Source organism: Streptomyces sp. NPDC126510 (assembly GCF_040302345.1).
In the GTDB taxonomy this organism is placed as follows: Bacteria; Actinomycetota; Actinomycetes; order Streptomycetales; family Streptomycetaceae; genus Streptomyces.
This window is the reverse complement of sequence record NZ_JBEORR010000042.1, coordinates 1-57,052: the sequence shown is the minus strand read 5'-3', so window position 1 is coordinate 57,052 and position 57,052 is coordinate 1. Positions and strand designations below refer to the sequence as shown.

Below are 57,052 nucleotides of genomic sequence, written 5' to 3'. Positions count from 1 at the left end.
CAACCTGGGGTGCCCCAGGCTGTTCAGGCACTGGGGGAGGGTGCCGGTGAGCGCGAGCGGCCCTAGGGCGCCGACACCGTCGCGACGCGCTGCTCGTGCCACCGCTGCCAGTCCCCGGCTGCGGTCGTCATGGGGACGACCCTGCCACAGGGGCGGGTCAGCCGTCGCAGGGGCAGCAGCAGTCGCACCCGTCGCAGTCGCAGTCCCGGCAGACACCCTCGCGCTTCTTACGGGACCACGGCCCCTCGTACTCCTTGGCGCAGCACAGCTTGCAGGTGCAGCACAGCAGCCAGAACATCCCGCAGCCGGCCCAGAATCCACGCCGGCGGGGCGGCTGCGGCAGCGGAGCGCCACCGCCGAAACCACCGCCGAAACCACCGCCGAAACCACCGCCGAATCCGTCCCCGCCGTACGCCCCGCCGCCACCGGCGTACGGGTTTCCGCCGCCGCCCGCGGACGGGTGCTGCGGGGAGCCGTAGGGCCCCGGCGGCTGCTGCCCGTGGAGCCCCTGCGGTCCGTTGGGGCCGCCGCCCTGGTGGGAGGCGCACACCGGCACCGTGCCGAACGCCCGGTCCACCGAGCGCCGCAGTTCGTGCACCAGCAGCAGATGCATGAGCCGCGCGTCGGTGAACTCGGCGTCGCGCAGCGCGAGCCGCACGCCGTGCACCGCGTCGTCGGCGAGCCGCCTGGCCTCCGCCAGGGAGGTGCCGGTCGCGGCGATCGGGTTCCAGGCGCCTGACGCGGCATCAGCGTGGCGGTCCTCCACGGCGTCCAGCAGGTGGGCGAGGCGTCCGAAGAGCCGCCCGGCCTCGGAGAGCGGTCCGGCGTTGTACGGCCGGCCGGCGAGGACCGCCGTGTGCGCGAAGGCGGCGGCGGTGGCGGTCTCGGTCGGCTCGGTGACCGTCAGGATCGGCGTCCCGGGCCCGGCCAGCACCTCGATCCCGGCCTGCCGGTCCACCGCGTCGACCAGCAGAGAGGTGTCGAATCCCACAGCGGTGCCGCTGCGGGCACCGGCCGTGTCCCAGCTCCTGGCGACCCGGCGCGCGGCACGGGCCACCGGCCTGCGGGCCAGCAGCCCGTCACCGTCGGTGACGTGATCGCGGACCTTCGCCGAGGCCAGCACCAGGGAGACGGCTGCCGCGAGCCGGGCTCCCTCGCCGTCCGCGACGGAGGCGGTGCGCATGCCGCGCAGGGCGCACGGCCCGGCCGTACGCCGGCCGGCCCCGCCCCCGCCCTCCGTCTGAGCCTCCGTCAGAACCGAGAGAAGCAGCCCGTCATAATTGGTGACTATCCGGGCGAACTGCCCGTGATCACCGCGCAGAGCGAGGCACAGCCCGCACAAATGCGCCATCCACTGGCCGGCGAGCTCGTCTCCGAGCCGGTGTCTGCAAGGCCTGACGATTCCGAACACAACGCTCCCCCGAACTTCGTGATGTCGCTGAGCTGCGGCATCGTACCGGCCCCCGCATTCACCCGTACGCCCCGGCCATCACCCGTACGCCGGGAAGAATCATATTTCACTCACAGTCAGCAGCCGTTTGGGAAACGGCCCTTGGGACACACGGACTCTCGACGGAATCGCTGTGCACCAGTACCGTCACAAACCCCCCGTGCGGCGTCTATCCACTTGGCGCGCCATCCGCATCATGGACGACCATAGGGATGCGGAAAGCAGAAAGACCGCTGTGAGAGGAGGCGTCCATGGGATCGGTACGCAAGGCAAGTGCCTGGCTTGGCCTCGTCGACGACAACGAAGACGAGCGTTACTACGACGACGACGACTACTCCGACGGGAACGAGCCCGGGGAAGCCTGGGTCACCGATCCGCGCGTCAAGGTGGCCTCGGACGTCGCCGAGGAGAAGGGCCGCCGCATCGGCACGGTGACCCCGGACAGCTTCCGGGACGCACGCGCCATCGGCGAGCTGTTCCGCGAGGGTGTGCCGGTCATCATGAACCTCACGGCCATGGAGGCCTCCGACGCCAAGCGTGTGGTCGACTTCGCGGCGGGGCTGATCTTCGGCCTGCGCGGTTCGATCGAGAGAGTCTCGACCCGCGTGTTCCTGCTGACTCCGGCTCACACGGAGATCGTCAATGGCGATCCGGCCGGCCACCGCGCGGACGGCTTCTTCAACCAGAGCTGAGGCAGGGCCGCTCACCGGCCCTGCCCCCGCGCAGGGTTACCGGACCGGCCTACCGGAAGGCATCGAGTCCGGTGAGCGCCTTGCCCAGCACGAGCTGGTGCATCTCGACGGTGCCCTCATAGGTGAGCACCGACTCGAGGTTGGTCGCGTGCCGCATCACGGGATATTCGAGCGAGATCCCGTTGGCGCCGAGAATCGTCCGGGCCGTGCGGCAGATCTCGATCGCCTCCCGGACGTTGTTGAGCTTGCCGAAACTGACCTGCTCGGGACGCAGGCGGCCGGCATCCATACGCCGCCCCAGATGATGGGCGAGCAGAATCCCCTTGTGCAGTTCGACCGCCATGTCGGCGAGTTTGGCCTGGGTGAGCTGGAAGCCGCCGATGGGCCGCCCGAACTGCTCCCGCGACTTCGCGTAGTCGACCGCGGCCTCGAAACTGGCACGGGCCGCGCCCATGGCGCCCCAGACGATTCCGTACCGGGCGTGCGACAGACAGCTGAGGGGCCCGCGCAGGCCGGTGACCTCCGGGAGGACGGCGTCGGCGGGCAACCGCACGTCGTCGAGCACGAGCTCGCTGGTGACCGAGGCCCTCAGGGACCACTTGTGCTTGATCTCGGGAGCGGAGAACCCGCCGCTGTCGGTGGGCACCGCGAACCCGCGGATCCCCTCCTCGGTCTGCGCCCATACGACGGCGACACCCGCGACCGACCCGTTGGTGATCCACATCTTGCGGCCGTTGAGGATCCAGTCGGAGCCGTCGCGTTTGGCGTACGTCCGCATCGCGGCGGGGTCGGAGCCGTGGTCGGGCTCGGTGAGGCCGAAGCAGCCGATGACCTCGCCGGCGGCCATGCGCGGCAGCCACTGCTGCTTCTGTTCCTCGCTGCCGAAGCGGTGGATGGCGTACATGGCGAGGGAGCCCTGCACGGAGACGAGGGAACGGATGCCGGAGTCGGCGGCCTCCAGCTCCAGGCAGGCGAGCCCGTACTGCACGGCGGACGCACCGGCACACCCGTACCCGTCGAGGGACATCCCGAGAGCACCGATATCGCCGAGCTCCCTGGCCAGCTCCCGGATCCCCGGCAGCTCACCCTTCTCGTACCACTCGGCGACATACGGCAGCACCCGGTCCGCGGCCCAGGCCCGCACGGTGTCCCTGATCCCGAGGTCCTCGGGCTCCAGCAGGTCGTCCAGGCCGAGGGGATCGCCGGGATCGAAGGGAGGCAGCTTGGACGAACCGGACATGATCGACACCCTCCGAAGCTCTTTAACTAGCACTGCTAATCAAGACGCTACGACGTCAGCCCACCCACGCACCACCCGTAGCCGCCGACTGAGAGTGGAAGGCGCAGGGAACAGTGCCTGCTCCGACAGTCGGCCGGTTCTCCGGCCGCAGGTCAACGCCGCACCCGAAGCCCGCCCACAGCGAGCCGCCGAAAGGGCCCTCACACCGAGACGCGTGACTCCGCGGCGTCCCTCGGAGCAGGGAGCTCCACCTGCTCCGGCTCGCACTGCATCACCCGCGGCAGCCGCAACGCCATCGCCGCCCCGAGCAGCAACAACCCCGCACTCACCAGCAACGTGACATGCAGCCCGTGCACGAACGCGTCCCGGGCCGCATGCCGCAGAGCGGTACCGGCGGACCCGCCCAGCTGCGCGGCGACCTCGTACGCCTCCCCCAGCGAATGCCCCGCGGACGCGGACGCCGACGCCGGAACCCCGGGCACGCCCGACAGCCCGGGCGCGTACGCCGCGTTCATCACCGTGCCGAGCAGCGCGATCCCGATCCCCGCTCCGAGCTGGTACGACGTCTCCCCGATCGCCGCCGCCCCACCGGCCTGCTCCTGCGGCGCCTCGCTCAGCATCGACTCGTACGCCCCGAACAGCGTCGTCTCCAGCCCGAAGCCGAGCAGCACGAACCCGCTCAGCATCAGCGGCCAGTCGTCCGTCCGCCCCAGCGCCGTCAGCAGCACCACGGCGAACGCCGTGATGCAGAACCCGGCGCACACCATCCGCCTCGGCCCGAACCGCCGCAGCATCCGCGCCCCGGCCAGGCCGGCCGCCATCGCCGCGAACGTCAGCGGCAGCAGCCGCAGCCCGGTCTCCAGCGGCGACAGGCCGAGCACCAGTTGCAGATACTGCGCGGCGATCAGTTCCAGACCCACCAGCGCGAGCATCGCCAGCACGATGCACCCGACGGACGTGCTGAACGCCGGCCGCGCGAACATCGTGAGGTCCACCAGCGGATACCTCCGCCGCCGCTGCCGCCGTACGAAGCCGACCAGCAGCGCGGCCCCCACCACCAGCGGCAGCACGGTGAGCAGGCTGCCCAAAGACCCCCCGCTGCCGAGTCGCTTCACGCCCAGCACGACACCGAACAGTCCGGCCGCCGCCATCAGCGCGCCCACCACGTCCCAAGGGCCCTTGCCATCCCCCTTCGACTCGGGCAGCAGCAGTCGTCCCACCGGGAGGCTGACCAGCATCAGCGGGATGTTGACGAGGAACACCGAGCCCCACCAGAAGTGCTCCAGCAGGAAGCCGCCGAGCAGGGGACCGACCGCCGCGCCCACCGCGGCCACGGCACTCCATATGCCGATCGCGAGCGCCCGCTCCCGCCGGTCCGGGAAGACCTGCCGCAGGATCGACAGGGTGGCGGGCATGATCATCGCGCCGCCCACACCGAGCAGCGCCCGCGCCACGATCAGGATCTGGGCGCTGTCGGCCAGGGCCGCGAGGCCGGAGGCGACGCCGAACAGCGCGTAGCCGAGGAGCAGGACTCTCCGGCGGCCGATGCGGTCGCCCAGCGTGCCGAACAGGATCAGCAGTGAGGCGCAGACCAGCGGGTAGACGTCGACGATCCAGAGCAGCTCCATCCCGCCGGGCTTCAGGTCCTCGGTGACGGCGGGGACCGCCACGTGCAGAACGGTGGCGTCGACGGCGACCAGCAGCAGGCTGACGCAGAGGACGACGAGAACCACCCAGCGGTTGGCTCCGGCCCCGGCCGCCCGACGGCGCAGCGCAGCGGCGGCCGTGGTCGTCCCGGACATGTACGTACCTCCCAGATGTTCCCTCGCGGTCGGCGGGCTCACGGGGTGGGGGACGCCCCCGCGACTCGGCAGGAGAGGAGCGGCGGTCTCCGGCCAGCGCAAACGAAAAGCGAGTGACACGTCAGCGTACGCGAGTCCCCGGCGCAGACCAGTGGCGGACCTCTCACACCTCCGGCGTAAGGATGTGGCGTGCGCCACTTCCTCCCGTGTCGTCGACGCGTCGGCCGTCCGGGTGGTTCCGGCCCGGGTCGATAATCGGGCGGGTGACCGATCTCGAGACGCGCGCGGCCCCGTCCCGCGCCGGGGCCCTGCGCCGGGCGGCCCCGGCGCTCGCCGGGTACGCGGCCGTCCGCGCCCTGGGCCTGCTCGCCCTGTTCCTGTGGAGCGGGGCGCGGGACAAGAGCGCGTACACGCTGCTGACCGCCCGCTGGGACGCGCTCTGGTACGTCAGGGTCGCCGAGCTCGGTTACGGCTACGAGGTGCGGCTGCCGAACGGGGACGTGCACTCGAATCTGGCGTTCTTCCCGCTGCTGCCCTGGCTGGAGCGGCTGGTGGCGGCACTCTCGCCGCTGTCGTACGCGGACGGCGGCTTCCTCGTCAGCCTGCTGGCCTCGCTCGCGGCGGCGTGGGGGATCTTCGCGGTGGCGGACCGTGTGTACGGCCGCCGGGCGGGCGTGTGCGCGGTGCTGCTGTGGGCCGTACTGCCGGTCGGGATCGTGCAGTCGATGGCGTACAGCGAGTCCTTGTTCACGGCGCTCGCGGCCTGGTCGCTGTACGCGGTGTTGACCGGTCGGTGGGTGACGGCGGGCACGCTGGCCCTGCTCGCGGGACTGACCCGCCCGGTGGGCCTGGCCGTGGTGGCGGCGGTGTGGGTGACGGCGGCGGCCGCCTTCGTGCGGGAGGGCAGCACGGCCGGTCCGGACGCCACGGACACCCCGGCCGACCGCGGCACCCGGACCCGGCGCGTCCTCGCCATGCTCCTGGCCCCCCTCGGCACCGCCGGTTACGTGCTCTGGGTCGGGCACCGCACGGGCAGGGGTCCGCTGGGATATCTGGACGTCCAGGCCGGGTGGCGCAACGGCTTCGACGGCGGGTACGCCTTCGCCCGGTTCGTCGCCGAGAAGTTCACGTCGTTCCCGGCGGCCCTGGCCGGCGCGGGACTGATCCTCGGGGTCGCGTCAGTCGTCTGGCTGTATGCGACCGGAGTACGTCAGCGCCAGCCGCTGCCGTTGCTGGTCTACACCGGGATCGTGACCGCGCTCGCCCTGTGCGCGTCGAGCTACTTCGGCTCGAAACCGCGGCTGCTGCTGCCCGCCTTCCCCTTGCTGCTGCCCCTCGCCCTGGCCCTGTCCAGGGCGCGTGTCCGCAGGTCAGCGGCGGTGCTGGGGGTCGTGGCGGTGGCCTCCGCGGTGTACGGGGCGTTCTGGCTGAACGGTTCCGGTCCGCCCTGACCCGCTGTGAGCGCCAGGGGAATTCGGCACCATGTCCCGGTGAACGAATTCAAAAGCGCAATAAAACCCCCGTCCGAAATGATCAAAGGAATTGAAGGCCGCAGCGTCCGACGAATGCAGATTCACTGGAAATAAACCTCCTCCTGAGAGGAATCCCACATCACATCGTCATCACAAAGCCGTTGATTCGCCCGGGATCTCAGCTCACTCGCTGTAACGTCGATTGGGTGCGTACCGAACCGAAGCTCACCCGTCTGGACCGGGTCTTCGCCCGGCTGGACCGTGAGCCGGAACGACCGGCCCACATCGATGTGCCGAAGATGAGCAGGCACCGCATCGTGCTCTTCGCGGCGACCCTCGCCTTCTACGGCGCCATCGTGTGGGCCGTGGTGATCACGTCCTGGCTGGTCCGGCTCGACTGGCAGGTCATGTTCTTCCGCCCCTACCAGCAGTGGTCGGAGATCCACTGGTTCGTCGACTACTACGTGGTCCTCGGACAGCGCGGCCCGACCGCCGTCATGGTCGCGGCCTGGCTGGGCTGGCGCTCCTGGCGGCAGCACACCCTGCGGCCCCTGCTCGCGCTCGGCGTCTCGCTGCTGCTGCTGAACATCACGGTCGGCGCCGCCAAGTACGGCATGGGCCGCCTGGGGCCGCACTACGCGACCATCATCGGCTCGAACGAGATGTGGCTCGGCGGCGATATATTTCCGAGCGGTCACACCGCCAACGCCGTGGTGACCTGGGGAATCCTGGCCTACCTGGCCTCCAGCGCCAGAGCGCAGCGGTGGCTGTCCGCCGTGTCCGCGGTGACCTCGCTCGGCGTCGGGATGGCCACCGTCTACCTCGGTACGCACTGGCTGAGCGACGTGCTCCTCGGCTGGACCGCGGGTCTGCTGATCCTGCTCGGCCTGCCGTGGTTCGAGCCGCTGATCGCCCGTGCCGAGGACGCGCTCTTCGATCTGCGCGACCGTCTGCGGGCCCGCAGGCGCCGTACCTCGGCGGTCCCGGTCGCCGCGCCGCCCGTCGTGGTCACGCCCTTGCCCGACCGTGACGACGTCGCGGCCTGCTCGTCACGGCCCCCGGTGCACCTGACGCCGGGTCCGCACACGGTCCGCTCGGAGCGCTCGCCGGTCACCCCGGCCGGCAGCCGCCGCCCGCCGCACCCGGAACGCCACCCGCGCGGTTCCGCCTCGTCGGCCCGGCCGGTGACGGGCGGCTGACCACCGGCCGGTACGCACCCCCGCCCGGCACGGCGAAGGCCCCGGTTCCGGAGCGGAACCGGGGCCTTCGCCGGATCTCAGCCCTTCCAGGCCCGCGCCACCCGGCCGCCCTTGACCTCGAAGTTCAGCCGGCCCACGCGGTACTCCATCGTGATGATCGCCCCCGGCGGCAGCGCGCGCACCGTCGGCCAGCCGCGCTCACGCGCGAGGCGTTCGGCCCGGTCGGCCTCCAGGCCGACATAGGTGTCCGGGCTGTCGTCGGGTTCCGTGGAAGGTGTCGGAGTCGGTGCCATGCCGCCACGCTATGTCCTGCCCGGCGACCGCGGAAGTCCGGGCCGGCGATCGCGCGAGCCGGGTCGCTGCCGGTCACTGTCCGCCTCCCGTCACGCTTCTGTCACAAGATCACGACAGGAGTTTCGGGAGCCGTCCGTCACACGGACGAGCGGTTCCCTACGCCTTCCGCAGGCATTCGATCGTAATTCCCGCGTGTCCCATGAGCTCATGGAAAAGCCCGGCGGAAAGTTCCGGGAGAAGTGCCTTCCGGCTCCGTTGCTTTCCGCTGCCGGACCGGCCCGGTGAAGTCGGCGCGGTACAGGAAATGCATGGCTCCGGCACAGAGAGGCCGGTACGCCCCCTGTCGGAGCGCGCGGTGACGCGAGCATCATGGCGTGAGCTCGCGGGTACCGAGGCGCGGGCTACGGCGGGCCCGGTACGCGACGAGCGAAGGGGCGAGCTGGCGATGGGGACGCAGACCGTACATGCGGCGACGCCGACCGAGCCGCGCACACGGCACGGCCGGGTGGTGGTCGACTGGCTGACGACCACGGACCACAAGAAGATCGGCCATCTCTACCTGGTCACCTCGTTCGTGTTCTTCCTGATCGCCGGGGTGATGGCGCTGCTGATGCGCGCCGAGCTCGCCCGGCCTGGCCTGCAGATCATCGACAACGAGCAGTTCAACCAGGCGTTCACGATGCACGGCACGATCATGCTGCTGCTGTTCGCGACGCCGAGCTTCGCGGGCTTCGCGAACGAGCTGATGCCGTTGCAGATCGGCGCGCCCGACGTCGCCTTCCCGCGGCTGAACATGTTCTCGTACTGGCTGTTCCTGTTCGGCGGGCTGATCGTGCTCGGCTCGCTGCTCGTGCCCTCCGGGCCCGCCGACTTCGGCTGGTTCGCCTACGCCCCCCTCAACAGCGCGGAGCGTTCGCCGGGTCTCGGACCCGATCTGTGGATCATGGGGCTCGCCCTGTCGGGCTTCGGCACGATCCTCGGCGCGGTCAACTTCATCACCACGATCATCGGGATGCGCGCCCCGGGCATGACGATGTTCCGGATGCCGATCTTCGTGTGGAACACCCTGTTCACATCGATCCTGATCCTGATGGCGTTCCCGGTGCTGGCGGCGGCGCTGCTGGTGCTGGAGGCGGACCGGCGGTTCGGCGCGCAGGTCTTCGACGCGGCCAACGGCGGGGCGATCCTGTGGCAGCACCTGTTCTGGTTCTTCGGCCATCCCGAGGTGTACATCATCGCGCTGCCGTTCTTCGGCATCATCACGGAGATCATCCCGGTCTTCAGCCGCAAGCCGCTGTTCGGCTATCTGACGCTGGTCGGCGCGACGATGGCGATCACCGGCCTGTCGATGATCGTGTGGGCGCACCACATGTTCGCCACCGGCGCGGTGCTGCTGCCCTTCTTCTCCTTCATGAGCTTCCTGATCGCGGTGCCGACGGGGGTCAAGTTCTTCAACTGGGCCGGCACCATGCTCAAGGGCTCGCTGTCCTTCGAGACGCCGATGCTGTGGGCGACGGGCTTCCTGGTGACCTTTCTGTTCGGCGGGCTGACCGGGGTGATCCTCGCGTCGCCGCCGCTGGACTTCCACGTGACGGACTCGTACTTCGTGGTCGCGCACTTCCACTACGTCGTCTTCGGCACGGTCGTCTTCGCGATCTTCGCCGGCTTCTACTTCTGGTGGCCGAAGTTCACCGGGAAGATGCTCGACGAACGGCTGGGCAAGATCCAGTTCTGGGCGCTGTTCGTCGGCTTCCACACCACGTTCCTGGTGCAGCACTGGCTGGGCGCAGAGGGCATGCCCCGCCGGTACGCGGACTACCTCGCCGCGGACGGGTTCACCGCGCTCAACACCGTGTCGACGATCGGCGCGTTCCTGCTCGGCATCTCGACACTGCCGTTCCTCTACAACGTGTGGAAGACCGCCAAGTACGGCGAGAAGGTCGAGGTCGACGACCCCTGGGGCTACGGCCGTTCCCTGGAGTGGGCGACCTCGTGCCCGCCGCCGCGGCACAACTTCACGACGCTCCCCCGGATCCGTTCCGAGTCCCCGGCGTTCGACCTGCACCATCCGCAGTACGCGGCGGTGACTGCGCAGCCCGAGCCAGAGCGCCATCAAGCCGGTCCCGGGTCCTCCTGATCGCCTCGATCAGCTCCACCGGCTCCAGCACCTCGAACTCGAAGCCCAGCATGACGACGTGGATGACCATCACGTCGAGGCTGCCGGCGCCGCAGCGCAGCAGGCAGCTGTCCGGCCCCTCGGCCTCCAGCACCCCGGCCGAGGGCGAGATGTGCTCGGCGGCCTCCTCCAGCGGCACCAGGAGCCGCACGACGGCGTGGGTGGCGTACGCGCGAGTGGAGACGCCCTGGGAGACGTAGGCGGCGAGGTCCTCGGCGGGGGGCGTGCGGGGGGTGAAGCGCGGGCCGTGCGGCGGCTTGGGCGTGACACGGTCCATGCGGAACGTGCGCCAGTCGTCCCGGTCGAGGTCCCAGGCGACCAGGTACCAGCGGCGTTCGGTGCACACCAGCCGGTGCGGTTCGACGGTGCGGCGGGAGGGGGTGCCGTCGTGGCCGCGGTACTCGAAGCGCAGCCGTTCGGCGTCCCGGCACAGACGGGCGAGTTCGCTGAGCACGGCCGGGTCGACCGAGGAGGGCAGCGTGCTGCGCAGCATCGGCACGGTGAAGGCGTTCAGGGCTCCCACGCGGCGGCGCAGCCGGTTCGGCAGCACCTGTTCCAGCTTGGCGAGGGCCCGGACCGAGGTCTCCCCGATGCCGTCGATGCCCTGCCCGGCGGCCGTGCGCAGTCCGACCGCGACGGCGACGGCCTCGTCGTCGTCCAGGAGCAGCGGCGGCAGTTCGGCGCCGGCGCCCAGCTGGTAGCCGCCGCCGGTGCCGGGGCTGGCGTTGACCGGGTAGCCGAGTTCGCGCAGCCGGTCGACGTCCCGGCGCAGGGTGCGGGCGCTGACGCCGAGCCGGCCGGCCAGGTCGGCGCCGGACCACTCGCGGTGGGCCTGGAGCAGGGACAGCAGACGCAGCAGACGGGCCGAGGTCTCCAACATGGGGCGAGTCTGCCAGCCCTTGCGGACAGCCGCTGTCCTCAAGGCTCGTAGGCCAGTTGCGGGACGGTGAAGCAGGTGCGGTTCATGTCCCCCTGGCCCACCCAGCCCCTGCCGTCCTGCCAGCGGGCCACCGACAGGCAGGTCCGGCTGGTCTTCGGCGGCTCGGGCAGGCGGTCGAAGCGGACGGGGAGCAGCAGCCCTCCGGCGGTGTAGCCCTGGCTGCGGTCCATGAAGGAGTCGACGCACGCGCGCGTGATGCCCGTGGCCGCGCAGGACATCGCCGCGTCCGTGAACCACCGTGCCGCCGCCCACCCCTCTAGCTGCCACTGGGCGTGCGTCTTCAGGCCCTTCGTCGCCTCGCGGAACTCCCGTACGGCCGGGTTGCCGGTGTCCTCGAAGTTGCGGCTGGCGCCGGTCGCCCACAGGGCGTTGCGGCAGCGCGGGGCGTCCTTGTAGTCGTCGGCGACGGTGGACGTCCAGTTCTGCACGTTGGTCACCTTGGCGGTGACGTGGGCGCCCGCCTCGTCCATGGCCTGGCAGAGCCGGGCGTTGCCGTGCCCGTCGATGGCGTCGAACACCAGGTCGGCGCCCTGCTCCTTCAGATCGGCGGCGACGGCGCGGAAGTTGGGCAGGGCGAAGTCGACCTGCTCGGTGACGACCTTGTACCCCTCGGCGCGCAGGCCGCGTTCGACGAGCCGCGCGTAGGCGGCCGAGGCGGACTGGTTGTAGGAGACGACGGCGGCGGTGCGGGCGCCGTGCTCGCGTTCGAAGTAGCGGTAGACCTCGGTGCCGCCGTACAGCGTGCCGTCCCAGCCGGGGGTGCCGTCGCGGGGCGCGAGGCTGCCGTAGATGCCGTAGAGGTGCGGGTAGGTGTCGTAGGCGGTGCCGATGGGCTGGCCGCCGATGTCGGGGACGCCCGCGCGCGAGACGCGGGAGGCGCCCGCGTAATCGAGGGCGGTCGTGGCGACCAGGGCGACGACCTCGTCCTCCTCGACCAGCTTGTGCACGCACTCGTTGTTGCCGACACCGCTGCCGCCGTCGTCGCAGGTGCGCACCTCGACCCGGCGCCCGTCGATGCCCCCGCGCGCGTTCAGCCGGTCGAAGAAGGCCCGGGCGCCGTCGCGCGGTCCGGTGAAGGCGCTGCCGCCGACCGGGCTGGTGGCGCTGGCGATGATGCCGACCCGCAGGGGCGCGGCGTCGCGGGGTGCGGGGGTGCGGTCGTCGTGCTCGAAGTCGCTCTCCGGGAGCCGGCTGCCGCAGGCCGCGCTCAGGGAGAGCAGCAGCACAGCGGCGAGGATCTCAGCAACCCGGGACCGGCGACGCATTGCCGCTCATCTGCACCAGCGAGCACAGCGCCTTGACGGACACCTTCCAGGTGCCCTCCTCCTCGACGGCTGTCCCGGAGGCGTTCGGCAGAGCGGTGGCGCCCTTCAGGGTGAGCGTGTACGTCACGTCCGCCTCGGTCGCCGAGGTGAACTCGACCTTGGTGACCTTCGCCTGGACCTGTCCGCCGCGCTGGTCACCGCTGAAGGCCTGGAGGACCGGCCCCATCCGGTCGCCGTTCTGCAGGATGGCCTGCTTCTCCTCGGTCGAGGTCTGCGGATCGAAGAACTTCTCCCAGTTCTGCCTGATCTCCGCCTCCGCCGCGGCCCGGTCCGCCGGGGCGCTGGCCGGCGCGCTCGTGGTGCGCTCCGCGGTCGGTGTGGGCGGGGTGCTCTCGCTGCCGCCGCCACTGTCGTCGCTGCATGCCACGAGGGCCGGTGCGAGGGCCAGGACCAGGGCGGCCGCGATCGCCGTACCCCGTCCCGCGGTGCGTGGGCCCCCCGTCGCGTTCCCCCGCCTGAGGTCGCTGCCGAGAACCATCTGGCTCACCACCGGGTGTCGGTCCGGGCCATGTGCGCCCGGTGCTTTCAGGGTCAGCTTCCACAGGGCATAGTGCAAGCGATCGGCGGACTTGAACAGGCAGCCCGACGCACGCACCGCCGAATCCGACGTGTGGGAGCCAGCGATGCGGACCAGCCGACTGCGGACCGTGCATCCCGTCCTGTGGGCGGGCTGGGCCGCCCTGGCCGCCGGCGCGGTGCTGTGCGCCGTGGGCTGGTACGGCGTCTCCGGCGAGCGTTACGCCGAACGGCAGCTGCCCTACCTGGCCTCCTGCACGATCCCCGGGGCGGCGCTGATCATCGCCGGGGCGGTGCTGCTGGCCCAGGGCAGGGGTTCGGTCGCCGCCGCGCGCGTGGAGGAGCTGTACGGCCTGCTGGTGGCGGCCGGGCCGGCCGGGACGGAGGAGACCGGCCGGGCGGTGCTCGCGCCCCTCGCGGTCAGCGGCGACCTGCTGATGGTGCCGGGCGGCACGCTTTGGCACCGCGCGGACTGCCCGCTGGTCGCCGGCAAGGCGGAGGCGGTCCCGGTGGACTCCAAGCTGGTGGCGAGCGGCGAGCTGGACGCCTGCCCGATCTGCGAGCCGGCCGAAGAAACCGACTGATGTCCTCCCTGACGTACGACCTCACGCTCGCCGGGCTCTCGGTCGGCAGCGCGGCGGCGCTCACCGGGATCGGCCTGATCGTGACGTATCGCGCGACGGGCGTGCTCAACTTCGCACACGGCGCGATCGCCATGGTGTGCGCGTACGCGCTGCGGCAGTGCGTGGTCGAGTGGGGCTGGCCGCTGTGGCTCGGGGCGACGGTGACGCTGCTGGTGCTGGCCCCCGGCCTGGGCGTGGTCCTGGAACGGTTCGTCTTCCGGCCCCTGGCGGTCCTGGGCGGTGATCCGGCGCAGACGCTGGTGGCGTCCATCGGGGTGTTCGTGCTGCTGGTGGGCGGGGCGGCGCTGGTGTGGGGGCAGGGGGCCCGGGACGACGCGCCGGTGCTGGTGCCGGACGAGCCGTGGGGGCAGCTGGCGGTGGTGCTGGTGCTGGCCGCGGGGGTCACGGCGGTGGTCCGCCGCACACGGTTCGGGCGGGAACTGCGGGCCGTGGTGGACGACCGCCGGCTCGCCGTGCTGGGCGGTGTCGACGCGGACCGGGTCGCGGCCGCCGGCTGGGCGTTCGGTGCGTTCACGGCAGGGCTGACGGGTGTGCTGCTGGCACCGTACGTACGGCTCGACCCGTACGGCCTCTCGCTGCTCGTGATGGAGGTCGTGGCGGTCGCGGTGGCCGCGCGGATGCGGAGCCTGCCGGTCGCGGTGGTGGTGGCGCTGGGCATCGGAGTGGCGCAGAGCCAGCTGACGCGGCTGCATCCATCGGGCTGGGCCGAACCGCTGCTCCAGGCGGTCGGCACGAACCTGTTCGTCGTCGCGCTGCTGGTCGCGGCGCTGGTCCCGCCGGGCGTCGGGGAGCGGGACGCGCTGCCGCGCACGGCCACGGCGCGCGCGGCGACCCCGCCGGGCGTCTGGATCGTGGTGCTGGTGCTGTTCCTGCTGCCGCTGGGTCTCGCGGGCCGGGACCTGCACACCTCGGTCCAGGTGCCGGCGCTGGCCGTGGTCCTGCTGTCCCTGGTGGTGGTCACCGGACGCGGCGGCCAGATCTCCCTGGGACAGGCCGCGTACGCGGGTCTGGGCGCCCTGTTCACGGCGCTGCTGGCGGCAGGCCGCTTCCCGGGCCTGCCCCGCCTGCCGGAACTGGCGGCCCTCGCGGCGGCCGTCGTGCTGGTGGCACCGCTCGGCCTGCTGACGGGCTGGCCGGCGATCGGCCGCCGCGGCCTGGCCCTGGCGCTGGCGACGTTCGCGGTCGGTGTGGGGGTGAGCCGTTTCGTCTTCGCCCAGCCCTACGCCACGGCGGGCCTCACGCTCGGCCGCCCGGCGGGCTTCGACGGGGACCGGGCGTACTACGTCCTGGAGCTGCTCCTGCTGGCGGTCGCGCTGCTGGCGACGCACGCGCTGCGCCGGGGGCGGACGGGCCGGGCCCTCGCCGCCATGCGGGATCACGAGCGGGGCGCGCAGGCGGCGGGCGTCCGGGTGCCGTCCCTGAAGCTGCTGGCGTTCGTCGCGGGTGCCGCGCTGGCCGCGCTGGGCGGCGCCATGCTCGGCATGGGGCTGCGTGCCTTCGACGCGGGTGCCTACGACCCGGTGCGGGGTCTGCTGTGGTTCGCGGCGGTGGTGGTGCTGGGCGCCGACAGCACGCTCGGCGCCCTCGCCGCCGCGGCCCTCCTGGTGGGGCTGGACGCGGGCACGCGCGGCGGGGTCGCGGCGGCCCTGGTCGGCGTCCTGGCGATCCTGGTGGGCCGCTTCCCGGGCGGCCCGTACGAGGCTCTGCGCGCGACGGCGGACCGCCTGCGGCCGCGCCCCACCCCGGCGCTGACGGAGGTGGGCCTGCGGACCCGCGCGCTGCTGCACCCGGCGGAGCCGCGGGCGGCGCGGAGGGCACCGGTGCCGATGGGGGCGACGGGCGTGGTGCGGAGGGCGAAGGGGGCGGGAGGGACGGGACCTGTCGGCCGACGCGAACGCCGCGACGGCGAGGGCCGTCCGGAACGCCGCCCGATGGCCGCGGCCCCCGCCGCCGCGCCCCTCCTCACCGCCCGGGACCTCCACGTCCGCTACGGCGGCCTCACCGCCCTCGACGGGGTGGACCTGGGCCTCTCCCCCGGCCGGATCACCGCGGTCGTGGGGCCCAACGGGGCCGGGAAGAGCACCCTGTTCCACTGTCTGGCCGGGACACTGCGGCCCGGGCGCGGGACCGTGCGGCTCGGCGGGCGGGACATCACCGCGCTGCCCGCCCACGCCCGCACCCGGCTCGGTGTCGCGCGGACCTTCCAGCAACTGGCCGTCTTCCCCTCGTTGACCGTGGCCGAGAACGTCCGGGTGGGGGCCGAGCAGGGCCGGGTGGCCGACCCGGGCGCGGTCGAACGCGCCCTCAGGCTGCTGGGGCTCGACGGGCCCGTACGCGCACGGCCCGCCGCCGCACTGCCCACCGGGACGCTGCGCCGCGTCGAGCTGGCCCGGGTCCTCGCGGGCAGCCCGCGCATCCTCCTCCTGGACGAGCCCGCCGCAGGTCTGGACACCGCCGAAGTGGCCGCACTGACCCGGGTACTGAAGGCCCTGGCCGCCGACGGCACGGCTCTCCTCGTCGTCGAGCACGACCTGGACCTGGTGGCCGGTCTCGCGGACGTCGTGCAGGTGATGACCGCGGGCCGCATCATCGCCTCCGGTCCGCCCGGACACGTCCTGGACGCCCTGGAACGAGGGGCCGGACGATGACGACGCTCTCCCTGCGCCACGCACGCGTGCGCTACGGCCCCCTGGAGGCGCTGCACGGCATCACCCTCGTCGCTCCCGGCCCGGGGCTCACCGTGCTGCTGGGCCGCAACGGCTCCGGCCGCACCACCGCCCTGAACGCCCTGGCCGGCACACTGCCCCTGTCGGGCGGCGCGGTGGTGTGGGACGGCACGGACGTGACCCGCGTCCCGGCCTACGAACGCGCCCGGCGCGGGATGTGCCTGGTGCCGGATCGGCAGGCCGTGTTCGGCTCGCTCACCGTGCGCGAGAACCTCGGACTCACCGCGCGCGACCACACCGTGGCCCTCGACGCCTACCCGCAGCTGCGTCCCCTGCTGGAGCGGCGCGCGGGCACCCTGTCCGGCGGGGAGCAGCGCATGCTCGCCCTCTCCCGGGCACTGCTCGCACGCGCGCGCGTGGTGCTCGTCGACGAGCCCGCCCAGGGCATGTCGCCCTCGGTCGCGGCCCGGACGTACGAGCTGCTGGGCGCCCTCGACGCCTGCGTGGTGATCGCCGAGCAGCGGCTGCCACCCGCCCTGCGGGAGCGGCCCGCCGTCGTCTACGAACTGCGCCGCGGGGCGGTCGTGTTCGCCGGGGAGGCGGGTGAGCTCGGGAACTGATCCGGGGCGGCAGGGCCCCGTCCGGTCGGCCGACCGGACGGGGCCCTGGTCCCGGCGAGGGGCAGCGGCGGCTCAGAACCTGAGGCGCAGGCCGGGCACGATCACGTCGGGGTCCGTCCCGATGGCGGCCCTGTTGGCGGCGTAGAGGCGCTGCCAGGTGGTGCCGTGCCGGGCGGCGACGCCGCTCAGTGTGTCGCCGCGGCGGACGGTGTAGTCACCGCGGGAGGAGCCGCGGTCCGCGTGTTCCGTGGCCCGCGCGGGGGCCTTCGACGGCTTCGCCACCGAAGGCCCGGTGGAGGTGACCGGGTCGGCGGCGGGTGCGCCGCCGCTCGCCCCGGCGCGTGCCGAGCAGACGGGCCAGGCGCCCCATCCCTGGGCGCGCTGGACCTTGGTGGCGACGGCGATCTGCTGGGACCTGCTCGCCCGGTCGGCGGTCGGCGCGTAGGCCGTGCCGCCGTAGGCGTTCCAGGTGGAGGGGGCGAACTGGAGTCCGCCGTAGTAGCCGTTGCCGGTGTTGATGTGCCAGTCGCCGCCGCTCTCGCACTGGGCGATGCGGTCCCACACTCCGCTGTCGGCCGCCGCGGCGTTCCCGGTCGCGGCCAGCAGTCCGAGGGGCGCGAGCAGTGCCGCCCCGGCGAGGACCGCCGTCGTACGAACCTGGTGCTTCCGGGCGGTGGAGCGAGTGGTATCGGCACATTCGGACATGTAGGTCCCTTTCGAAACACCCGGGATCCCCCAAGGCGGAGCACGGCTCCCGCGCCATGGGACGCGAGGGTCGCGCTCGCCCCGTCCACCGGAGCGGTGCCGTGCCCGGTTCCTTGGGAACCCGGCGGCCGGTGGACGTACCCGAGCGGTGCTCGTTGCACACGGCGGAGGAATCTAAGGAGGTGGGCGGCCGGCATCAACCAGTCGCCCGTCCGGGCAGGCCAGTTCACCGATACCTCGGGTAACGGCAATTTCCGGACACCCACTTCATTCGCGGATTTCCGGATTTGTCGACCAGCACCCCTGGCGATCTGTGACCCACTTCACCCTCCCAACGCCCCTTACAGTACGGGGAGTTGACGGTGAGTGCGCGATTCCGCGCGAAGCGTGACTCCGTGCGCTGGATGGTTCGATTCCGTTCGCCCTGGGGCGTGACTCCCGCCACAGATCGCCCGTTGTCTTCTGCATGAGCCGGGACCTACCCGGACCGCGGGCCGGGAGCCACCCGGCTTTGCCACGCACCGCATCCCCGAGGGAGCCACCCGTGCCGCGCATGCTCGACGTCAGCGACGAGGTACGCGCCGAGATCGGCGACGAAGAAGCCGACCGCCTGCTCGCCGGAGAGACCGCCCCGGGCAGTTACGACTGCACGTCCTGCCGCACTCCGGGCGACTCCGCGCAGGAGCGCACCAGCACCGTCCTGTTCATCGGCGACGAGACCGCCGTCCTCGCCTTCGCCCACGCCGGGTGCCTGCCCTCGCAGGTCGTGCAGGTCACCGAGGAGCAGCTGCGGGGCGCCGTGAAGTCCATCACCGGCGACACCGTCGACCTGGAGCCCGACAAGGTGGTGCCCGAGCAGGCGGTGCTCGGCGTGACCAGCGGGCTCGTCCTGATCGGCGGGGAGCTGCACCCGGCGCTGGTGGTCGAGCCGACCGGGGCCATCGCCCGGCCCGGCTCGACCGGCGGCGGTGACGAGTTCCTGCCGCTGCTCATCGAGCAGGGCTTCATGCCGCTGACCGAGCTGTCCGCCGTACCACCGGTGCTGCACGGCTGGTCGGTGCTGCTCGCCGTGGGTCAGCTGCACGCGGTGCTCCAGCCGGGTGCGGGCGGTGGCCAGCCGGTCGCCTGGTGGCAGGCGCACCAGCCGCTCCAGGTGACCGAGGGGTGGCGCGCGGCCGCCAACAAGCACCAGCAGGTGCTGATGTTCGCCGCGCCGGCCGGCTCGATCGGCCGCCAGCCGCGCGAGGACCTGCTGCGGGACGCGCTGGACAAGGCGGCGGCGAACGGACAGCTGGTCGCCTCGGCGCTGCCGCTGGCCGGTACCTGAGCCGCACGTCACCCGTCCACGCCGTCCACCTGCGAAAGCCGTACCCGGGCCGCATCCCTTGACCCGCGGGGTCGTTTGGACATACGTGCACGCATACGACGTTCCCCGCCGCCAGTCCTTCACGCCGATCCCGTCCGCGCGATCGGCTCAGGACTCCCAGGGCGGCCCATCGGCCACGCCGATCTACGACGCGCTCTACGCCGAGTACGTCAAGTCCTTCCGCGCACTGCCAGGCGACCGCAGCGGCGAGGAAAAGCTGGGCTTCACCGCCTTCGGGAACACCCCGCACGGTTCCGGCTCGTACGGAGGGACGTACGGAGGGACGTACGGCAGCTCGTACAGTGCCTACAGCGCGGGCGCCCAGAGCGCCCGACATGCCGCCGGGCAGCAGCCGCAGTGGCAGCGCGTCGGGACCGTCGGCTCGTACGGCACGGGCTCGTACGGCACGGGCGCGTACGGCACGGGGATGCACTACGTCCCGGCCGCGCTGCCGCCGGGACGGCGCGGCGACGTCTGAGCGAGCACCGGACACCGGAAAGGGCGGCCCCGTTCGGGGCCGCCCTTTCCGGTGTTTCGCGCTACTTCTTCTTGCCGCGCTTCTCGCGCACCCGCACCGAGATGTGGATCGGCGTCCCGTCGAAGCCGAACTCCTCGCGCAGGCGGCGCTCGATGAAGCGCCGGTAGCCCGCCTCGATGAAGCCCGAGGCGAACAGGACGAACCGCGGCGGCTTGGTGCCCGCCTGCGTGCCGAACAGGATGCGCGGCTGCTTGCCGCCCCGGACCGGGTGCGGGTGGGCGGCGACCAGCTCACCGAGGAAGGCGTTCAGCCGTCCCGTCGGGACCCGGGTCTCCCAGCCCGCCAGCGCGGTCTCGATCGCCGGCACCAGCTTCTCCATGTGCCGGCCGGTGCGCGCCGAGACGTTGACCCGCGGCGCCCACGCCACCTGGCCGAGCTCGGTCTCGATCTCCCGCTCCAGGTAGTAGCGGCGCTCCTCGTCGAGGGTGTCCCACTTGTTGTACGCGAGGACGATCGCGCGGCCCGCCTCGACGGCCATGGTGACGATCCGCTGGTCCTGCACCGAGATGGACTCGGAGCCGTCGATCAGGATGACCGCGACCTCCGCCTTCTCGACGGCGGCCGCGGTGCGCAGCGAGGCGTAGTAGTCGGCGCCCTGCTGGAGGTGGACGCGCTTGCGGATGCCCGCCGTGTCGACGAACTTCCAGGTGACGCCGCCGAGTTCGATCAGCTCGTCGACCGGGTCGCGGGTGGTGCCCGCCAGCTCGTTGACGACGACGCGCTCCTCGCCCGCCACCTTGTTCAGCAGGGAGGACTTGCCGACGTTCGGGCGGCCGATCAGGGCGATGCGGCGCGGGCCGCCGATGCCACCCGCGCCGAAGGTCTGGCGCGGCGCGTCGGGGAGCACCTCCAGGACCTGGTCGAGCATGTCGCCGGTGCCCCGGCCGTGCAGCGCGGAGACCGGGTGCGGCTCCCCCAGGCCCAGCGACCACAGGTAGGACGCGTCGGCCTCGCCGCTCGGGCCGTCCACCTTGTTGGCGCAGAGCACGACCGGCTTGCCGGCCTTGCGCAGCAGCCGGACGACGGCCTCGTCGGTGTCGGTGGCGCCGACCTTGGCGTCGACGACGAAGACGACCGCGTCGGCGGCCTCGATGGCGTACTCGGCCTGGGCGGCCACGGAGGCGTCGATACCGAGGACGTCCTGCTCCCAGCCGCCGGTGTCGACGACCTTGAAGCGGCGGCCGGCCCACTCGGCCTCGTAGGTCACGCGGTCGCGGGTGACTCCGGGCTTGTCCTCGACGACCGCCTCACGGCGCCCGATGATGCGGTTCACCAGAGTCGACTTGCCGACATTGGGGCGGCCGACGACGGCGAGCACGGGCAGCGGGCCGTGACCCGCCTCCTCGAGGGCGCCCTCGACGTCCTCGAGGTCGAAGCCCTCCTCCGCGGCGAGCTCCATGAACTCCGCGAACTCGGCGTCGCCGAGCGCCCCGTGGTCGTGCTCGTCGGCGCCCTCGGACGCGTCCGAGCCGTCGGGCTGGATGTGGTCGTTCATGAAGTCCGTACCTCGTCGTTCATTCGTGGTGGTCGGTGGAGTACCCGGGGTGTTCCGGGCTGATCCACTACTCAGTGTCGCCTAGCGCCTGGTGAGGTGCCTGGCGTTTTCCAGGTGGGCGGCCAGCTGCTTCTGGATGCGCCCGGTCGCCTCGTCCAGCGCTTTGCGCGTCCGGCGGCCGCTGCCGTCGCCCGCTTCGAAGGGCTCGCCGAAGACGACGTCGACGCGGGACCGCAGAGGAGGCAGCCCCTTTATCAACCGTCCCCGCCGCTCGGAACTTCCCAGCACGGCCACCGGCACGATCGGGGCGCCGCTGCGCACCGCGAAGTACGCCAGGCCGGCGCGCAGCGAGGCGAAGTCGCCCTCGCCCCGGGTGCCCTCCGGGAAGATGCCGAGCACGCCGCCGCTTTCCAGGACGCCCAGCGCCCGGGTGATGGCCGTGCGGTCGGTGGTGTCGCGGTCGACCTTGACCTGCCCGATGCCGAGCAGGAAGGGATCCAGCGGGCCGATGAAGGCTTCCTTCTTGATCAGGAAGTGCGTCGGCCGGGGCGCCACGCCCATGACCATGGGGCCGTCGATGTTGTGGGAGTGGTTGACCGCGAGGATCACCGGGCCGCTCGCGGGCACCCGCCAGGCGCCGAGCACGCGCGGCTTCCACAGCCCGTACATCAGGCCGACGCCGATGCGCCGCCCGACCTCGGCACCCCGCGCCGAAGGAAGCTCGGTCACTTTCCGGCCCGCTTCTCCTCGACGAGGGTGACGACGCACTCGATGACCTGGGCCAGCGTGAGCTCGGTGGTGTCCACCTCGACGGCGTCGTCCGCCTTGGCGAGCGGGGAGGTCTTGCGGCTGGAGTCGGCGGCGTCGCGCTTGATGAGCGCCTCGCGGGTGGAGTGGACGTCGGAGCCCTTCAGCTCACCGCTGCGGCGGGCGGCGCGCGCCTCCGGGGAGGCGGTGAGGAAGATCTTGAGGTCGGCGTCGGGCAGCACGGTCGTGCCGATGTCCCGGCCCTCGACGACGATGCCCTTCTCCGCCGAGGCGGCGATCGAGCGCTGCAGCTCGGTGATCCGGGCGCGCACCTCGGGCACCGCGCTGACCGCGCTGACCTTGGAGGAGACCTCCTGGGTGCGGATCGGGCCGGCCACGTCCACCCCGTCGACCGTGATGGCGGGCCCCTCCGGGTCGGTGCCGGAGACGATCTCGGGCTTGCCCGCCACGGCGGCGATGGCGGACGGGTCGTCTATGTCGATGCCGTTGCTCACCATCCACCAGGTGATGGCCCGGTACTGGGCGCCGGTGTCCAGGTAGCTCAGCCCGAGCTGGGCCGCCACGGCCTTCGAGGTGCTCGACTTGCCGGTGCCGGCGGGGCCGTCGATGGCGACAATCACTGGCGTGGCGCTTTCCACAGTGGGGACCTTCCTGAACCGGGCTCGGCGGGGGTGAGGGCGCGAGTGCCCCGCACAAGGTTACTGGGTGCGGGTCACTCGTCCGGCCGCGCGTCCGGGGCGGCTGCGCGAGCCCGCCGACGGCACCCGCCACACCCGACCCACGGCCGACGACGGCGCCCGGCCACACCCACCCCAACGGCCAGCGTCGGCGCCCGGTCACACCCAGCCCAAGGCCGACGACCGCGCCCGATCCCCATCCAGCCCGTCCGGCGCTTGAGGACGAGGCCGTTCAGGCCGAAGCGGGGGCCCGGGGGCGGCAGCCCCCGGAACCGGCCACCGACCGCGCCGCCCTACTGCCGCAGAGCCCAGCCCCGTTCCCGCAGCGCGGCACTCAGCACCGGGGCGGCCTTCGGCTCCACCATCAACTGCACCAGACCGGCCTGCTGCCCCGTCGCGTGCTCGATGCGTACGTCCTCGATGTTGACGCCGGCGAGGCCCGCGTCGGCGAAGATCCGGGCCAGCTGCCCCGGCTGGTCGTCGATCAGTACGGCAACGACCTCGTAGGCGCGCGGCGCGGACCCGTGCTTGCCGGGGACGCGGACCTGGCCGGCGTTGCCGCGCCGCAGCAGGTCCTCGACCCCGCCGGCGCCCTCACGGCGCTTGTGGTCGTCGGAGGACTGCAGGGCACGCAGGGCCCGCACGGCCTCCTCCAGGTCCGCGGCGACGTCCGTGAGCAGGTCGGCGACCGGCGCGGGGTTCGCGGAGAGGATGTCGATCCACATCCGGGGGTCGGAGGCGGCGATCCTCGTCACATCCCGGATGCCCTGCCCGCACAGCCGTACGGCGGCCTCCTCGGCGTGCTCCAGGCGCGCGGCGACCAGGCTGGAGACCAGGTGGGGCATGTGCGAGACGAGGGCGACGGCGCGGTCGTGGGCGTCGGCGTCCATCACCACCGGCACGGCACGGCAGTGCGAGACGAGTTCCAGGGCGAGGTTCAGCACCTCGGTGTCGGTGTCCCGGGTCGGGGTGAGCACCCAGGGACGGCCTTCGAAGAGGTCGCCGGTCGCGGCCAGCGGGCCGGACTTCTCGCGGCCCGACATGGGGTGCGAGCCGATGTACGCGGACAGGTCGAGGCCGCGTGCCTCCAGCTCGCGGCGCGGCCCGCCCTTGACGCTGGCGACGTCCAGGTAGCCGCGTCCCGCACCGCGGCGCAGGGCGTCGGCGAGGACGTCGGCCACGTGTGCGGGCGGGGCGGCGACGATCACGAGGTCGACGGGCCCGTCCGGTGCCTCGTCCGTGCCGGCGCCGAGCGCGGCCGCCGTACGGGCCTGCTCGGGGTCCGGGTCGGCGAGGTGCACGGTGACGCCCCGCTGGGACAGGACCAGGGCGGCGGAGGTGCCGATGAGGCCGGTGCCGATGACGAGTGCGGTCCTCACTGGGCGATGTCCTTGCGCAGGGCGGCCGCGGCGCCGAGGTAGACGTGGGCGATGCCGGCCCGGGGCCGGTCGGACTCGATGTGCGCGAGGACGCGGACGACGCGGGGCATGGCGCCCTCGATGTCCAGTTCCTGGGCGCAGATCAGCGGCACGTCGACGATGCCCAGCTTGCGGGCGGCCGCGGCCGGGAAGTCGCTGTGCAGATCGGGCGTGGCTGTGAACCAGACACTGATCAGGTCGTCGGCGGAGAGGTCGTTGCGCTCCAGGATCTCCGTGAGCAGGGCTCCGACCTGCTCGTCCATGTGCCCGGCCTCGTCCCGTTCCAGTTGGACGGCGCCCCGGACCGCTCGTACCGCCACGGCGATGCTCCTTGCTGACGTGCGTGTCGCTCTACGTCCGACCAGCCTAGTCAGCCCGCGCGCCCGGGTGTGCGGCGCCCGCCCGGTGAGACGCCAGGAACGTCGCCTTTGGGTAAGTTCGGTGCCTAGATAAGGCATATTCCGTTTTATCCCCTTGGCACGTTCGGAGTGACGACATGAGCTACGAGACCACGCGCCGCACGGTTCTCCTCGCGACCGGCGCCACGGGTGCGGCGGCACTCGTCGCGGCCTGCGGCGGGGGCGGCGACGACAGCGGTTCCGCGTCGACGGGCTCCCCCACCGGCCAGGACACGACGGACGCCCCCGCCGGGCAGGTCCTGGCCAACATCGACGAGATCCCGGTCGGCGGCGGAAAGATCTTCGCGGACGAGAAGGTCGTGGTGACCCAGCCGGAGCAGGGCCGGTTCAAAGCCTTCTCGGCGATCTGCACCCACCAGCGCTGCACGGTGGGGTCCGTATCCGACGGCACGATCAACTGCCCCTGCCACGGCAGCAAGTTCAAGATCGCCGACGGCGCGGTGACCCACGGCCCGGCGACCCAGCCGCTGCCCGCCGAGCAGATCACCGTGGAGGGGAACTCGATCCGCCTGGCCTGAGGCTCGCCCGGCACCGGGCCGTCACGCGTCCCAGAGCGCCCCGAGGGTGAGCAGGTCGCTCCGGTACTCGACGCGGTCGGCCCACTCGGTGGGCCAGGCCTCCGTGCCCAGGTACGCGCCCGCGAAGGCGCCCGTCAGGCAGGCGATCGAGTCCGAGTCGCCGGCGGTGCAGGCGGCGCGGCGCAGGGCGGTCACCGGCTCGTCGACGAAGAGCAGGAAGCACAACAGCCCGGTCGCCAGGGCCTCCTCGGCGATCCAGCCCTCGCCGGTGGCCAGACACGGGTCGGTCTCCGGCGAGACGGTGCGCACGGCGTGTCGGAGCCGTTCGAGGGCCTCCAGGCACTCGTCCCAGCCGCGGGCGATGAACTGCCCGGGGCTCGGGTCCCCGGCCCGCCGCCACAGGTCACCGAGCCAGCGCTCGTGGTAGTGACTGCGGTTCTCCAGGGCGTAGGAGCGGAGCAGGCCGATCAGCCCGGTCGGCTCGGCGCCCTGCGCGAGCAGGCGTACGGCGTGTGCGGTGAGGTCGGACGCGGCGAGCGCGGTGGGGTGCCCGTGGGTGAGGGCGGACTGCAACTGGGCGGCGCCCGCGCGCTGTTCGTCACTGAGGCCGGGGACCAGCCCCAGGGGCGCGACGCGCATGTTGGCACCACAGCCCTTGGATTCGATCTGGCCGGCGTCCTGCCAGGGGCGGGATTCGTCCTTCAACAGGTAGCAGGCCTTCATACACGTGCGACCGGGAGCCCGGTTGTTCTCAGGGGACTGGTACCAGTCCACGAACTCCTCCCGCAGGGGCCGGGCCAGCCGCAGCGGGGTGAGCAGCCCCCGGTCCATCGCCGTCCGCACCGCCCGGCCCAGCGCCAGCGTCATCTGGGTGTCGTCCGAGACGAAGGCGCGCTTCGGCAGCTCCATCCGCCGCCACGGCCCGCACTTGGCGAGGATCGACGGGACGTCGTTGAACTCGGTCGGAAAGCCCAGCGCGTCCCCGAGCGCGAGACCCGTGAGCGCTCCGGTGGCGGCCTGCTTGTGGACGAGCGTGGTCATGCGGGGCGTCCTTCCCGGGTGGGCCGGAGGAGGGGTGGATGGAGGGCGATGGCGGTTCCGGCGCGGTACAGCGCGGCGGGCTTGCCACGGCCGCCGGTGAGTCGCGCGGCGCCCGGGACGGCTTCGACGAAGCCGGGTGTGGCGAGCACCTTGCGCCGGAAGTTGGGCCGGTCGAGCGCCGTGCCCCACACGGTCTCGTAGACCTGCTGGAGCTCGCCCAGGGTGAATTCGGGCGGGCAGAAGGCGGTGGCGAGGCAGGTGTACTCGAACTTGGCGCCGACGCGGTCGTGTGCGTCGGCCAGGATGCGGTCGTGGTCGAAGGCGAGCGGCCCGGCCGTCCCGTACGGCACCCAGCGGGCCTGCGCGGCGTCGCTGCCGCCGTGCGCCTCGGGCGCGTCGGGCAGCAGCGCGGCGAAGGCGACCGACACGACCCGCATGCGGGGGTCGCGCCCAGGCTCGCTGTAGGTCCGCAGCTGCTCCAGATGCAGCCCGGAGACGTCGGACAGGCCGGTCTCCTCGGAGAGTTCACGCCGGGCGGCCGTCTCCGCGGACTCGTCCGGCTGCACGAACCCGCCGGGCAGGGCCCAGCGCCCGGCGTACGGCTCCTGTCCGCGCTCGACGAGCAGCACGTGCAGCGTGCCCTCCCGGAGGGTGAACACCGCGAGGTCGACGGTGACGGCGAAGGGCTCGTGGGCGTACTTGTCGTAGCCGTCCACGCAGCAGCACCCCCTTTAATAGTCAGCACGACTATAAAAGGGGGTGCCGGTCACTCACAAGGTCTAGAGGTCGACCTCCTGCATCAGCATGCCGACCTCCGTGTTGGACAGCCGCCGCAGCCAGCCCGACTTCTGGTCGCCCAGGGTGATCGGCCCGAAGGAGACCCGGACCAGCTTGTCGACCGGGAAGCCGGCCTCCGCGAGCATCCGGCGCACGATGTGCTTGCGGCCCTCGTGGAGGGTGACCTCGACGAGGTAGTTCTTGCCGGTCTGCTGGACGACCCGGAAGTGATCCGCGCGGGCGTAGCCGTCCTCCAGCTGGATGCCGTCCTTGAGCTGCTTGCCCAGGTCACGCGGGATGGGCCCGACGATGTGCGCGAGGTAGGTCTTCTTCACGCCGTACTTCGGGTGGGTCAGCCGGTGGGCGAGCTCACCGTGGTTGGTGAGCAGGATGACGCCCTCGGTCTCGGTGTCGAGCCGGCCGACGTGGAAGAGCCGCGTCTCGCGGTTGGTGACGTAGTCACCGAGGCACTGCCGGCCCTCCGGGTCCTCCATCGTGGACACGACCCCGGCGGGCTTGTTGAGCGAGAAGAACTGGTAGCTCTGTGTGGCGACGGTCAGGCCGTCGACCTTGATCTCGTCCTTCTCCGGGTCGACGCGCCGCCCCTGCTCCAGGACGATCTCGCCGTTGATCTCGACCCGGGCCTGCTCGATCAGCTCCTCGCAGGAGCGCCGGGAGCCGAAGCCCGCGCGGGCGAGGACCTTCTGCAGCCGCTCGCCCTCCTGCTCGGCGCCGGGGAAGGTCTTCGGGAGCTTGACCTCCTTCTTCCCGGCGTACCGGTCGCGGTTGCGCTCCTCGACCTGCGCCTCGTACTCACGCGGGCGGGCCGGGGCCGTACGTCCCTGCCTCTGGGGCTGCTTGGGGCCGCCCTTGGCGCCGCCGCGCGCGGCACCGCCACGTCCGGCCTTGGGGCCGTCCTTCGTCGCCCCGGGGCCCACGTCGTAGCGCCGCTCCTCCGGGCGCGGCTTCTTCGGACGGCCGCTGCCCTGCTTGTCGTCGCGGTTGTTGCCGGCGCCGCGGAAGTTGCCGCGACCACCACCACTCCCGCCGCGGCCGCCGCTGTTGCCACCACGGCTCCCGCCGTTGTTTCCGCTGCTGTTCCTGCCGCTGCTGCTTCGCATCAAAGTTCCGTCTGGTCGTCTTCGTCGTCGGTACCCGGGGTGGCCGGGCGGCTGCCCGGCACGTCGTCGTCAGGCGCGTCCGGGTCGAACGACGGTACGCCTTCCTGGGTCTCGGCCTCGATCGCCTCCGCCTCCGGGAGGAAGGGCGCGAGCTCCGGGAGCTCGTCCAGACCGCGCAGGCCCATCCGCTCCAGGAAGTAGTTCGTCGTCCTGTACAGGATCGCACCTGTTTCGGGTTCCGTGCCCGCCTCCTCTATCAGTCCGCGCTGGAGGAGGGTGCGCATGACGCCGTCGCAGTTCACTCCGCGTACCGCCGAGACCCTGCTGCGGCTGACCGGCTGGCGGTAGGCGACGACGGCCAGGGTCTCCAGGGCGGCCTGGGTGAGGCGGGCCTGCTGGCCGTCCAGGACGAAGCGCTCCACGGCCGGCGCGAAGGCGGCCCGGGTGTAGAAGCGCCAGCCGTTCGCGACGTACCGCAGCTCGAAACCGCGGCCCTGGACGGTGTACTCGTCGGCCAGCTCGCGCAGTGCGTCCGCGATCTGGCGCCTCGGCCGCTCCAGTATCTTCGCGAGGTGCTCCTCGGTCACGGGCTCGTCCACGACCATGAGGACGGCCTCCAGCGCCGGCTTCAGATCGAGGTCGGCGACGGTGCGCGGTCCGGCCGGCAGGTCGGTCGTTCGCTCGCTCACGCCTTCTTCTCCTCCTTCGGTGGCTCGGGCGGCCGGTCGAACTCGTCGGTGACGGTCGGCGTCTCGTCCCCGTCGCCGCCGGTCCACCGCACGAGCAGGTCCCCGAGCGCGGTCTCCTGCTCCAGGGCCACGGCCTTCTCGCGGTAGAGCTCCAGCAGGGCGAGGAACCTCGCCACGACGGTCAGGGTGTCGTCGGTGTCCGCGACGAGATCCCGGAAGACGGCCTCGCCGAGCTCCCTGAGCCGGGTCACGACGATCTGCGCCTGCTCCTGCACGCTGACCAGGGGGGCGTGGATGTGGTCGACGTAGACCTGCGGTTTGGGTCTGGGCTGCATCGCCTTGACGGCGAGCTTGGCGAATCCTTCCGCCCCGATGCTGATGACGACGTCGGGCAGCAGTTCGGCGTGGTGCGCTTCGAGTCCGACGGTCCGGGGGTAGCGCCGGGCCTCGTCGTCGAGCCGCCCGCTGAAGATGTCGGCGATCTGCTTGTAGGCGCGGTACTGCAGCAGCCGGGCGAAGAGCAGGTCCCGCGCTTCGAGCAGGGCGAGATCGCCCTCGTCCTCCACTTCGGCGGCGGGCAGCAGCCGCGCGGCCTTCAGGTCGAGCAGGGTGGCGGCGACGACCAGGAACTCGGTCGTCTCGTCCAGGTCCCAGTCCGGCCCCATCGCCCGGATGTACGCCATGAACTCGTCGGTCACCTTCGACAGCGCGACCTCGGTGACGTCCAGCTTGTGCCGCGAGATCAACTGCAACAGCAGATCGAAGGGCCCCTCGAAGTTGGCGAGCCGGACCTTGAAGACCCCGTCGTCCGCCGCCACGTCGGTGTCACCGGCCGGGGGCGGGAGGTCCGGGGCGGGCGCGAAAGGCCCCTCGGACACGGTCGCGTCCGCAGACGGCGTCTCGGCGGCAGTCCCTCCCGATTCACCCACGAACGCCGGCCCGCCCGCGCCCGCAGGCCGCGCGCGGGGCTCGGCCACGTCCGCCGGCGGCGCACCCGGCCCGGCCGCCTCCGCGGGCGGCGCCATGGCCCCGGCTGTTGCCACCGGCCCGGGGGCCGCGGCTTTCAGGGATCCGGCCGACGAAGCCGCAGGCCCGGCGCTGTGGGGCGGGAGGCTCGGTTCGACCTCCGGGACGGTCGACCCCGCGTGCGCGACCGCCGCGCTCGCAGACGGCGCTCCGTAGGGGGCCGTCTGCGCCCGCTGCTCGACCGGCGGAGCTGCCCCGCGCCCATCCGTCGAGGGCCCGGGGGTCCCGGCCGCCTCGGTCCCTGCCCGCTCGACCGGCAGAGCGGAGGGTCCGGCCTCCTGCGGATCGGCCTCTCGCGGCTCAGCCGGCGGAGCCTCCGGCCCCCTTCCCAGCGCACGCCGGCGGCCGGGCCGGCCGCCGGGGGGAGGTGGGGAAGCGTTCGAGGTCATGGCCCCCGCAGGCTACCGCTACCGCCCTCGCAGTCGTCGTACGAGGATGCTGGCGTCTCCGCGGGACTCCAGGTCGGCGAGGACCACCGCGACCGCCTCGCGGACGATGCGGCCGCGGTCCACGGCCAGACCGTGCTCGCCGCGCAGGACGAGACGGGCGTGCTCGAGGTCCATGAGCTCCTCGGCCGACACGTACACCGTGATCTTCTCGTCGTGCCGCTCACGGCCACTGGGGCGGCGCGAGGGGTTCCGCCCGCGCTTGCGGGGCGCGGCCGCTGCCGCACCGGCGGCAGAACCTTCCTGCGCCGCCTGCCTGCGGGCGGCGCCGGAGCGCTCGGCGGCCGCTGAACGACTGTGGCCCTCCCCGGCCTCGGCCGGCTCCGCGTCCGCCGCGACATGCTCCGGACCCTCGCCGTCACCGCCCTGCGCGGGCACCGCCTGCGGCGCGTCCTCCGCGGCGGCGGCCGCGTCGCCCTCCCCCGCCGGGGCGGGCACCCGGGCGTCGCCGTTGGCCTGACGCCTGGGCTGGGACGACTGAAGCGCCATCCCCCCTGTCGTACGGAAGAGTTCGTCGGCCCCCGGCAGACTCACTCGGCGTGACACCGGGCGAGCACCTCCCTGGCGAGCTGGCGGTAGGCGGCGGCACCGACGGAGTTGGAGGCGTACGTGGTGATCGGCTCACCGGCGACCGTGGTCTCCGGGAAGCGGACGGTGCGCCCGATGACCGTGTGGTAGACGTGGTCGTCGAAGGCCTCGACCACCCGCGCGAGCACCTCACGGCTGTGCACCGTGCGCGAGTCGTACATGGTGGCGAGGATGCCGTCGAGCTCCAGCTCCGGGTTGAGCCGCTCCTGGACCTTCTCGATGGTCTCCGTCAGCAGGGCCACACCGCGCAGTGCGAAGAACTCGCACTCCAGCGGCACTATCACCTTGTGCGCGGCCGTCAGGGCGTTCACCGTGAGCAGGCCGAGCGAGGGCTGGCAGTCGATGACGATGAAGTCGTAGTCGGGCAGCAGCGGCTTCAGGGCGCGCTGCAGCGTCGATTCGCGGGCGACCTCGGAGACGAGCTGGACCTCGGCCGCCGACAGGTCGATGTTGCTGGGCAGCAGGTCCATGTTGGGGACCGCCGTCTTCAGCAGCACCTCGTCGGCCGCCATCCCCCGCTCCATGAGCAGGTTGTAGACGGTGAGGTCGAGTTCCATCGGGTTGACACCGAGTCCGACCGACAGCGCGCCCTGCGGGTCGAAGTCCACGAGCAGGACCCGGCGTCCGTACTCCGCGAGCGCGGCACCCAGATTGATGGTCGACGTGGTCTTGCCGACGCCGCCCTTCTGGTTGCACATCGCGATGATCTTCGCGGGACCGTGCTCGGGCAGCGGGCCCGGGATCGGGAAATACGGCAGCGGTCGCCCGGTCGGTCCGACACGCTCCCGGCGCTGTCTGGCCGCGTCGGGCGCGAGAGTGGCCGCGTACTCGGGGTCCGGCTCGTACTCCGCGTCGGGGTCGTAGAAGTGCCCCTCGGGCAGTTCGTCGTAGTCGGCGAAGTGGTTGTGGGGCGCGCCACTTCCGTCGCCGGCCATGGCGTTCACGTGATGGCCATCCATCTTCTGGTGTGCTGTGTGAGTCGCCTGCTGACTCTGGTGGGCTGCGAAGGTGCGCACAGCGACGGAGCCGACAGCCGCGAATCCCGCGGGCTCCTGGTCCCGTGCAGGCATTCCTGGTTGGCCACCCCCGGGAGTAAATGTCGACTCATTCACAAGTCGTCTTACCTCCTTGGTGACCAGGAAACTTCTAGACAGGTCAGCGTGGCACCATGCCGACAGCTGGCGACTCTATGGCGTGTCGGGCGTCCGCAGCAACACAATCCGCCGGACCCGGCCCGATGTGTCGGCAATGAAACATCCCGCTGTCAAGGGCGTACGGCCGTCGCACGGCAGGTTTCACCGGTGTGCGAATCGGTTGAAGGGTTACGTTCGAGGCGAGTTGCCCGAGAATCGCGAAGTGACCATACACACATCCGGCCGGACCTTGTCGGGCAAGGTCCGGCCGGGTGCGCGGCGTTGACGACGTGTGTTGACGTATCGCCTTTACCGGTCGGTGGGTTAGCCGACTTGGCGGCTGCCGGGCATCGGTGGGCGGGTCAGCCGAGCAGCGAGGACAGCTCCACGTGCTCCACGCCGTGCGCCTCGGCGACCTCGCGGTAAACGACCTTGCCGTCATGGGTGTTGAGACCCTTGGCCAGCGCGGGGTCGCGGCGCAGCGCCTCGGCCCAGCCGTGGTCGGCCAGCTCGACGATGTACGGCAGCGTGGCGTTGGTCAGCGCGTAGGTGGAGGTGTTCGGCACGGCGCCGGGCATGTTGGCGACGCAGTAGAAGACCGAGTTGTGGACCCGGAAGGCCGGCTCGGCGTGGGTGGTCGGGCGGGAGTCCTCGAAGCAGCCGCCCTGGTCGATCGCGATGTCGACAAGGACACTTCCGGGCTTCATGCGCGAGACGAGCTCGTTGGTGACCAGCTTCGGGGCCTTGGCGCCGGGGATCAGCACCGCGCCGATGACGAGGTCCGCCTCCAGGCAGGCCTTCTCCAGCTCGAAGGCGTTCGAGACGACGGTCTGGATCTTCGTACCGAAGACCTTGTCGGCCTCGCGGAGCTTGTTGATGTCCTTGTCGAGCAGGGTCACGTGGAAGCCCATGCCGATGGCGATCTGCGCGGCGTTCCAGCCGGAGACGCCGCCGCCGATCACGACGGCGCGGCCGGCCAGCACACCCGGGACACCGCCGGGCAGCACGCCGCGGCCGCCGTTGGCACGCATCAGGTGGTAGGCGCCGACCTGCGGGGCCAGCCGGCCCGCGACCTCGGACATCGGGGCGAGCAGAGGCAGTGCGCGGCTCGGCAGCTCGACGGTCTCGTAGGCGATGGCCGTGGTGCCGGACTCCAGGAGGGCGTCCGTGCACTCCTTGGAGGCGGCCAGGTGCAGGTAGGTGAAGAGCGTCTGGTCCTTGCGGAGGCGGTGGTACTCCTCGGCGATGGGCTCCTTGACCTTCAGGAGCAGGTCGGCGGCGGCCCACACCTCGTCGGCGGTGCCCAGGATCTGCGCACCCGCGGCGACGTACTCCTCGTTCGCGATCGAGGAGCCGACGCCGGCGTCGCGCTCGATGACGACCTGGTGGCCGTGGCGCACCAGCTCGTGCACACCGGCGGGGGTGATGGCCACCCGGAACTCGTTGTTCTTGACCTCGCGGGGGATGCCGACCTTCACGTCGATCACGGTCCTTGGCTCAGAGGGTATGGGGGGTCTTACTTAGACATACCCGGGCACGCACGGGCACACCGGGAGAGACCGCAGGAGAACGTGCGGCAGAGCCAGTCTAATGAAGGTGTTCTCGCTGTCCAGCCTTTCATTGCATCAATCTTCAGCTGATGCGGTACGGATTTCGCAGGCGTCAGGGTCATTTTGAAGGTTTGAGTCGCCGAGAAGCCCCTCGGCGGCGCCCCGGTGCAGCCCCGCCGACGCGGGATCACCCAGACGTTCGAGGGTCTCGGCGACCCGCAGGTGCAGGGCCGCCTGCAGCCGCGGGTCCTCGGCGCGCCGCGCCCACTCCACGGCCTCCCGGCAGGTGCGCAGCGCCTCCTCGGGACGGCCCGTGTATTCCTGGACCCGGGCCAGCTCGCTCAGGGCCCGGGCCTGGGCGGCCGCGTCGCCGCTCTTGCGATGACCGGCGATGGCCGCACGCCAGTTCCGCAGGGCCTCGCCGTAGCGGCCCGCGAGCGTGTGGGCGGCGGCGATGCGTCCGTAGAGCCGGGCGGCCTCGGCGCGCTCGCCCCGGGCGAGCCGCTCGGCCAGGGCACGGCCGAACCAGTCGGCGGCCCGGTCGACGTCACCGAGCTCCAGGTGCGCGCCGCCTACGGATTCCATCGCGCGGCCGGTCGCGTACGGGTCGTTCACCTCGCGCCCGGCGTCCAGCGCGGCCCGGTAGCGCGCCAGGGCGTCGGAGGTACGGCCGGTGCGGGCGTCCAGGTCGCCGAGGTTCAGCAGGGCGGCGGCCCGCTCGCGGGGCAGGTTCCGGCGCTCGGCTACGTCGAGGACCATGCCGTGGACGTCGTAGAGGTCGGGCGCGGCGGCCCGGGTGCCGATGTGCGCCGCCATCGTCCGGACCAGCTGGGACATCAGCCGTCGGGCCAGGGTGTCCAGCTCCCCGTCGGCGACCGCGAGCCGGGCCGAGGCCAGCAGGGCGGGCCGGGTCAGGCGCAGCCAGTCGGCGGCCGCCCGCGGAGTGGGGAAGCGCAGCGCGCGGGGCATGTCGAGGAGCTTCTGGCGGGCCTGCGGGCTGTCGGTCTCGGTGATCGCCCGGCAGGCCTGGAGCAGCCGGACGGTGCGCTCCAGCATGCGGGCGCGGGCCAGCTGGAGATCGGCCGGGCGTTCGTGGTGCTCGGCGAGGATCCGCAGCAGCGGGTGCAGACAGCCGGGCACCACGTACTGCGGCACCGGGGAGTCCACCGCGTGCAGAAAGCCCAGGGCGACGAAGTCGTCGAGGGTGGTGCGGGCGCTGTCGACCGAGCAGCCGACGAGCGCGGAGGCGGTCTGCGGGTCGACGAGACCGGCCGGGGCGAGGGCGAGGAGGCGCAGCATCCGGGCGGCGGCCGGGGGCAGGGCGGCGTGGGCGAGCCGGAAGACCCGGGTGAGGGCGGTGCCCTCGGAGTCGTCGGCGCGCAGCTGCTTGGCCAGGTCGGAGACGGCGGCCTTGGGGCGGGCCGCGAGCCAGCCGCCCGCCAGCATCAACGCGGCGGGCTGCCCCTGGCACTCCTCGGCGAGGCCCTCGGCGGCCCGGGGATCGACGGTGATGCGGACCGAGCCGGTGAACCGGGTCAGCAGCTCCACCCCGGACTTGGCGTCCAGTCCGCCCAGGGTGCAGGGGCGGACGTCGGAGATGCCGGTCAGCGGGCCCCCGGAGACCGCGACGACGAGACAGTCCGGGGAATCGGGCAGCAGGGCGTCGACCTGCTCGGCGTCGGCCGCGTCGTCCAGCAGGAGCAGGGCCCGGCGGCCGGCCAGGGCGGTGCGCAGAGCGTCGCTGAGGTCGTCCTCACAGGCCCCGGCCGGTGCCTGTTCGTCCAGCGCGGTCAGGAGGTCCCGGGCGGCGCGTCCGACGGGGACGGGGATGCCGTCGGGGTCGGTCAGGCCGACGCGCAGTACCCCGTCGGGGTAACGGTCCGCGACCTGCCGGACGAGTTCCCCGGCGAGTGCGGTACGGCCCGAACCGGGCCGGCCGGCGATGAGCAGCACGCGCGCGCGGGGTGCCTTGCGACCGGCCAGGGTGTCCAGTCCGGCGCGCTCGATGTCGGCGCGCAGTTCCTTCAACTCCCGTGTGCGGCCGAGGAACTCGCTCGCCCCGGCAGCGGGCCCGGCCGGCCGCACGTCGCCTGTCTCCACGACCTGATCCGTCACGGGCCACACTCCCGTCCCACCGCACACGCAAGCCCGCCGGGACTCCGGTGCGGGCGTGCCCCAGAGCCTAGTTCACGCTCTGCAACGCTCCCGGAGGAGCAGGGCGGGCACGACGTACGCATCCCCCGATCGGATCAGCAGATCGTAGGACCGACAGCTTCGGGGCAGCGCCCGAAAGGGGCGCGGGAAACTGCGCGACAAACCACGACGCCGCCGCACCCGACCGACGACCTCCGCGGCCCCCACCCGTCCCGGCACCCCCGCGGAGCGCTACGCCTCGAACGGGCGAGCCGGCCACGGCGCCTGGGCCGGGCGCAGGGCGTCCAGGCCGTCCCCGGAACGCGCGGCGACCAGGGACAGCACGCCCACGACGAGGCAGTTGTTGTGCAGCTCACCGGCCAGCACGCCCCGCACCAGGTCCTCGACCGGCACCCGGTCGAGTTCCATGTCGGCCTCTTCCTCCTCGACGGCGAAACGCTCGCCCTCGGCCTCGGACAGGTCCCGCGCGAGGAAGATCCGGACGGCCTCGTCGCAGCCGCCGGGCGTGGTGTAGACGTCGGTCAGCACCCGCCAGTCCTCGGCCTTGACGTGCGCCTCCTCGTACAGCTCGCGCTGCGCCGCGTGCAGCGGGTTCTCGCCGGGCACGTCGAGCAGCCCGGCCGGGATCTCCCACAGCTTGTGGCGCACGGGGTGACGGTACTGGCGCAGCACCAGCACACGGTCGGCCTCGTCGAGGGCGAGGACGGCCACGGAGCCGGGGTGGACCTGGTAGTCACGGCCGACCACGGTGCCGTCGGGCATGACCACGTCGTCGGTGCGGACGGAGGTCTTGTTGCCCGTGAAGGGGGTCGCCGTCGCCCGGATCTCCCACTCCTCCGGGGTGTCCTTGATCGTCATGCCTGTCCTTCCACGTGCCGTGCGACCTGCCGAAACGAAACCGGGGTGCACACCCTTTGAAGGGATGCACCCCGGCCACCGTACAACTGGTGTGTTACTTGGAAGTCTTCCGCTCGACCGAGGCCCTGACGAGTCCGGCGAACAGCGGGTGCGGACGCGTCGGACGCGAGCGCAGCTCCGGGTGCGCCTGGGTCGCGACCAGGTACGGGTGGACGTCGCGGGGGTACTCGACGTACTCGACGAGCTTGCCGTCCGGCGAGGTGCCGGAGAACACGATGCCCGCCTTCTTCTCCAGCTCCGCGCGGTAGGTGTTGTTCACCTCGTAGCGGTGCCGGTGGCGCTCCTCGACGTACTCCTTGCCGTCGTACACCTCGCGCACGATCGAGCCCTCGGCCAGCTTCGCCGGGTACATGCCGAGCCGCATGGTGCCGCCCATGTCACCCTCGCCGGCGACGATGTCGAGCTGCTCGGCCATGGTGGAGATGACCGGGTGGGAGGTGGCCGGGTCGAACTCGGTGGAGTTGGCGTCGGTGACGTCGGCCAGGTTGCGCGCGGCCTCGATCACGATGCACTGCAGGCCGAGACAGAGGCCGAGCAGCGGGATCTTGTTCTCGCGGGCGTACTTGATCGCGCCGACCTTGCCGAGCACACCGCGGTCGCCGAAGCCGCCGGGGATGCAGACGCCGTCGACGTCGCCGAGCTGCTGAGCGGCACCGGCCGGGGTCTTGCAGTCGTCGGAGGTGACCCACTTGATCTTCACGCGGGCCCGGTTGGCGAAGCCGCCGGCGCGCAGCGCCTCGGTGACCGACAGGTAGGCGTCGGGCAGGTCGATGTACTTGCCGACCAGGGCGAGGGTGATCTCGTGGTCGGGGTTGTGGACGCGGTCGAGCAGGTCGTCCCAGGTCGTCCAGTCGACGTCGCGGAACGGCAGGTCCAGCTTGCGGACGACGTAGGCGTCCAGGCCCTCGCCGTGCACCGTCTTCGGGATGTCGTAGATCGAGCGGGCGTCGGGGCAGGCCACGACGGCGGCCTCGTCGACGTCGCACATCAGCGAGATCTTCCGCTTGATCGCGGTGGGCACCTCGCGGTCGCAGCGCAGCACGATCGCGTCCGGCTGGATACCGATGTTGCGCAGGGCCGCAACCGAGTGCTGGGTGGGCTTCGTCTTCAGCTCACCCGAGGGGCCGATGTACGGCAGGAGCGAGATATGGACGACGAAGACGTTGTCACGGCCGACCTCGTGACGGACCTGGCGGACGGTCTCCAGGAACGGCAGCGACTCGATGTCGCCGACCGTGCCGCCGACCTCGGTGATCACGACGTCGACCTCGTCCGTCGCCATGCGGCGGATGCGGTGCTTGATCTCGTTGGTGATGTGCGGGATGACCTGCACGGTGTCGCCCAGGTACTCGCCGCGCCGTTCCTTGGCGATCACGGTGTTGTAGACCTGGCCGGTGGTGACGTTCGCGGAGCCGTCGAGGTCGCGGTCGAGGAAGCGCTCGTAGTGGCCGATGTCCAGGTCGGTCTCGGCGCCGTCGTTGGTGACGAACACCTCACCGTGCTGGAAGGGGTTCATCGTGCCCGGGTCCACGTTCAGGTACGGGTCGAGCTTCTGCATCACGACGCGCAGGCCCCGGGCCTTGAGCAGCATGCCGAGGCTGGAGGCCGTCAGGCCCTTGCCGAGCGAGGAGGCGACACCCCCGGTGACGAAGATGTGCTTGGTCGTCGAATTACGAAATGCGGCGGGCGGCATGGCCAAGACGGGGCTCCCGTGGTCGCGGTCTGGGGGTGCGGTGCGGCTGCCCGCCGGAGATCTCCGGGGTGCCGTCGCTGCGGTTCGGGGGTTTCCTGTCGGGCAGGGGCCCACCGGTCCACGGGCTACCAGCGTATCAGCGCCGCGAGGCGATGGCTTCCGGCCACGCTCCGCACACATCCCGACACGGAGGCGACCGTCGTCACGGGTCCCTCACCCGTTGCTCACTCGTTCGGCGTACCCACCTTGCCTGGACGAGCACCCGGATCATCAGCGTGCGTCGTATCCTGCTCGGACACTCGCTGCCGAGCCCGTCCGGCCCAACGGCACCACCCCCCGCCCGTAACACCGGAACAACGTGAGCTCGTCAGTTCGTTGCGCAAGAATTGGCGCTTTGCATCACGGCTGAGCGACCTGTTTTGCTTCATCGCTCAATGACGCACTGCAAGACTTGCTGAAAACCCCCCTTGACCGCACTAGCGACAGCCCCCTCGTGGGGTGACGTGGCCGTTCGACTGGAGTTGCACGTGGCCGGGCGCATCGAAGACTACGCACTCATCGGAGACATGCAGACCGCTGCCCTGGTCTGCCGGGACGGGACAGTCGACTGGCTGTGCCTGCCCCGCTTCGACTCGCACGCCATCTTCGCCGGCCTGCTGGGCAACGAGGAGCACGGCTTCTGGCGGCTGGGCCCCGCGTACGCCTCCGACCAGCAGCCCCCCACCGCCGCGCGGCGCAGCTACCGGGGCGACTCGCTGATCCTGGAGTCCGAGTGGGACACCCAGCGGGGCACGGTCCGGGTGACGGACTTCATGCCGCCGCGTGACGGCGCCCCGCAGCTCATCCGGATCGTGGAGGGCGTCTCGGGCCGGGTGCCGATGCGCTCGGCGCTCAGGATGCGGTTCTCCTACGGACGGGTGGTGCCGTGGGTGCACAAGCACGAGGGGCGCACGGTGGCCGTCGCGGGTCCCGACTCCGTGTGGTTCGACACATCCGCGGAGACCTACGGCAAGTCGCTGACGACGTACGCGGACTTCACGGTCGCGCCCGGTGACCGGATCGCGTTCACGATCTCCTGGCAGCCCTCGCACAAGGAGCCGCCGCCGCTGCCCGAGCCGGAGCAGTCGCTGGAGGCGACGGAGGACTTCTGGCGCGAGTGGGTCGACCACTGTACGTACCACGGGCCCTACCGCGAGGCCGTGGTCCGCTCGCTGATCACGCTGAAGGCCCTGACGTACGCCCCGACCGGCGGCATCGTCGCCGCGCCGACCACCTCCCTGCCGGAGGACATCGGCGGCGTCCGCAACTGGGACTACCGCTACACCTGGCTGCGCGACGCGGCGATCACGCTGTCCTCGCTGTTGCGCACCGGTTACCGCGAGGAGGCCCGCGCCTGGCGCGAGTGGCTGCTGCGGGCGGTGGCCGGAGACCCGGAGAACCTGCAGATCATGTACGGCATCGCCGGCGAGCGCGAGCTCGGCGAGGCGGAACTGGACTGGCTGCCGGGCTACGAGAACTCCACCCCGGTCCGGGTCGGCAACGGCGCGGCCCACCAGCTCCAGCTGGACGTGTACGGCGAGGTCACCGAGGCCCTGCACCTGGCCCACATGACGGGCCTCGCCCGCAACGACTACGCCTCCCTGCTCCAGCTGAAGCTGATCCGCTACCTGGAGGACCACTGGCAGGACCCGGACGAGGGCATCTGGGAGGTGCGCGGCCCTCGCCGCCACTTCGTGCACTCCAAGGTGATGGCCTGGGTCGCGGTCGACCGCACGATCAAGCTGATCGAGTCCGGCGACGCGGACGGCCCGCTGGAGCGCTGGCGGGAGCTGCGCGACGACATCCACCGGGACGTGTGCGAGCGGGGCTACGACAAGGAGCGCAACACCTTCACGCAGTCGTACGGCTCGAAGGAGCTGGACGCCTCCCTGCTGCTGATCCCGCAGGTGGGCTTCCTGCCGCCGGACGACAAGCGGGTCATCGGCACGATCGAGGCGATCCAGCGGGAGCTGTCCACGTCGGACGGCTTCATCCTGCGCTACCCGACCACCAGCGGTGACGAGAATGTCGACGGTCTGCCCGGCGACGAGGGCGCGTTCCTGGCCTGCTCGTTCTGGATGGCCGACGACCTGGCGATGATCGGCCGCGTCGACGAGGCCCGCAAGCTGTTCGAGAAGCTGTTGTCGCTGCGCAACGACCTCGGTCTGCTGGCCGAGGAGTGGGACCCACGCCTGCAGCGCCAGGTCGGCAACTTCCCGCAGGCGTTCAGCCACGTGCCGCTGATCGACACGGCCCTGCGTCTGACCGCTTCGGGCGCGTACGGCGGCTGAGCGGGCGGCCCCCGGGGGGGGCACCGCGGCCTCAGAGCCGTAAGCGGGCGGCCCCGGGGGTGTCACTGCGGCCTGAGAAGCCGTAAGTGGGCCCCCTGGAGTGTCACTGCGGCCTGAGAGCCGTGAGCGTGCGCTCCCCCGCGGGGTCGCCGGCCGTGGCCGGGACCAGGGCGATCTCGTCCAGCCCGGCCTCGGCGTAGGCGGCGATGCGGGCGCGGACGGTGTCCGTGTCGCCGACCAGGGCGACCGTGCCCGCGGCCTCGGGCGGCAGGGCCCGCAGCAGGGTGTCCGGGTCGGCGCCCTTGGCGGCCAGCTCGACGACGGCGGCGAACCCCGCGTCGACGAACATGTCGCTGTAACCCGGCACGGCGAGGTAGCCCACGACGCTGCGCAGGATCTGGGTGAGCGACTCCGGCTCCGGGTCGACGGCGGCGGGCAGCCAGGCGGCCAGCCGCGGCGGTGTCCGGCCCGCCTTCTCCGCGGCGGCGTGCATCCGGGCCCGCAGCATGCGGACCTGCTCGGGCGAGACGAGGTCGAGCAGCATCCGGTCGGCGTGCCCGACGGCCGCGGCCACCGCCCGCTCCCCGAACGCCGCGACGGTGACCGTCCCTCCGGGCGGCGGGAGCCGGCGCAGGAAGCCGCTGCCGGGCACGATCGGCTCGCCGGGCACGCCCTGCATCAGTGTCCGCACGGCCGCCGCCGACTCCGCGAGGGCGGCGGCGGGCCGGGTGCGCGGCCTGCCGTGCACGCCCTCGACGACGCGCTTGCTGGAGGTGCCAAGGGCGACGCCGACGGGCCGGCCGGTGACGGCCGCGGCCGAAGCGGCGCCCCGCACGATGGTCAGCGGGTCCCGCACCGACACCGGCACGGGCCCGGCGGTCAACGCGACCCGCTCGGTGGCCGCGCCGATCGCCGCGGCCAGGACGAACGAGTCCCACGTGGGTCCCTCGCCCGCCCACACCTCCCGGTACCCGAGCCGGTCGGCGAGCACCGCGGACCGCAACGGCTCCTCGACCGGACTGTCGTCCTCCCGCCCCACCGCGACCACGCTCATGTCCATGACGGCGCCCTACCCGGCCGATCACCCCGTAATCGGGGTGGTCCGCGACGAGATCCGGGCGGTGATCGTCCCGCTGCCCCTCCGGAGATGTCCGTGAGGCACCCGCGCGGGTAGCGTCCGGCACATGGACAGCGGGACGGACAGCGCGCACGACACCCAGGGCGCCGGGATCACCGTGCGGCGGGCGCTGGAACTGCCGGGGCTGCGCAGCGGCCTGCCCGAGGTGCTGGCGGGGGCCGATCGGCTCGGGCGGACCGTGCGCTGGGTGCACGCGGGCGAAGTGCCGCACATCGCCTCGCTGCTCAAGGGCGGGGAACTGCTGCTGAGCACGGGCTACGGTCTCGGCACCCGCCCTGCCGAGCAGCGGGCGTTCGTGCGCACCCTGGCCGAGCGCGGCATCGCGGCCCTGGTCGTGGAGCTCGGACCGCGCTTCACCCGGCTGCCCGCGGCCCTCGTCGACACCGCGCGCGCGGCCGGGCTGCCCCTGGTCCAGCTGCACCGCGAGGTGCCGTTCGTCACGGTCACGGAAGAGGTCCACACCGAGATCGTCAACGGCCACTACGCCCTGTTGCAGCGGGCCGAGGAGGTGCACCGGCGGTGCACTCAGGCCGTGCTGGGCGGCGGCGGGGTGCCCCAGGTGCTCGGCATCCTGGCCGACTTCGCCGGCAACCCCGTGTTCCTGGAGACCGCGGACGGGCAGCTGCTGTACGCCGCCGGGGCCGGTCCCGAGGGCGCGGACCCGCTCCAGGTGTGGGAGGGACTGCGCGGCCAGCACAAGGACGAGCCGCCGCTCGCGGGGTCGGTCCTGGTGGACGTGCCGGGCGGCGGGCCCGGCAGCGGGGGCGTCCGGGCGCGTCTCGTCCTGCTGCCGGTGCGCACTCCCCTGGCGCCGGTGCACCGGATGGCGGCCGAGCGGGCCGCGGGCATCCTGGCCGTGGTGCTGATGCAGGCCCGCCAGGAGGAGGAGCTGGCGGCGCGCGGGCGGGGCGACTTCCTCACCGACCTCGCCGAGGGCCGGGTGACGGCCGAGGACGCCCCGGCGCAGGCCCGCGTGCTGGGCTTCCGTCCGGGCGAGGGGCCGCTGCTGCCGGTGGTCATGCGGCTCGGGGAAGCCCTGTCCCCGGGTGGGGGAGGCTGGGCCGTTCCGGCCCGGGCGATCTCGGAGGAGCTGGCCGCGGTGGGCGTGCCCGTGCTGCTCGGCGTGCGGCCGGTGGAGGGGCGTGTGCTGGTGCTGCTCGGGCTGCGTGCGGAGTCGGAGCGGGCGGCCGTCGCGGACCGGGTCGCGGCGGCGCTGCGGGCCGGTGTGGGCCGGGCCGGGATACCGCGGCCGGGCGGGCAACCGCCCGTGGTGGTCGTGGGGACGGCCGGCGGCTGGCCGGCGGCGGCCTCGGGCCTGCGGCACGCGGCCGAGACGGCCACGGCGGCCCAGGGGCTTGCGGACCGGCCCTGGTACGACGCCCGCCGGCTCGACATCGACCTGCTGCTGTGGCGGCTGCGCGACCATCCGGACCTGGCGGCCTTCGTCGACCGCGCCCTCGGCCCGCTGCTGGAACACGACCGCCGTTCCCGGCCGCCGCTGCTGCCCACGTTGACGACCTACCTCGCCCACGCCGGACGCAAGGCCGAGACGGCCCGGGAGCTGCATCTGAACCGGCAGACCCTGTACAACCGTCTGGCCCGCATCGGGGAGTTGCTCGGCACGGACCTCGACGACCCGCAGACGGTCCTGGCCCTGAGCCTGGCCCTGCGGGCCCGCAGACACGTCCCCTAGAGGCCCCTGAGCGCCGCTAGGCGAGCGGGCGGGGTTGCGTCAGCTCGTCGTACACGCTGAGGACCTGGGCGACCGTCTCGTCCTCGGTCGGCCAGGTGGCGGCCTGCCGGGCGCCCCTGGCCGTCAGCAGCTCCCGGCGCGCCGGGTCGTCGAGCAGCCGTACGACGGCGTCGGCCAGGGCCTTCGCGTCGCCGTACGGGACGAGTTCGGCCGCGTCGCCGACGAGTTCGGGGATGCCGCCGACCTCCGTCGCGACGAGCGGCACGCGCGCGTGGAGGGCCTCCTGAGCGAGGACGGAGCGGGCCTCCCAGCGGCTCGGCAGCAGGGCCAGGTCGGCGGCGGCGAGCAGGTCGGTGATGTCGTCACGCCGCCCGATGAGCCGGACCGCCAGCCCCTCCTCCTCGATCCGGCCCTGGAGTTCACCACGCAGCGGACCTTCCCCGGCGATCACGACCAGCGGCACGGGGTCGAGCCGGCGCCAGGCGCGTGCGGCGTCCAGCAGCACGTCGTACCCGCGGTGCCGTTCCAGGGAGCCGACGGCCATCAGCAACGGCCTTCCGACGGCTCCGAGTTCGGCGCGCACCTTGGGCCGCAGCCGGTCGGGGTCGTCGTGTTCGCGGGGGCTGCGGGGGCCGGGCAGGGCGACGGCCGCGAGCCGGGCGTCCCGCGCGCCGGTGAGCCTGGCCCGGTCCACGAGCGGCGAGGTCGTCCCCAGCACCACGGTGGACGCCTTCACGACCCTGCGCTCCAGCACCCGCAGCATGTGGGCACGGGCCCCGTCGGCGTGCGCCCGGTCGTGCCACGTCACCACCAGCGGTGTGCGCACGCGCCGCCCGCTGAGGGCGAGGACGGTACGGAAGGAGGCGTGCAGGCCGTGCGCGTGCACCAGATCGGCGTGGGCGCAGGCCGCGCGAAGCGCCGCCACCGACACCGGGTCGCTGCTGCGCGGCACGTGCACGTGGTCGGCGCCGACTCCGCTGAAGTCATAGGCGCGATCGGCCTCGTAAGGGGCGCACACCGTGACTTTCACGCCCCGCGCGACGAGCCCCGCGGCCAGCGAGCGCACATGCGCACTGCTGGCGGCATTGCCTCCGCCCAGCACCTGCACGGTGCGCAGCGGCAACTGGCCGTGCGGTGAGTGGCTGCTCACGGGGGTCACGTGGCCGGGCTCCTGGTTCGGGTCGGGCGGTCACGACGCGTACTCCGCCAAGGATGCCAGGACATAAGGGGGTTCCGGGAACGCCGGAGCCCCCGCGACGCGACAGCGGGGCGCGGCATCAGGGGTGTGCGCCGGGCCGGGTCACCCACACGAGTGAAATCGGGCGACCCACCCGGCCCTTGTCACACCACCGCCGGTGCATCGCTCCGAGGGGCTGTTGCGAACGCGGTCTCCGCCGTGCGACGCCACTTTCGCAACAGACCTAGGCGTCCGCCCTGGCCGCCGCGAGCAGTTCCTCCGCGTGCGCCCGGGCCGTCTCGGAGTCCTCCTGGCCGGCGAGCATGCGGGACAGCTCCCGTACCCGGTCCTCCCCCTCGAGGACCTTGACGCCGGAGCGGGTCACGGACCCGTCGTTGGTCTTCTCGACCAGCAACTGCCGGTCGGCGAAGGCGGCCACCTGCGGCAGATGCGTCACGACCACGACCTGCGCGGTCTTCGCCAGCCGCGCGAGCCGCCGGCCGATCTCGACCGCCGCCTTGCCGCCGACCCCGGCGTCGACCTCGTCGAAGAGGTACGTCGGCACGGGATCCGTCCCCGCGAACACGACCTCCACGGCCAGCATCACCCGTGACAGCTCACCGCCGGACGCGCCCTTGGCGATCGGCCGGGGCGGCGCGCCCGGGTGCGGGGCCAGCAGCAACTCGACCTCGTCGGCGCCCGCGGGGCCGTAGGCGACCGGACGGCCGCCGACCTCGACGCCGTCGGGGTCCTCGGTCTGCCGGATGTCGAAGGACACGCGCGCGTGCGGCATGGCGAGCGAGGCCAGCTCGGCGGTCACGGCGGCGGCGAACCGCTCGGCGGCCTCCGTCCGGGCGTCCGTCAACGCCTGCGCCAGCCCGCCCAGTTCGGACCGCAGAGCGTCCCGCTCGGCGGTCAGCTCCCCGATCCGCTCGTCGTCGCCCTCGAGTTCGGTGAGTCTCGCGGCGCTCTGCTCGGCCCAGGCCAGCACGGTGGCGATGTCCTCACCGTACTTCCGGGTCAGTCCGGTGAGCGCGGCCCGCCGCTCCTCGACGGCCGCGAGCCGCAGCGGATCGGCGTCCAGGTCGTCGGCGTACCCCGCCAGGTCGCCCGCCGCGTCGCGCAGCAGGATCCCGATCTCCCCGACGCGGTCGGCGAGCGCGGCCAGCGCCGAGTCGTGCGACCGTACGGCGTCCAGAGCCCGCTGCGCGCCCGCTACGAGGGTCCCGGCGTCGACGCCCTCCGGGTCCTCCGGGTTGCCCGCGAGGGCGGCGTGCGCGGCCGCGGCGGCGGATGCCAGCGCCTCGGCGTGCCCGAGCCGCTCGGCCTCCTCGGCCAGCTCCACGTCCTCACCGGCCCGGGGTTCGACGGCGGCGATCTCGTCGAGCCCGAAGCGCAGCAGGTCGGCCTCCTGGGCCCGTTCCCGCGCCCGGTTGGTGATCTCGTCGAGCTCGGCGGCCACTGCCCGCAGCCGCTTGTACGCCTCGCCGTACTTGGCCAGCGGCCCGCCGACCGCGTCGCCCGCGTACCGGTCGAGCGCCTGCCGCTGCCGGGACAGCTTGAGCAGCCCCTGCTGGTCGGTCTGCCCGTGCACGGCCACCAGCTCGTCCGCGAGCTCGGCGAGCACGCCCACGGGCACGCTGCGCCCGCCCAGGTGCGCCCGCGAGCGCCCCTCGGCGGAGACGGTACGGCTGATCAGCAGGGCCCCGTCGTCCAGCTCGGCCCCGGCCTCCTCGGCTCGCACCGCGGCCGTGGCGTCGCGGGGAACGGTGATCCGCCCCTCCACGACGGCCTTGCCGGCCCCGATCCGCACGAGCGCGGGGTCGGCCCGCCCGCCCAGCAGCAACCCCAGGCTGGTGACCACCATGGTCTTGCCCGCACCCGTCTCACCGGTCACCGCGGTGAACCCGGGCGACAGCTCGACGACAGCGTCGTCGATCACGCCCAGCGACCGTATCCGCATCTCCTCCAACACGGACACGACCTTACGAGGTCGCGACCCGCGAGTGCGACTGGGCCGCCCCTGTCACCCACGAGAGTGGTGATCGGCTTCTTGGGGGCGCGGGGAACCGCGCTACGAGCCACAGATGCCCCGCACCCGCCAACCGCGAACAACCGGCTAATGAGGGGCGCCCCGCCACCCGGAAACCGGCAGCGCGAACTTCGCCACCAAACGGTCCGTAAAGGACGCGTGATGCAGCCGGGCCAGCCGCACCGGCACAGCCCCCCGCCGCACCTCCACCCGCGCCCCCGCCGGCAACTCCACCGTCCGCCGCCCGTCACACCACAGCACCCCGGGCGGAATGTGGGGCAGAACCTCCACAGCCAACACCGAATCCGGCGATGTCACGAGCGGCTTCGCGAACAGCGCGTGCGCGGAGATCGGCACCATCAGCAGCGCCTCGACCTCCGGCCACACCACCGGCCCGCCCGCCGAGAAGGCGTACGCCGTCGACCCCGTGGGCGTGGCGCACACGATCCCGTCACAGCCGAAGCCCGTGACCGGCCGTCCGTCGATCTCCAGGACGATCTCCAGCATCCGCTCGGCGGACACCTTCTGCACGGCCGCCTCGTTCAGCGCCCAGTCCGTGTGCACGATGTCGCCGTTCTGGTGCACCACGACGTCGACGGTCATCCGCTCCTCGACCTCGTACGCCTTGGTCACCACCCGGTCGACGACCTTGTCGAGGTCGTCCCGCTCGGCCTCCGCGAGGAACCCGACGCGCCCGAGGTTGACGCCGAGCATCGGCACGCCCGACGCCCGTGCGAACTCCGCGCCGCGCAGCAGTGTGCCGTCGCCGCCCAGCACGATCAGCAGCTCACACCCGTCAAGGCACTGCGGAGTGGCCTCCTTGACCAGCTCCACCTCCGCCGGCAGCGGCAGGTCGCGCGCCTCGGCCTCCAGGACGCGCACGCCGAGACCGGAGCGCAGCAGCCCCTTCACGACGAGCTCGGCACTGCGCACGGCCGCGGGCCGGCCCGTGTGGGCGAGCAGGAAAACAGTACGAGCTCGGTTCTCGGTCAACGCGGCCCCTCCGCCACTGCACGGTCTGCCTCGGCCGGGTCCAGTTCCGGTGCCCCGGACCGCAGCCACAGAAAGTATTCGACATTCCCCGACGGCCCGGGCAGCGGACTGGCCGTCACGCCCTTCACCCCGAGCCCCAGCCCCCAGGCCTTCTCGGCCACCCCCCGTACCGCTTCGGCCCGCAGCTGGGTGCTGCGTACCACTCCCCCGCTGCCGAGGCGCTCCTTGCCCACCTCGAACTGTGGCTTGACCATCATCACCAGATCGGCGTCCGGCTTCACGCACCGCACCAGGGCGGGCAGGACCAGCCCGAGCGGGATGAAGGACAGATCCCCCACGACAAGATCCACAGGCTCCCCATCGATCGCTTCAAGCGTCAACTCGCGTACGTTCGTACGGTCCTTGACGGTGACGCGTTCATCCTTCTGGAGGGACCACGCGAGTTGTCCGTATCCGACGTCCACGGCGACGACATGGGCCGCGCCCGCGCGCAGCAGGACGTCGGTGAAACCGCCGGTGGACGCGCCCGCGTCGAGCGCCCTGCGCCCCTCGACGGCCAGCCCCTGAGGGCCGAACACCGCGAGCGCGCCGGCCAGCTTGTGGCCGCCGCGCGAGACGTAGTCGGGGTCGCTGTCGTCCTGGGCGACCAGGATCGCGGCCGCGGTCTCCACCTGCGTGGCGGGTTTCGTCGCGACGGTCTTGCCCACGGAGACCCGTCCGGCGGCGATCAGCTGCGCGGCGTGCTCACGCGAGCGCGCGAGCTTCCGGCGGACCAGCTCCGCGTCCAGACGGCGACGTGCGACTCCTGCCACGTTCGGTTCAGCTCCTAGGTGCGTGCGGCGATCAGAGGGGGCGACCCGAAGGGTCTCGTTGAGGGGTGGTGGTCGGGTGACGGGCGGGAACCGGAGGTCCCGGGCGTACGTCGAGCGCGGTGAGCGCGTCGCGCAGCCCCCGGTGTACATCCTCGTACACCTCGAGATGCCCGTCCGTGGCGAGGTGGTCCGCGTCGCCGAGCCGGTCCAGGGCGGCATCCACCCCGGCGTCACCGGTGGGCATGCGGGGCACGTTCAGGGGAGCGGGGGCGGCGGGGTCGTACGCCGGCTCTTCCTCCGCCACCGGCGGGGTCTCGGGAACTGCGTCGTCCATGCCCCGACGCTACCGCGAACCGCTGCGGTACCGTCGACCGCGATGGCCACGATCGAGGAGTGCCGCAGCGCACTCGACAAGCTCTCGGACAACATGCAGCGCGCCGAAGGGGACGTCCGCGACGCCGCGGCCCTGGACCGCTCGGTGAGCTGCCACATCACGGACCTCGACGTCACCTTCGCCGGCCGGATGCGCGGCGGGCGGATCGAGGTGCACGACACCCTTCAGGGGCCGCCCCCCGGCAAGGCCGAGATCAGACTCGCCATGACCGGCGACGACCTGGTGGCCCTGGTGAGCGGCGAGCTGAACTTCGCCAAGGCCTGGGGCTCGGGCCGCGTGAAGCTGCACGCCGGTGTGCGTGACCTGCTCCAGCTCAGGAAGCTTCTGTAGCCGCGGCCTTCCCGGCCGCGCTCCTCCCGGCCGTGCTCTTCCCCACCGGGCCTTGCCCGGCCGTGCTCGGAACGCGGGCCTTGCGGGCCGCCGGCACGACCAGCGGTGTGCCCGTCTCGGGGTCCTCGATGACCTGGCACCGCAGCCCGAAGACCTCCTCGACCAGTTCCGCCGTGACGATGTCCTTCGGCGCGCCCTCGGCGACGACCCTGCCCTCGCGCAACGCGATGAGGTGGGTGGCGTAGCGGGCGGCGTGGTTCAGGTCGTGCAGCACGGCGACGAGCGTGCGCCCCTGCTCCTCGTGCAGCTCCGCGCACAGGTCCAGGACGTCGATCTGGTGCTGGATGTCCAGGTACGTCGTCGGCTCGTCGAGGAGCAGCAGCGGCGTCTGCTGGGCGAGGGCCATGGCGATCCATACGCGCTGGCGCTGGCCGCCCGAGAGCTCGTCGACGAAGCGGTCGCCGAGCTCGGCGACGCCCGTCTGCCGCATGGACTCCTGGACGACCCGCTCGTCCTCGGTGGACCACTGGCGCAGGATGCCCTGGTGCGGGTAGCGGCCACGGCCGACCAGGTCGGCGACGGTGATGCCGTCGGGCGCGATCGACGCCTGGGGCAGCAGGCCGAGGGTCCGCGCGACCTTCTTCGCGGGCAGTGACTGGATGACCTGCCCGTCGAGCAGCACCCGGCCCTCACTCGGCTTGAGCATCCGCGACAGCGCCCGCAGCAGCGTCGACTTGCCGCACGCGTTGGGGCCGACGATCACCGTGAACGACTGATCGGGTATCTCCACCGACAGCTGCTCGGCGATGACCCGCTGGTCGTAGGCGAGGGTGACGTTCTCGGCGGACAGGCGGTTCACGGTGCTCCCTTGGTTGTTCAGTCCGCTGCTGGTGCTCTTCTCCGCACCGGTGCTCATATCCGGCCGGCTCTGCGCTCGCTGACCAGCAGCCACAGCAGGTAGACCCCGCCGAGCACGCCGGTCACCACGCCCACGGGCAGCTGCTCGGCACCGAACGCCCGCTGCGAGACCCAGTCGGCGACGACCAGCAGGGCGGCGCCCATGCACAGCGAGGGCAGCAGGTTCGGCCCGGGCGAGCGGGTCAGGCGCCGGGCCAGCTGCGGCGCGGTGAGCGCCACGAAGCTGACGGGACCGGCCGCGGCGGTGGCGGAGGCGGTGAGCAGCACGGCCGCCACCATGAGCAGCAGCCGTACGCGCTCGACCCGCACCCCGAGGGCGTACGACACGTCGTCGCCCATCTCCATCATCCGCAGCCCCCGCGCGTTGACCAGGACGAGCGGCACCAGCACGGCGGTCAGGGCGAGCAGCGGCCACACCTGGTTCCAGTCCCGGCCGTCGAGGGACCCGGTCATCCACACCACCGCGCGGGCGGCGTCCACGATGTCCGACTTGGTGAGCAGATAGCCGTTGACCGCCGTGACGATCGCGGAGACGCCGATGCCGACCAGGACCAGCCGGTAGCCGTGCACGCCGCGTTTCCAGGCGAGCAGGTAGATGGCGAGCCCGGTCACCAGACCGCCCACCAGCGCCCCGGCGGCGACCTGGTTGGCGCTGCCGGAGGTCAGCACGATCACGACGAGCGCGCCGGCCGTCGCCCCCTGCCCGAGGCCGAGGACGTCCGGACTGCCCAGCGGATTGCGGGAGATGGCCTGGAACAGCGCGCCGCCGAGTCCCAGCGAGGCGCCGACCAGCAGCCCGACCAGGACCCGCGGCAGCCGCAGTTCGTTGACGATGAACTCCTGGCCCGGATTGCCCTCGCCGGCCAGCGTCCGCAGCACGTCGGCGGCCGGGATGGGGAAGTCGCCGGTGCCGATGAGCACGACACTCGCCACGAGCGCCGCGACGAGCAGCAGGAGTACGACGACGAAAGCCCGTATGTCCAGGCGTATCGAGAGCCCGCCGGTGCGCACGGCACGGTTGGTGGTCTTCACAGCTGCGCCGTCCTCCGCCGTCGTACGAGAAAGATGAACACCGGCCCGCCGAGGATCGCGGTGACGATACCCACCTGGAGCTCCGAAGGGCGGGCCACGATCCGTCCGATGACATCGGCGCCGAGCAGCAGCACGGGCGACAGGATCGCCGCGTACGGCAGGATCCAGCGCAGGTCCGGCCCGGTGAACGAGCGCACCACGTGCGGCACCATCAGCCCGACGAACACGATCGGCCCGCAGGCGGCGGTCGCGGCCCCGCACAGCACGGTCGCGGCCAGCATCGACAGCGCCCGGGTGCGGTTGAGGTTGGCGCCGAGCGCCTTGGCGGTGTCGTCGCCCATGGCCATCGCGTTGAGCGGCCGGGCCAGGGCCAAGGCCAGGACCGTGCCGGTCAGCAGGAACGGCAGGACCTGCGTGATGGTCGAGTTCGTCGCCGAGGCCAGCGAACCGACCGTCCAGAAGCGCATCTTGCCCAGCGCCGCCTCATCCATGATCATCACGGCCTGGAGGTAGCCGTACAGCGCGGCGCTGACGGCCGTACCGGCGAGCGCGAGCCGCACCGGCGTGGCGCCCCGGCTGCCGCCGAGGAACCAGACCAGCGCCCCGACCGCGGCCGCGCCGAGGAACGCGAACCAGACGTAGCCGGTGAGCGAGGTGACCCCGAAGTACGTGATGGCCGTGACGACCGCGGCGGAGGCGCCGGCGTTGATGCCGAGCAGTCCGGGATCGGCCAGCGGGTTGCGGGTGAGGGCCTGCAGGACCGCCCCGGCCAGACCGAGCGCGGCGCCGGCGAGCAGCCCGAGCAGGGTCCGCGACAGCCGCTCCGCCACGACGACGTCGCCGTAGGTCCCCGAGTCCTCGAACAAGCCGTGCCAGACCTGCCCGAGGGACAGCTCTTTCGCTCCGATCGCGATACTCGCCAGCGCGACGAGCACCAGGATCGCCACGGACAGGAGCAGCCCGAGGGCTCTTACCGCCCGTCGGGTCGGGGGCGCGGGCGCGGTCTCCGCGCGCTGTTCGGGGGGACTCTCGACCAACACGTGGTTAGGTTAGCCTACCCTCGCATCCGGGCAGGATCCGGTGTCGCCTCGCCCCGGGTACCCGGCCCGGGCGCTGACAGCCGCTCAGATGCCCAGCCGCGCCAGCGCCTTCCCCCCGTCCAGCGCGCACGCACCCTCACCGGCCGCCGTCCACGCCACGGCACACAGCGCGCGCAGCCCGTCCAGCGCCTCACCTTCCCCGTCGAGCTCCAGCCGGTCCGCACCGGCCGTCGCCGTCCAGCCACCGCACCGGAAACCGCCCTCGCGCGCCGCGACGACCTCCGGCTGACCGGCGAGCATCCCTCGCAGATCGGCGTCCACAAACGTCGGCCGGTGCTGGGGCGGCGCGGCCAGCAACTGCGCACCGTCGGTGACACCGGTCAGCACGAGCAGCGAGTCGACGTCCCCGTTGAACGCGCCCTCGATGTCGGTGTCCAGCCGGTCCCCGACCACCAACGGCCGCTGCGCCCCGGTCCGCAGGATGGTCTCCCGGTGCATCGGCGGCAACGGCTTGCCCGCGACCTGCGGCTCCGCACCCGTCGCGATCCGGACGACCTCCACCGCGGCCCCGTTGCCCGGCGCGATACCGCGCCCGCTGGGAATCGTCAGGTCGGTGTTGGAGGCGAACCACGGCACGCCTCGCGCCACCGCGTAGGAGGCCTCGGCGAACCGGCCCCACGGCAGATCAGGCCCGCCGAACCCCTGCACCACCGCCGCCGGATCGTCGTCCGCCGACTCCACGGGCACGAGCCCCCGCTCGCGCAGCGCGACCCGCAGTCCCTCACCGCCGATCACCAGCACGCGGGCGCCCTGCGGCACCTGCTCGCTGATCAGCCGCGCGACCGCCTGCGCCGAGGTGATGACGTCCTCCGCACCCGTCGGCATCCCCAGCTCCGTCAGATGCCCGGCCACGGTGTCGGGGGTCCGCAGCGCGTTGTTCGTCACGTACGCCAGGCGCATCCCGCCCTCCCGGGCCGTGGCCAGCGACTCGACGGCGTGCGCGATCGCGCTCCCGCCCGCGTACACGACACCGTCCAGATCGAGCAGCGCCGTGTCGTACGCCTCGCTCAGGGCCTGCCCACTGCCCTCGGGCCTCGTCCTGACGCTTCGGCTCATCCCGCATCGCTCCTCGTTCGACGGCTTTCCCCCGATCATCCCCCATGCCACCGACAGCCGTACGATGCCGGGATGAACTCAGCAGGTCACTCGGAGGCAACGGCGCACCGAGGCCTGGAACTCACCCCGTTCCGAGGCCTTCGTTACGACCCCGACCGGGTCGGCAGCCTTGCCGCCGTGACATCTCCGCCGTACGACGTCGTGGTGCGCCCCGACGGCCTGCACCACCTCGAGTCCGCCGACCCCTACAACATCGTCCGCCTGATCCTCCCCCAGGCCGCCACACCCAGCGCCCGCAACGAACGGGCCGCCGACACCCTGCGCCGCTGGCTGTCCGAGGGCATCCTGACCACCGACCCGGAACCCGGCCTCTACGTCTACGAGCAGCAGGACGGCGACGGCATGCTGCAACGCGGCATCATCGGCGCCCTGCGCGTGTCGGACCCGGCCGAGCAGCTGGTGCTGCCGCACGAGGACGTCATGCCACACATCGTCGCCGACCGCGCGGCGCTGATGCGGGCCACCGCGGCCAACCTCGAACCCCTCCTGCTCACCTACCGGGGCAACGGCTCGACGACCGCCACGGCGGACCTGATCGAGCGCACCGCCGACCGGCCGCCGCTCCTGGCCACCACCACCGAGGACGGCTTCCACCACCGCCTGTGGTCGGTCACCGCCCCTGAGGATCTGGCCACGATCCAGACGGACCTCGGCCGGCACCAGGCCCTGATCGCCGACGGCCACCACCGCTGGGCGACCTACCGCCGCCTTCGCGCGGAACACCCCTCCCCCAGCCCGTGGGACCACGGCCTGGTCCTCCTCGTCGACACGGCCCGCTACCCCCTCCGGGTCCGCGCCATCCACCGCCTCCTGCACGATCTCCCGGTCGCCGAGGCCGTGGCAGCCCTGGAGGGCCACTTCCGCGTGCGCCGCCTCGACGTCCCACTGTCCGGGGCCCTGGACACCCTGGCCGACGCGGCCTGCGCCGGCAACGCGTTCCTGCTGGCCGGCGACGGCGCCTTCCACCTCGTCGACCACCCGGACCCGGACCTGCTGGCCCGTACGATCCCCGCCGACCGCCCCACGGCCTGGCGCACCCTGGACGCGACAGTCCTGCACGCCACGCTCCTCGAACACGTCTGGCGCATCTCCGAGGACTCCCCCGCCCACATCGCCTACATCCACGACACGGCGGCGACGGTCGAGAAGGCGGAACGCGACGGCGGAACGGCCGTCCTGATGCACCCGGTCCGCGAGGAGGTCGTCCGCGAGCTGGCCCGCCAGGGCGTGACGATGCCCCGCAAGTCGACATCGTTCGGCCCGAAACCGGCGACGGGTCTGGTCCTGCGGGCACTGGACCTCTGACAGGACGTAAGCCGGCGCCGACATGACGCACGAGGCATGACGAAGGGGCGGGCCCCGGGCTGTGAGGCCTCGGGTCCCGCCCCTTCCCTCGGACGTCAGTCCTTGTCGTTCTCGCCCTCGACCTCGGTCTTGTCCTCGGTCTCGCCCTCGGCCTTGCTCTCGGTCTCGCCCTCGGCCTTGCTCTCGTCCGCCTTCTGCGGGGCCGGAGCCTCGCTGTCCTCGTCCTCGTCCTCGACCATGGCGTCGACGAACTCCACGCCGTCCAGCTCGGCGAGCCGGTCCGAGGCGTCGGTGCTGCCGTCACGGTCGGCCTCGACGGCCTTCGCGAACCATTCCCGCGCCTCGCTCTCCCGCCCGGCGGCGAGCAGCGCGTCGGCGTAGGCGTACCGCAGGCGCGCGGTCCAGGGCTGCACGGAGTTCGCAGCCAGCTCGGGGCTCTGCAGCGTCACGATGGCCGCGTCCAGCTGCCCCATGTCCCGCCGGGCACCGGCCGCGACGAGTCGCATCTCGACCTGACCGGCCTTGTCGAGCTTGTGCACCTCGGGCGCCCCGGCCATGTCCAGCGCCTTCTCCGGCCGGCCGAGCCCACGCTCGCAGTCGGCCATGACAGGCCACAGGTCGATGTTCCCGGTCATCCGCTTGGCGGCCCGGAACTCGGCCAGCGCCTCGCTGTACTTCTGACTGGCGTACGCGGCGAATCCGGCGGCTTCCCGCACGGCGGCGACACGCGACGCCAGCCGCAGCGCCACCCTGGAGTAGCCGTACGCGCCCTCGGGGTCCTCGTCGAGGAGCCGCGCGACCATCACGAGGTTCCTGGCGACATCCTCCGCGAGCGTCTTGGGCAGGCTCTGCAGCTCCTGCCGTACGTCCTTGTCGATCTCGTCACCCGTGACGTCCTCGGGGATCGGCAGCCGCTTGATCGGCTCCCTGTCCCGCTCGCGCTCCTCACGGAACCGGCCGGGACCACGCCGGTCGTCACGGCCGCGGAAACCACCACGGTCGCCGTCACGCCGATCGCCGTCACGCCGGAAGCCCCGGTCACCCCGGTCGTCCCGTCGGGGACCGCGTCCGCCGCGGTCGTCACGGCGGTCGTCACGTCCGCGGAAGTTACTGCGGTCACCGCGGTTGTCGTCCCGCCGGAAATCGCCACGGTCGCTGCGGGGGCCGTCGTCGCGACGGAAGCCGGGGCGCCCGCCCCGACCCGCGTCGTCGCGCCGGAATCCGCCGCGCTCCCCACGGTCGTCTCCACGCCGCTCGTCGCGTCGGTCATCACGGCGGTCGTCGCGGCTTCGGAAACCACCACGGTCGTCACGCCGGAAACCGCGGTCGCCGTCCCTGGAACGGTCCCGGTCGTCGCTACGGAAGCCACGGTCGCGGTTGTCGTCACGGCGGAAGCCACCACGGTCGTCGCGGTTGTCGTCACGGCGGAAGCCACCACGGTCGTCGCGGTTGTCGTCACGGCGGAAGCCACCACGGTCGTCGCGGCGGGGGAACCCACCGCGATCGCCGTCACGCCTCTCGCCACGCCGGTCATCACGGCGGTCATCACGGTGGTCGTCCCGCCTGTCGTCGCGCCGGAAGGCAGGCCGCTCGCCTCGGTCGTCACGGCGGAAGGCAGGCCGGTCACCGCGGTCGTCACGGCCACGGAACCCGCCGCGGTCGCGGTCGTCCCTGCGCGGACCGCGGTCACGGTCGTCGCGCCGGCCGTAGCCACCGCCACGGCTGTCACCACCACGGCTGTCGTCACGACGGAAACCACCACGGTCCCGATCATCGCGACGCTCACCGCGGTCGTCGCGGTCGTCACGACGGAAGGGGGGACGGTCGCCCCGGTCGTCACGACGGAAGCCACCGCGGTCGCGGTCGTCCCTGCGCGGACCGCGGTCACGATCGTCGCGCCGGCCGTACCCACCGCCACGGGTGTCACCACCACGGCTGTCGTCACGACGGAAACCACCGCGCTCGCCGCGCTCGGGGCGATCACCGCGGTCGCCGCCGCGGTCCCCCCGGTCACCGTCACGACGTCCGTAGCCGCCACGGTCGTTGCCGCCGCGGTCGTCGCGGCGGAAGCCTCCACGGTCCCCGCGGCCCCCTCGCTGACCGCCGCGGTCGTTGCGGTCGCTCCGGTCCCCCTCCCGTCGCCGCTGGTCGCGCTCCGGTCGGTCGTCGGGAGAGTTGGTGGACATGGTGACTCCTGTCTTCGGTACCGCAAGTCATTCTCGCGCAGCCGGGTGCCCAGCGCGCACTGCAAAAACAAAAAAGGACCCTTGGTCCCAGCTGAACGCTGGGACCAAGGGTCCTTCCAAAGATTGTTCGGCGGCGTCCTACTCTCCCACAGGGTCCCCCCTGCAGTACCATCGGCGCTGTAAGGCTTAGCTTCCGGGTTCGGAATGTAACCGGGCGTTTCCCCTACGCTATAACCACCGAAACCCTAATGGTTTCGAGCGAACAAGCACACTCTTCAATTGTGAGTTCAGCTCAAAGCCGACAACTGTTCGTTGTCTCAGAACTAACACAGTGGACGCGAGCAACTGAGGACAAGCCCTCGGCCTATTAGTACCGGTCAACTCCACACGTTACCGTGCTTCCATATCCGGCCTATCAAC

The 57,052-nt window shown here is 72.4% G+C and carries 48 protein-coding genes, 1 rRNA gene and 2 pseudogenes (1 of these 51 cut by a window edge); 14 read left to right on the top strand and 37 right to left on the bottom strand.

All coding sequences use genetic code 11. The features are described 5' to 3' along the window. Positions 1-131 (bottom strand): annotated as a pseudogene (locus ABTX60_RS38100) (DUF1684 domain-containing protein) (it extends 677 nt beyond the left edge of the window). A gap of 26 nt (positions 132-157) precedes the next feature. Then, the gene (locus ABTX60_RS38095; protein WP_352101510.1) at positions 158-1,411 is read right to left on the bottom strand and encodes a DUF5685 family protein; all 1,254 of its coding nucleotides are present in this window, start codon (positions 1,409-1,411) and stop codon (positions 158-160) included. A 290-nt stretch (positions 1,412-1,701) separates the two neighbouring features. Here ABTX60_RS38095 and ABTX60_RS38090 point away from each other — a divergent pair, with 290 nt between their 5' ends. Continuing rightward, positions 1,702-2,142 (top strand): cell division protein SepF, encoded by a 441-nt coding sequence (locus tag ABTX60_RS38090; protein WP_352101509.1) that lies wholly within the window; start codon positions 1,702-1,704, stop codon positions 2,140-2,142. 49 nt (positions 2,143-2,191) lie between these two features. Here the strand turns inward: ABTX60_RS38090 and ABTX60_RS38085 are convergent, their stop codons facing one another. After that, a complete protein-coding gene (locus tag ABTX60_RS38085) occupies positions 2,192-3,382 on the bottom strand; it encodes an acyl-CoA dehydrogenase family protein (RefSeq protein ID WP_352101508.1) in 1,191 nt (396 codons plus the stop codon). Between the two features lie 200 nt (positions 3,383-3,582). Then, a complete protein-coding gene (locus ABTX60_RS38080; protein WP_352101507.1) occupies positions 3,583-5,184 on the bottom strand; it encodes an MFS transporter in 1,602 nt (533 codons plus the stop codon). Between the two features lie 263 nt (positions 5,185-5,447). Here ABTX60_RS38080 and ABTX60_RS38075 point away from each other — a divergent pair, with 263 nt between their 5' ends. Together ABTX60_RS38075 and ABTX60_RS38070 are read left to right on the top strand one after the other, a co-directional pair. Then, entirely contained in the window at positions 5,448-6,635 is a 1,188-nt protein-coding gene (locus ABTX60_RS38075) for a mannosyltransferase family protein (RefSeq protein WP_352101506.1), read from the top strand. A gap of 227 nt (positions 6,636-6,862) precedes the next feature. Continuing rightward, a complete protein-coding gene (locus ABTX60_RS38070; RefSeq protein ID WP_352101505.1) occupies positions 6,863-7,855 on the top strand; it encodes a phosphatase PAP2 family protein in 993 nt (330 codons plus the stop codon). A gap of 77 nt (positions 7,856-7,932) precedes the next feature. Here the strand turns inward: ABTX60_RS38070 and ABTX60_RS38065 are convergent, their stop codons facing one another. Further along, positions 7,933-8,148, bottom strand: coding sequence for an I78 family peptidase inhibitor (locus ABTX60_RS38065; RefSeq protein WP_352101504.1), 216 nt, complete (start codon positions 8,146-8,148; stop codon positions 7,933-7,935). 446 nt (positions 8,149-8,594) lie between these two features. Between ABTX60_RS38065 and ctaD the strand changes: the two are divergent. Continuing rightward, positions 8,595-10,271, top strand: a pseudogene (gene ctaD / locus ABTX60_RS38060) (aa3-type cytochrome oxidase subunit I); the annotation flags it as partial. On the opposite strand, the gene ABTX60_RS38055 reads toward ctaD, so the two are convergent. The 3 genes from ABTX60_RS38055 to ABTX60_RS38045 are packed head-to-tail and all read right to left on the bottom strand — an operon-like array spanning position 10,165 to position 13,068. Further along, positions 10,165-11,205 (bottom strand): helix-turn-helix transcriptional regulator, encoded by a 1,041-nt coding sequence (locus tag ABTX60_RS38055; RefSeq protein WP_352101503.1) that lies wholly within the window; start codon positions 11,203-11,205, stop codon positions 10,165-10,167. The pseudogene ctaD and the gene ABTX60_RS38055 sit on opposite strands and share 107 nt — an antisense overlap. Positions 11,206-11,243: 38 nt before the next feature. Next, entirely contained in the window at positions 11,244-12,530 is a 1,287-nt protein-coding gene (locus ABTX60_RS38050) for an ABC transporter substrate-binding protein (protein WP_352101502.1), read from the bottom strand. Beyond that, a complete protein-coding gene (locus ABTX60_RS38045) occupies positions 12,505-13,068 on the bottom strand; it encodes an MTB12 C-terminal domain-containing protein (protein WP_352101501.1) in 564 nt (187 codons plus the stop codon). The genes ABTX60_RS38050 and ABTX60_RS38045 overlap by 26 nt, the downstream gene beginning before the upstream one ends. Before the next feature lie 145 nt (positions 13,069-13,213). Here ABTX60_RS38045 and ABTX60_RS38040 point away from each other — a divergent pair, with 145 nt between their 5' ends. From ABTX60_RS38040 to ABTX60_RS38030, 3 genes are read left to right on the top strand one after another with little or no spacing between them, the layout of a single operon-like run. After that, on the top strand, positions 13,214-13,690 hold the full coding sequence (locus tag ABTX60_RS38040; RefSeq protein ID WP_352101500.1) for a hypothetical protein: 477 nt from the start codon (positions 13,214-13,216) through the stop codon (positions 13,688-13,690). Beyond that, on the top strand, positions 13,690-16,398 hold the full coding sequence (locus ABTX60_RS38035; RefSeq protein WP_352101499.1) for an ABC transporter permease subunit: 2,709 nt from the start codon (positions 13,690-13,692) through the stop codon (positions 16,396-16,398). Before ABTX60_RS38040 ends, ABTX60_RS38035 begins: the two co-directional genes overlap by 1 nt. Next, entirely contained in the window at positions 16,395-17,036 is a 642-nt protein-coding gene (locus tag ABTX60_RS38030; protein ID WP_352101498.1) for an ATP-binding cassette domain-containing protein, read from the top strand. The genes ABTX60_RS38035 and ABTX60_RS38030 overlap by 4 nt, the downstream gene beginning before the upstream one ends. A 72-nt stretch (positions 17,037-17,108) precedes the next feature. Here the strand turns inward: ABTX60_RS38030 and ABTX60_RS38025 are convergent, their stop codons facing one another. Continuing rightward, positions 17,109-17,741 carry a LysM peptidoglycan-binding domain-containing protein gene (locus ABTX60_RS38025; protein ID WP_352101497.1) on the bottom strand — a complete coding sequence of 211 codons (633 nt, stop codon included), beginning with the start codon at positions 17,739-17,741 and terminating at the stop codon, positions 17,109-17,111. 544 nt (positions 17,742-18,285) lie between these two features. On the opposite strand from ABTX60_RS38025, the gene ABTX60_RS38020 reads away from it, so the two are divergent. After that, positions 18,286-19,068: a DUF8842 C-terminal domain-containing protein gene (locus ABTX60_RS38020; RefSeq protein WP_352101496.1), complete on the top strand. Its 783-nt coding sequence runs from the start codon at positions 18,286-18,288 to the stop codon at positions 19,066-19,068. An 85-nt stretch (positions 19,069-19,153) separates the two neighbouring features. Next, positions 19,154-19,585 carry a hypothetical protein gene (locus tag ABTX60_RS38015; RefSeq protein ID WP_352101495.1) on the top strand — a complete coding sequence of 144 codons (432 nt, stop codon included), beginning with the start codon at positions 19,154-19,156 and terminating at the stop codon, positions 19,583-19,585. A gap of 61 nt (positions 19,586-19,646) precedes the next feature. Here ABTX60_RS38015 and der read toward each other — a convergent pair whose 3' ends face one another. The 5 genes from der to aroH form a co-directional block, all read right to left on the bottom strand. Beyond that, positions 19,647-21,140: a ribosome biogenesis GTPase Der gene (gene der, locus ABTX60_RS38010; RefSeq protein WP_352101494.1), complete on the bottom strand. Its 1,494-nt coding sequence runs from the start codon at positions 21,138-21,140 to the stop codon at positions 19,647-19,649. An 81-nt stretch (positions 21,141-21,221) separates the two neighbouring features. After that, positions 21,222-21,869 carry a lysophospholipid acyltransferase family protein gene (locus ABTX60_RS38005; RefSeq protein WP_352101493.1) on the bottom strand — a complete coding sequence of 216 codons (648 nt, stop codon included), beginning with the start codon at positions 21,867-21,869 and terminating at the stop codon, positions 21,222-21,224. Beyond that, on the bottom strand, positions 21,866-22,528 hold the full coding sequence (gene cmk / locus ABTX60_RS38000; RefSeq protein ID WP_425576586.1) for a (d)CMP kinase: 663 nt from the start codon (positions 22,526-22,528) through the stop codon (positions 21,866-21,868). The genes ABTX60_RS38005 and cmk overlap by 4 nt, the downstream gene beginning before the upstream one ends. Positions 22,529-22,878: 350 nt before the next feature. Next, positions 22,879-23,964, bottom strand: a complete 1,086-nt coding sequence (locus ABTX60_RS37995; RefSeq protein WP_352101492.1) for a prephenate dehydrogenase — start codon at positions 23,962-23,964, stop codon at positions 22,879-22,881. After that, the gene (gene aroH, locus ABTX60_RS37990; RefSeq protein WP_352101491.1) at positions 23,961-24,323 is read right to left on the bottom strand and encodes a chorismate mutase; all 363 of its coding nucleotides are present in this window, start codon (positions 24,321-24,323) and stop codon (positions 23,961-23,963) included. Before aroH ends, ABTX60_RS37995 begins: the two co-directional genes overlap by 4 nt. A gap of 176 nt (positions 24,324-24,499) precedes the next feature. Between aroH and ABTX60_RS37985 the strand changes: the two genes are divergently transcribed. Beyond that, the gene (locus tag ABTX60_RS37985; protein WP_352101490.1) at positions 24,500-24,940 is read left to right on the top strand and encodes a Rieske (2Fe-2S) protein; all 441 of its coding nucleotides are present in this window, start codon (positions 24,500-24,502) and stop codon (positions 24,938-24,940) included. A gap of 21 nt (positions 24,941-24,961) precedes the next feature. Here ABTX60_RS37985 and ABTX60_RS37980 read toward each other — a convergent pair whose 3' ends face one another. From ABTX60_RS37980 to pyrG, 11 genes are all read right to left on the bottom strand, one after another. Then, positions 24,962-25,981: an ADP-ribosylglycohydrolase family protein gene (locus ABTX60_RS37980; RefSeq protein WP_352101489.1), complete on the bottom strand. Its 1,020-nt coding sequence runs from the start codon at positions 25,979-25,981 to the stop codon at positions 24,962-24,964. Continuing rightward, the gene (locus tag ABTX60_RS37975; RefSeq protein WP_352101488.1) at positions 25,978-26,697 is read right to left on the bottom strand and encodes an NUDIX hydrolase; all 720 of its coding nucleotides are present in this window, start codon (positions 26,695-26,697) and stop codon (positions 25,978-25,980) included. The genes ABTX60_RS37980 and ABTX60_RS37975 overlap by 4 nt, the downstream gene beginning before the upstream one ends. A 63-nt stretch (positions 26,698-26,760) precedes the next feature. Then, positions 26,761-27,879, bottom strand: a complete 1,119-nt coding sequence (locus ABTX60_RS37970; protein ID WP_352101487.1) for a pseudouridine synthase — start codon at positions 27,877-27,879, stop codon at positions 26,761-26,763. Continuing rightward, positions 27,879-28,568, bottom strand: coding sequence for an SMC-Scp complex subunit ScpB (scpB, locus tag ABTX60_RS37965; protein ID WP_352101486.1), 690 nt, complete (start codon positions 28,566-28,568; stop codon positions 27,879-27,881). Before scpB ends, ABTX60_RS37970 begins: the two co-directional genes overlap by 1 nt. Next, positions 28,565-29,593 carry a segregation and condensation protein A gene (locus tag ABTX60_RS37960; protein WP_352101485.1) on the bottom strand — a complete coding sequence of 343 codons (1,029 nt, stop codon included), beginning with the start codon at positions 29,591-29,593 and terminating at the stop codon, positions 28,565-28,567. The genes scpB and ABTX60_RS37960 overlap by 4 nt, the downstream gene beginning before the upstream one ends. 408 nt (positions 29,594-30,001) lie before the next feature. Beyond that, positions 30,002-30,586, bottom strand: coding sequence for a hypothetical protein (locus ABTX60_RS37955; protein ID WP_352101484.1), 585 nt, complete (start codon positions 30,584-30,586; stop codon positions 30,002-30,004). Then, positions 30,571-31,698, bottom strand: coding sequence for a ParA family protein (locus ABTX60_RS37950; protein WP_078625596.1), 1,128 nt, complete (start codon positions 31,696-31,698; stop codon positions 30,571-30,573). Before ABTX60_RS37950 ends, ABTX60_RS37955 begins: the two co-directional genes overlap by 16 nt. 425 nt (positions 31,699-32,123) lie before the next feature. Next, on the bottom strand, positions 32,124-33,248 hold the full coding sequence (ald, locus tag ABTX60_RS37945; protein WP_352101483.1) for an alanine dehydrogenase: 1,125 nt from the start codon (positions 33,246-33,248) through the stop codon (positions 32,124-32,126). A gap of 138 nt (positions 33,249-33,386) precedes the next feature. Then, the gene (locus ABTX60_RS37940) at positions 33,387-35,426 is read right to left on the bottom strand and encodes a tetratricopeptide repeat protein (protein WP_352101482.1); all 2,040 of its coding nucleotides are present in this window, start codon (positions 35,424-35,426) and stop codon (positions 33,387-33,389) included. A gap of 270 nt (positions 35,427-35,696) precedes the next feature. Continuing rightward, the gene (locus ABTX60_RS37935) at positions 35,697-36,323 is read right to left on the bottom strand and encodes an NUDIX domain-containing protein (protein WP_352101481.1); all 627 of its coding nucleotides are present in this window, start codon (positions 36,321-36,323) and stop codon (positions 35,697-35,699) included. A gap of 94 nt (positions 36,324-36,417) precedes the next feature. Next, positions 36,418-38,076 carry a CTP synthase gene (pyrG, locus tag ABTX60_RS37930; protein ID WP_352101528.1) on the bottom strand — a complete coding sequence of 553 codons (1,659 nt, stop codon included), beginning with the start codon at positions 38,074-38,076 and terminating at the stop codon, positions 36,418-36,420. Between the two features lie 527 nt (positions 38,077-38,603). Between pyrG and ABTX60_RS37925 the strand changes: the two genes are divergently transcribed. Continuing rightward, entirely contained in the window at positions 38,604-40,406 is a 1,803-nt protein-coding gene (locus ABTX60_RS37925; RefSeq protein WP_352101527.1) for a glycoside hydrolase family 15 protein, read from the top strand. A 103-nt stretch (positions 40,407-40,509) separates the two neighbouring features. Here the strand turns inward: ABTX60_RS37925 and ABTX60_RS37920 are convergent, their stop codons facing one another. Beyond that, a complete protein-coding gene (locus ABTX60_RS37920; protein WP_352101480.1) occupies positions 40,510-41,466 on the bottom strand; it encodes an LLM class F420-dependent oxidoreductase in 957 nt (318 codons plus the stop codon). Positions 41,467-41,590: 124 nt separating this feature from the next. Between ABTX60_RS37920 and ABTX60_RS37915 the strand changes: the two genes are divergently transcribed. Next, positions 41,591-43,237: a PucR family transcriptional regulator gene (locus ABTX60_RS37915; RefSeq protein ID WP_352101479.1), complete on the top strand. Its 1,647-nt coding sequence runs from the start codon at positions 41,591-41,593 to the stop codon at positions 43,235-43,237. A 16-nt stretch (positions 43,238-43,253) separates the two neighbouring features. Here the strand turns inward: ABTX60_RS37915 and ABTX60_RS37910 are convergent, their stop codons facing one another. The 5 genes from ABTX60_RS37910 to ABTX60_RS37890 all read right to left on the bottom strand — a co-directional run bounded on the left by ABTX60_RS37910 (position 43,254) and on the right by ABTX60_RS37890 (position 48,585). Beyond that, entirely contained in the window at positions 43,254-44,396 is a 1,143-nt protein-coding gene (locus tag ABTX60_RS37910) for a glycosyltransferase family 4 protein (RefSeq protein ID WP_352101478.1), read from the bottom strand. Positions 44,397-44,658: 262 nt separating this feature from the next. Continuing rightward, complete coding sequence (gene recN, locus ABTX60_RS37905) at positions 44,659-46,377, bottom strand: DNA repair protein RecN (RefSeq protein ID WP_352101526.1); 1,719 nt, start codon at positions 46,375-46,377, stop codon at positions 44,659-44,661. Between the two features lie 156 nt (positions 46,378-46,533). Further along, positions 46,534-47,439 carry an NAD kinase gene (locus ABTX60_RS37900; RefSeq protein WP_344461922.1) on the bottom strand — a complete coding sequence of 302 codons (906 nt, stop codon included), beginning with the start codon at positions 47,437-47,439 and terminating at the stop codon, positions 46,534-46,536. Beyond that, the gene (locus ABTX60_RS37895; RefSeq protein WP_053672289.1) at positions 47,436-48,251 is read right to left on the bottom strand and encodes a TlyA family RNA methyltransferase; all 816 of its coding nucleotides are present in this window, start codon (positions 48,249-48,251) and stop codon (positions 47,436-47,438) included. The genes ABTX60_RS37900 and ABTX60_RS37895 overlap by 4 nt, the downstream gene beginning before the upstream one ends. A 31-nt stretch (positions 48,252-48,282) precedes the next feature. Further along, positions 48,283-48,585, bottom strand: a complete 303-nt coding sequence (locus ABTX60_RS37890) for a hypothetical protein (protein ID WP_352101477.1) — start codon at positions 48,583-48,585, stop codon at positions 48,283-48,285. A gap of 42 nt (positions 48,586-48,627) precedes the next feature. Here ABTX60_RS37890 and ABTX60_RS37885 point away from each other — a divergent pair, with 42 nt between their 5' ends. Continuing rightward, a complete protein-coding gene (locus ABTX60_RS37885; RefSeq protein WP_352101476.1) occupies positions 48,628-48,975 on the top strand; it encodes an SCP2 sterol-binding domain-containing protein in 348 nt (115 codons plus the stop codon). On the opposite strand, the gene ABTX60_RS37880 is transcribed toward ABTX60_RS37885, so the two are convergent. From ABTX60_RS37880 to ABTX60_RS37865, 4 genes are all read right to left on the bottom strand, one after another. Continuing rightward, entirely contained in the window at positions 48,959-49,891 is a 933-nt protein-coding gene (locus ABTX60_RS37880) for an ABC transporter ATP-binding protein (protein WP_352101475.1), read from the bottom strand. The two genes, ABTX60_RS37885 and ABTX60_RS37880, sit on opposite strands and share 17 nt — an antisense overlap. Next, positions 49,888-50,925 (bottom strand): FecCD family ABC transporter permease, encoded by a 1,038-nt coding sequence (locus ABTX60_RS37875; protein ID WP_352101474.1) that lies wholly within the window; start codon positions 50,923-50,925, stop codon positions 49,888-49,890. Before ABTX60_RS37875 ends, ABTX60_RS37880 begins: the two co-directional genes overlap by 4 nt. Next, positions 50,922-51,965 (bottom strand): FecCD family ABC transporter permease, encoded by a 1,044-nt coding sequence (locus ABTX60_RS37870; RefSeq protein ID WP_352101473.1) that lies wholly within the window; start codon positions 51,963-51,965, stop codon positions 50,922-50,924. Before ABTX60_RS37870 ends, ABTX60_RS37875 begins: the two co-directional genes overlap by 4 nt. Positions 51,966-52,049: 84 nt before the next feature. After that, positions 52,050-53,081, bottom strand: a complete 1,032-nt coding sequence (locus ABTX60_RS37865) for an HAD hydrolase-like protein (RefSeq protein WP_352101472.1) — start codon at positions 53,079-53,081, stop codon at positions 52,050-52,052. Positions 53,082-53,153: 72 nt separating this feature from the next. Here ABTX60_RS37865 and ABTX60_RS37860 point away from each other — a divergent pair, with 72 nt between their 5' ends. Beyond that, positions 53,154-54,446, top strand: coding sequence for a DUF1015 domain-containing protein (locus ABTX60_RS37860; protein WP_352101471.1), 1,293 nt, complete (start codon positions 53,154-53,156; stop codon positions 54,444-54,446). 95 nt (positions 54,447-54,541) lie between these two features. Here ABTX60_RS37860 and ABTX60_RS37855 read toward each other — a convergent pair whose 3' ends face one another. Further along, positions 54,542-55,357 carry a tetratricopeptide repeat protein gene (locus ABTX60_RS37855; RefSeq protein ID WP_352101525.1) on the bottom strand — a complete coding sequence of 272 codons (816 nt, stop codon included), beginning with the start codon at positions 55,355-55,357 and terminating at the stop codon, positions 54,542-54,544. Between the two features lie 1,400 nt (positions 55,358-56,757). Further along, positions 56,758-56,874, bottom strand: a 5S ribosomal RNA gene (rrf, locus tag ABTX60_RS37850). Between the last annotated feature and the right edge of the window lie 178 nt (positions 56,875-57,052).

Bases quoted from the DNA above. Each gene is read 5' to 3' on its own strand.
- ABTX60_RS37935 (WP_352101481.1), bottom strand. From the start codon at position 36,323: ATGACGATCAAGGACACCCCGGAGGAGTGGGAGATCCGGGCGACGGCG.
- ABTX60_RS38040 (WP_352101500.1), top strand. From the start codon at position 13,214: ATGCGGACCAGCCGACTGCGGACCGTGCATCCCGTCCTGTGGGCGGGC.
- ABTX60_RS38080 (WP_352101507.1), bottom strand. From the start codon at position 5,184: ATGTCCGGGACGACCACGGCCGCCGCTGCGCTGCGCCGTCGGGCGGCC.
- ABTX60_RS37890 (WP_352101477.1), bottom strand. From the start codon at position 48,585: ATGGACGACGCAGTTCCCGAGACCCCGCCGGTGGCGGAGGAAGAGCCG.
- ABTX60_RS38045 (WP_352101501.1), bottom strand. From the start codon at position 13,068: ATGGTTCTCGGCAGCGACCTCAGGCGGGGGAACGCGACGGGGGGCCCA.
- ABTX60_RS37865 (WP_352101472.1), bottom strand. From the start codon at position 53,081: ATGAGCCGAAGCGTCAGGACGAGGCCCGAGGGCAGTGGGCAGGCCCTG.
- ABTX60_RS38030 (WP_352101498.1), top strand. From the start codon at position 16,395: ATGACGACGCTCTCCCTGCGCCACGCACGCGTGCGCTACGGCCCCCTG.
- ABTX60_RS38055 (WP_352101503.1), bottom strand. From the start codon at position 11,205: ATGTTGGAGACCTCGGCCCGTCTGCTGCGTCTGCTGTCCCTGCTCCAG.
- der (WP_352101494.1), bottom strand. From the start codon at position 21,140: ATGAACGACCACATCCAGCCCGACGGCTCGGACGCGTCCGAGGGCGCC.
- ABTX60_RS38085 (WP_352101508.1), bottom strand. From the start codon at position 3,382: ATGTCCGGTTCGTCCAAGCTGCCTCCCTTCGATCCCGGCGATCCCCTC.
- ABTX60_RS38035 (WP_352101499.1), top strand. From the start codon at position 13,690: ATGTCCTCCCTGACGTACGACCTCACGCTCGCCGGGCTCTCGGTCGGC.
- ABTX60_RS37985 (WP_352101490.1), top strand. From the start codon at position 24,500: ATGAGCTACGAGACCACGCGCCGCACGGTTCTCCTCGCGACCGGCGCC.
- ABTX60_RS37960 (WP_352101485.1), bottom strand. From the start codon at position 29,593: ATGGCGCCGCCCGCGGAGGCGGCCGGGCCGGGTGCGCCGCCGGCGGAC.
- ABTX60_RS38025 (WP_352101497.1), bottom strand. From the start codon at position 17,741: ATGTCCGAATGTGCCGATACCACTCGCTCCACCGCCCGGAAGCACCAG.
- ABTX60_RS37860 (WP_352101471.1), top strand. From the start codon at position 53,154: ATGAACTCAGCAGGTCACTCGGAGGCAACGGCGCACCGAGGCCTGGAA.
- recN (WP_352101526.1), bottom strand. From the start codon at position 46,377: ATGCGGATACGGTCGCTGGGCGTGATCGACGACGCTGTCGTCGAGCTG.
- ABTX60_RS37915 (WP_352101479.1), top strand. From the start codon at position 41,591: ATGGACAGCGGGACGGACAGCGCGCACGACACCCAGGGCGCCGGGATC.
- ABTX60_RS37950 (WP_078625596.1), bottom strand. From the start codon at position 31,698: ATGCCTGCACGGGACCAGGAGCCCGCGGGATTCGCGGCTGTCGGCTCC.
- ABTX60_RS37980 (WP_352101489.1), bottom strand. From the start codon at position 25,981: ATGACCACGCTCGTCCACAAGCAGGCCGCCACCGGAGCGCTCACGGGT.
- ABTX60_RS37920 (WP_352101480.1), bottom strand. From the start codon at position 41,466: ATGGACATGAGCGTGGTCGCGGTGGGGCGGGAGGACGACAGTCCGGTC.
- ABTX60_RS38065 (WP_352101504.1), bottom strand. From the start codon at position 8,148: ATGGCACCGACTCCGACACCTTCCACGGAACCCGACGACAGCCCGGAC.
- ABTX60_RS37970 (WP_352101487.1), bottom strand. From the start codon at position 27,879: ATGCGAAGCAGCAGCGGCAGGAACAGCAGCGGAAACAACGGCGGGAGC.
- ABTX60_RS38050 (WP_352101502.1), bottom strand. From the start codon at position 12,530: ATGCGTCGCCGGTCCCGGGTTGCTGAGATCCTCGCCGCTGTGCTGCTG.
- ABTX60_RS38090 (WP_352101509.1), top strand. From the start codon at position 1,702: ATGGGATCGGTACGCAAGGCAAGTGCCTGGCTTGGCCTCGTCGACGAC.
- ABTX60_RS37885 (WP_352101476.1), top strand. From the start codon at position 48,628: ATGGCCACGATCGAGGAGTGCCGCAGCGCACTCGACAAGCTCTCGGAC.
- ABTX60_RS37880 (WP_352101475.1), bottom strand. From the start codon at position 49,891: ATGAGCACCGGTGCGGAGAAGAGCACCAGCAGCGGACTGAACAACCAA.
- pyrG (WP_352101528.1), bottom strand. From the start codon at position 38,076: ATGCCGCCCGCCGCATTTCGTAATTCGACGACCAAGCACATCTTCGTC.